42 protein-coding genes are annotated in these 51,214 nt (G+C 36.9%); 34 read left to right on the top strand and 8 right to left on the bottom strand.

Going from position 1 to position 51,214, the window contains the following annotated elements; translation table 11 throughout:
• Positions 1 to 593 precede the first annotated feature (593 nt).
• Positions 594 to 1,301: an SDR family oxidoreductase gene (locus I6F65_RS15920; protein WP_197113877.1), complete on the top strand. Its 708-nt coding sequence runs from the start codon at positions 594 to 596 to the stop codon at positions 1,299 to 1,301.
• A gap of 774 nt (positions 1,302 to 2,075) precedes the next feature.
• Entirely contained in the window at positions 2,076 to 2,351 is a 276-nt protein-coding gene (locus tag I6F65_RS15915) for a carbon starvation protein CstA (protein ID WP_231613215.1), read from the top strand.
• 129 nt (positions 2,352 to 2,480) lie between these two features.
• Here I6F65_RS15915 and I6F65_RS15910 read toward each other — a convergent pair whose 3' ends face one another.
• Positions 2,481 to 3,161, bottom strand: a complete 681-nt coding sequence (locus I6F65_RS15910; protein ID WP_197113875.1) for an SDR family oxidoreductase — start codon at positions 3,159 to 3,161, stop codon at positions 2,481 to 2,483.
• A gap of 275 nt (positions 3,162 to 3,436) precedes the next feature.
• Between I6F65_RS15910 and I6F65_RS15905 the strand changes: the two genes are divergently transcribed.
• A complete protein-coding gene (locus tag I6F65_RS15905) occupies positions 3,437 to 4,291 on the top strand; it encodes a mechanosensitive ion channel family protein (protein ID WP_197113873.1) in 855 nt (284 codons plus the stop codon).
• Between the two features lie 68 nt (positions 4,292 to 4,359).
• On the opposite strand, the gene astB is transcribed toward I6F65_RS15905, so the two are convergent.
• From astB to I6F65_RS15890, 3 genes are all read right to left on the bottom strand, one after another.
• A complete protein-coding gene (astB, locus tag I6F65_RS15900) occupies positions 4,360 to 5,706 on the bottom strand; it encodes an N-succinylarginine dihydrolase (RefSeq protein ID WP_197113871.1) in 1,347 nt (448 codons plus the stop codon).
• A gap of 621 nt (positions 5,707 to 6,327) precedes the next feature.
• Positions 6,328 to 7,422 carry an L-dopachrome tautomerase-related protein gene (locus I6F65_RS15895; protein ID WP_197113868.1) on the bottom strand — a complete coding sequence of 365 codons (1,095 nt, stop codon included), beginning with the start codon at positions 7,420 to 7,422 and terminating at the stop codon, positions 6,328 to 6,330.
• 46 nt (positions 7,423 to 7,468) lie between these two features.
• Entirely contained in the window at positions 7,469 to 7,903 is a 435-nt protein-coding gene (locus I6F65_RS15890; RefSeq protein ID WP_197113865.1) for a MarR family winged helix-turn-helix transcriptional regulator, read from the bottom strand.
• Between the two features lie 129 nt (positions 7,904 to 8,032).
• Here I6F65_RS15890 and I6F65_RS15885 point away from each other — a divergent pair, with 129 nt between their 5' ends.
• The 5 genes from I6F65_RS15885 to I6F65_RS15865 all read left to right on the top strand — a co-directional run bounded on the left by I6F65_RS15885 (position 8,033) and on the right by I6F65_RS15865 (position 13,488).
• On the top strand, positions 8,033 to 8,461 hold the full coding sequence (locus tag I6F65_RS15885) for an organic hydroperoxide resistance protein (RefSeq protein ID WP_024611591.1): 429 nt from the start codon (positions 8,033 to 8,035) through the stop codon (positions 8,459 to 8,461).
• A gap of 164 nt (positions 8,462 to 8,625) precedes the next feature.
• Positions 8,626 to 8,982: a metalloregulator ArsR/SmtB family transcription factor gene (locus tag I6F65_RS15880; protein ID WP_197113862.1), complete on the top strand. Its 357-nt coding sequence runs from the start codon at positions 8,626 to 8,628 to the stop codon at positions 8,980 to 8,982.
• 28 nt (positions 8,983 to 9,010) lie between these two features.
• Positions 9,011 to 10,021, top strand: coding sequence for an ArsJ-associated glyceraldehyde-3-phosphate dehydrogenase (locus I6F65_RS15875; RefSeq protein WP_197113859.1), 1,011 nt, complete (start codon positions 9,011 to 9,013; stop codon positions 10,019 to 10,021).
• Positions 10,022 to 10,045: 24 nt separating this feature from the next.
• Positions 10,046 to 11,263 carry an organoarsenical effux MFS transporter ArsJ gene (gene arsJ, locus I6F65_RS15870; protein WP_197113856.1) on the top strand — a complete coding sequence of 406 codons (1,218 nt, stop codon included), beginning with the start codon at positions 10,046 to 10,048 and terminating at the stop codon, positions 11,261 to 11,263.
• Between the two features lie 104 nt (positions 11,264 to 11,367).
• On the top strand, positions 11,368 to 13,488 hold the full coding sequence (locus tag I6F65_RS15865) for a methyl-accepting chemotaxis protein (RefSeq protein WP_197113853.1): 2,121 nt from the start codon (positions 11,368 to 11,370) through the stop codon (positions 13,486 to 13,488).
• A gap of 85 nt (positions 13,489 to 13,573) precedes the next feature.
• On the opposite strand, the gene I6F65_RS15860 is transcribed toward I6F65_RS15865, so the two are convergent.
• A complete protein-coding gene (locus tag I6F65_RS15860) occupies positions 13,574 to 14,158 on the bottom strand; it encodes a TetR/AcrR family transcriptional regulator (protein WP_024609716.1) in 585 nt (194 codons plus the stop codon).
• Between the two features lie 113 nt (positions 14,159 to 14,271).
• On the opposite strand from I6F65_RS15860, the gene I6F65_RS15855 reads away from it, so the two are divergent.
• Complete coding sequence (locus I6F65_RS15855; protein WP_024609715.1) at positions 14,272 to 14,814, top strand: carboxymuconolactone decarboxylase family protein; 543 nt, start codon at positions 14,272 to 14,274, stop codon at positions 14,812 to 14,814.
• A gap of 68 nt (positions 14,815 to 14,882) precedes the next feature.
• On the opposite strand, the gene I6F65_RS15850 is transcribed toward I6F65_RS15855, so the two are convergent.
• Complete coding sequence (locus tag I6F65_RS15850) at positions 14,883 to 15,419, bottom strand: hypothetical protein (protein ID WP_024609714.1); 537 nt, start codon at positions 15,417 to 15,419, stop codon at positions 14,883 to 14,885.
• A 55-nt stretch (positions 15,420 to 15,474) separates the two neighbouring features.
• On the opposite strand from I6F65_RS15850, the gene I6F65_RS15845 reads away from it, so the two are divergent.
• Positions 15,475 to 15,843, top strand: coding sequence for a DUF1294 domain-containing protein (locus I6F65_RS15845; protein ID WP_024609713.1), 369 nt, complete (start codon positions 15,475 to 15,477; stop codon positions 15,841 to 15,843).
• A gap of 46 nt (positions 15,844 to 15,889) precedes the next feature.
• Here the strand turns inward: I6F65_RS15845 and I6F65_RS15840 are convergent, their stop codons facing one another.
• Both I6F65_RS15840 and I6F65_RS15835 read right to left on the bottom strand, forming a co-directional pair.
• The gene (locus I6F65_RS15840) at positions 15,890 to 16,246 is read right to left on the bottom strand and encodes a PEGA domain-containing protein (RefSeq protein ID WP_197113850.1); all 357 of its coding nucleotides are present in this window, start codon (positions 16,244 to 16,246) and stop codon (positions 15,890 to 15,892) included.
• A gap of 251 nt (positions 16,247 to 16,497) precedes the next feature.
• Positions 16,498 to 18,468 carry a serine/threonine-protein kinase gene (locus I6F65_RS15835; protein ID WP_197113846.1) on the bottom strand — a complete coding sequence of 657 codons (1,971 nt, stop codon included), beginning with the start codon at positions 18,466 to 18,468 and terminating at the stop codon, positions 16,498 to 16,500.
• Between the two features lie 561 nt (positions 18,469 to 19,029).
• Here I6F65_RS15835 and tagH point away from each other — a divergent pair.
• From tagH to I6F65_RS15715, 24 genes are all read left to right on the top strand, one after another.
• The gene (tagH, locus tag I6F65_RS15830) at positions 19,030 to 20,307 is read left to right on the top strand and encodes a type VI secretion system-associated FHA domain protein TagH (RefSeq protein ID WP_166112912.1); all 1,278 of its coding nucleotides are present in this window, start codon (positions 19,030 to 19,032) and stop codon (positions 20,305 to 20,307) included.
• Positions 20,308 to 20,321: 14 nt separating this feature from the next.
• Positions 20,322 to 20,786: a type VI secretion system lipoprotein TssJ gene (tssJ, locus tag I6F65_RS15825; RefSeq protein ID WP_166112892.1), complete on the top strand. Its 465-nt coding sequence runs from the start codon at positions 20,322 to 20,324 to the stop codon at positions 20,784 to 20,786.
• A gap of 13 nt (positions 20,787 to 20,799) precedes the next feature.
• Positions 20,800 to 22,128 carry a type VI secretion system baseplate subunit TssK gene (tssK, locus tag I6F65_RS15820; RefSeq protein ID WP_197113821.1) on the top strand — a complete coding sequence of 443 codons (1,329 nt, stop codon included), beginning with the start codon at positions 20,800 to 20,802 and terminating at the stop codon, positions 22,126 to 22,128.
• A 21-nt stretch (positions 22,129 to 22,149) separates the two neighbouring features.
• Entirely contained in the window at positions 22,150 to 23,433 is a 1,284-nt protein-coding gene (gene tssL, locus I6F65_RS15815; protein WP_166112886.1) for a type VI secretion system protein TssL, long form, read from the top strand.
• 7 nt (positions 23,434 to 23,440) lie between these two features.
• A complete protein-coding gene (tssM, locus tag I6F65_RS15810) occupies positions 23,441 to 26,950 on the top strand; it encodes a type VI secretion system membrane subunit TssM (RefSeq protein WP_197113803.1) in 3,510 nt (1,169 codons plus the stop codon).
• Entirely contained in the window at positions 26,932 to 27,663 is a 732-nt protein-coding gene (gene tagF / locus I6F65_RS15805; protein WP_166112880.1) for a type VI secretion system-associated protein TagF, read from the top strand. The genes tssM and tagF overlap by 19 nt, the downstream gene beginning before the upstream one ends.
• Positions 27,656 to 28,453 carry a PP2C family serine/threonine-protein phosphatase gene (locus tag I6F65_RS15800; protein WP_206018187.1) on the top strand — a complete coding sequence of 266 codons (798 nt, stop codon included), beginning with the start codon at positions 27,656 to 27,658 and terminating at the stop codon, positions 28,451 to 28,453. Before tagF ends, I6F65_RS15800 begins: the two co-directional genes overlap by 8 nt.
• Before the next feature lie 152 nt (positions 28,454 to 28,605).
• Positions 28,606 to 29,733, top strand: a complete 1,128-nt coding sequence (gene tssA / locus I6F65_RS15795) for a type VI secretion system protein TssA (RefSeq protein ID WP_197113800.1) — start codon at positions 28,606 to 28,608, stop codon at positions 29,731 to 29,733.
• A 16-nt stretch (positions 29,734 to 29,749) separates the two neighbouring features.
• The gene (tssB, locus tag I6F65_RS15790) at positions 29,750 to 30,265 is read left to right on the top strand and encodes a type VI secretion system contractile sheath small subunit (protein WP_166112871.1); all 516 of its coding nucleotides are present in this window, start codon (positions 29,750 to 29,752) and stop codon (positions 30,263 to 30,265) included.
• The gene (tssC, locus tag I6F65_RS15785) at positions 30,262 to 31,752 is read left to right on the top strand and encodes a type VI secretion system contractile sheath large subunit (RefSeq protein WP_166112868.1); all 1,491 of its coding nucleotides are present in this window, start codon (positions 30,262 to 30,264) and stop codon (positions 31,750 to 31,752) included. The genes tssB and tssC (I6F65_RS15785) overlap by 4 nt, the downstream gene beginning before the upstream one ends.
• Before the next feature lie 36 nt (positions 31,753 to 31,788).
• Positions 31,789 to 33,315 carry a type VI secretion system contractile sheath large subunit gene (gene tssC / locus I6F65_RS15780; protein ID WP_166112865.1) on the top strand — a complete coding sequence of 509 codons (1,527 nt, stop codon included), beginning with the start codon at positions 31,789 to 31,791 and terminating at the stop codon, positions 33,313 to 33,315.
• A gap of 2 nt (positions 33,316 to 33,317) precedes the next feature.
• Complete coding sequence (locus I6F65_RS15775; protein ID WP_166112862.1) at positions 33,318 to 34,091, top strand: type VI secretion system accessory protein TagJ; 774 nt, start codon at positions 33,318 to 33,320, stop codon at positions 34,089 to 34,091.
• 15 nt (positions 34,092 to 34,106) lie between these two features.
• The gene (gene tssE, locus I6F65_RS15770; RefSeq protein ID WP_166112859.1) at positions 34,107 to 34,592 is read left to right on the top strand and encodes a type VI secretion system baseplate subunit TssE; all 486 of its coding nucleotides are present in this window, start codon (positions 34,107 to 34,109) and stop codon (positions 34,590 to 34,592) included.
• The gene (gene tssF, locus I6F65_RS15765; RefSeq protein WP_166112856.1) at positions 34,589 to 36,415 is read left to right on the top strand and encodes a type VI secretion system baseplate subunit TssF; all 1,827 of its coding nucleotides are present in this window, start codon (positions 34,589 to 34,591) and stop codon (positions 36,413 to 36,415) included. Before tssE ends, tssF begins: the two co-directional genes overlap by 4 nt.
• Positions 36,412 to 37,401 (top strand): type VI secretion system baseplate subunit TssG, encoded by a 990-nt coding sequence (gene tssG, locus I6F65_RS15760; protein WP_166112853.1) that lies wholly within the window; start codon positions 36,412 to 36,414, stop codon positions 37,399 to 37,401. Before tssF ends, tssG begins: the two co-directional genes overlap by 4 nt.
• 23 nt (positions 37,402 to 37,424) lie before the next feature.
• Positions 37,425 to 40,028: a type VI secretion system ATPase TssH gene (gene tssH, locus I6F65_RS15755; RefSeq protein WP_197113794.1), complete on the top strand. Its 2,604-nt coding sequence runs from the start codon at positions 37,425 to 37,427 to the stop codon at positions 40,026 to 40,028.
• 293 nt (positions 40,029 to 40,321) lie between these two features.
• On the top strand, positions 40,322 to 40,801 hold the full coding sequence (locus tag I6F65_RS15750) for a type VI secretion system tube protein Hcp (protein WP_166112847.1): 480 nt from the start codon (positions 40,322 to 40,324) through the stop codon (positions 40,799 to 40,801).
• A 73-nt stretch (positions 40,802 to 40,874) separates the two neighbouring features.
• Complete coding sequence (gene tssI, locus I6F65_RS15745; RefSeq protein WP_166112844.1) at positions 40,875 to 42,728, top strand: type VI secretion system tip protein TssI/VgrG; 1,854 nt, start codon at positions 40,875 to 40,877, stop codon at positions 42,726 to 42,728.
• Positions 42,729 to 42,735: 7 nt separating this feature from the next.
• Complete coding sequence (locus I6F65_RS15740) at positions 42,736 to 43,092, top strand: hypothetical protein (protein WP_197113792.1); 357 nt, start codon at positions 42,736 to 42,738, stop codon at positions 43,090 to 43,092.
• A gap of 36 nt (positions 43,093 to 43,128) precedes the next feature.
• Positions 43,129 to 43,419 carry a PAAR domain-containing protein gene (locus I6F65_RS15735; protein ID WP_197113790.1) on the top strand — a complete coding sequence of 97 codons (291 nt, stop codon included), beginning with the start codon at positions 43,129 to 43,131 and terminating at the stop codon, positions 43,417 to 43,419.
• Positions 43,420 to 43,421: 2 nt separating this feature from the next.
• Positions 43,422 to 44,450, top strand: coding sequence for a hypothetical protein (locus tag I6F65_RS15730; protein WP_197113788.1), 1,029 nt, complete (start codon positions 43,422 to 43,424; stop codon positions 44,448 to 44,450).
• A complete protein-coding gene (locus tag I6F65_RS15725) occupies positions 44,447 to 45,298 on the top strand; it encodes a hypothetical protein (RefSeq protein ID WP_197113785.1) in 852 nt (283 codons plus the stop codon). The genes I6F65_RS15730 and I6F65_RS15725 overlap by 4 nt, the downstream gene beginning before the upstream one ends.
• A complete protein-coding gene (locus I6F65_RS15720) occupies positions 45,298 to 50,274 on the top strand; it encodes an RHS repeat-associated core domain-containing protein (RefSeq protein ID WP_197113782.1) in 4,977 nt (1,658 codons plus the stop codon). The genes I6F65_RS15725 and I6F65_RS15720 overlap by 1 nt, the downstream gene beginning before the upstream one ends.
• Positions 50,255 to 51,103: an immunity 49 family protein gene (locus I6F65_RS15715; protein WP_197113779.1), complete on the top strand. Its 849-nt coding sequence runs from the start codon at positions 50,255 to 50,257 to the stop codon at positions 51,101 to 51,103. Before I6F65_RS15720 ends, I6F65_RS15715 begins: the two co-directional genes overlap by 20 nt.
• Positions 51,104 to 51,214 lie beyond the last annotated feature (111 nt).

Genomic DNA, 51,214 nt, shown 5'->3' with positions numbered 1-51,214 from the left:
AACTATCATTTTTTTGTCAAAATATGCACGAAGAGCGAACCCAAAAAGAGATAAAGAAAAAGGACGATTAAAATGCGGCCTGAATCCAATTATCTCTTAATGTCTAACCTATGAAAGCGGCATAGCTTGTAAGCGGTAAAGTACTAGCGATTGTGAGAATAAGTGCATGGCTAAATTTAAAAAATGACATAACAGCATAATAAGTGAGAAATAAGAGTATTTAATATGAAGTAAAATTAATTAGGATTCAATAGGGTGGGGGTTATGATAGTTAACTTATTTTATAAATAAGAATGAGTTGCAAGTATAAGAGTTATGGTTAATGCGAGTTATTGGGTTTTAATAACGATCTATGATGTAAATTTATAACTAACAACAAATCTGTGTATTTAAACAGTTGTTTGTATTTTGTCTAATATTACAGATCTCCACCATTTTGGGGTTGTGCTGTATTTAAAAAAGTTAAGGCGGAACTAGCTGTTTACAAATACTTGCTTTATAGCTAGGGTAAAACCATTGTAATATAAGAATATTTGTCGGTTTTTAGACGACAAATATCGTAGACTAAACTGTTAGATTTATAGGTATAAACAATGAGTAACTTAGTTGTATTAATAACGGGTGCTAATAGGGGTATCGGTTTCGAATTAGCCAGACAATACCTTATAAATGGATGGACAGTAATTGCTACCTGTAGAAATCTAGAAACGGCGGTTGATCTCACTTCATTGAAAGGTAAGTTTCCTGATAAATTGTCTATTGAATTAATGGATATCACTTGCCCTGAAAATATTAAGACGTTGGCAGGTAAACTTAGCGAGGAAAATATCAAATTAGATTTAATAGTAAATAATGCGGGATATTTGGATCGAGAAAACATAAGTATCCATACTATTAATTATGCTAATGCTGAAATGTGTTTTAAAGTGAATTCATTGGGACCACTATATTTAACTCATTGCTTTTTACCTTTAATGAATAAAAAACGCTTATGTAAGATAGCGGTTATTTCTTCTGCTATGGGATCTTTGTCGCTAGAACAAAGTGTGGATTGGTATGGTTATCGAATGTCTAAAGCAGCAGCCAATATGCTAGTAGTGAATTTATCACAAGAGCTTGTTAATGATAATGTCGCTGTGGTGGCTGTTCATCCCGGCTGGGTTCAAACAGATATGGGCGGCTCTACAGCAAGTGAAAATGTAGTAGATTCGGCTTTTGGGGTTATGAACGTTATTCTGAATTTATCTATTGATAATACGGGTAACCTTTATAGTTTTAATGGTGATGAGTTACCGTTCTAATAAATCTAAAAACACGCTATGAGGTGGATAACTAGTAAAGTCAGTTATTAATTGCAAATTTTAAAACTGCTGAGCCTGTTTGTTTTAAGCCCATTAAATATGTCGATTCATCTTAGGGTGTTAACGCGGTTTAAGATCCATAACCCATTCATGCCACGCTTTAGGTGTGTGTTTAATAACGGTGTAATGATATTTATTAGTGCTTGTTGGGTGTACACAAATATCATGTTTTTTATCGGTCGAATCAATGCCACTGAGTACACAAAATCATCAACGTTATATGCTTTTATTTTAAAGCGCCTACGGGTAAAGTTAAGAATGAAATGTGCTTAAATCTCGTTTCTCGCAGGTCTTATAGATAGTCTTGGTCGGCAATCCCTGAGTATGCGTTTTGAAATCGAGGTGCTCTGTTGGCTCGAACTTCTTGTTAAAAACATTGGATGTTTGTCATTCAATATTCGTAACCAACAGAAGCATATTCCACTTAATATAATAGTCAGTTACTTTTAAATTAAGTGGCTTGGTCGAACTATAAGACGATCCAATAAGGACAAAAAACAGTTGGTTTTGCTCCCGCGTGAATTACAGTGACACCCAACCTAAATCTTGTAATGCTTTAAAAACGCTTAGGGTTAATTAAAGGAGCTCATTTTTTAATTGAATTTGGCTGTTGGAGTTATTTTACAGTCTTGTTAGTTGCCAAGGATAATAATGAGAACACTTCAGCTTTCAGGTTTTATACTTGCGATTGCCGGGTTTATTTTAGGCTAATTGATGCTAGCCCTAATTGATGGTGAAGCATCCGACGCTTCAGCAGGAGGTACAGGCATAGGCATTATGTTTATGGTGTTACCTATACTTGGTTGGTCTGCGTTAATATTAGTGCCCTCTTCAGTAGCATTGTTCAACCATGAAGTAAGAGAACGCACTTATTTCAGAGGCAATTTTTGGCTAAACCTTTGGAAAGTAAACCTAATTATTTCTTTTGGATATATTGCCGTTGTCTTATATTTTGCTTACATATGGTTTAAGGGCAGCATTGGCAATTAATAAGACTTTAAATGCCTAATACCTTTAATTCATTCTTACCTACTAGCATCTAACCCAAACTAAGCACTAATAACCATCAGGTTTAACACCATTAGCATTAAACCTGACAGTCAAACTCCCCAGCCAACGTTAATTAGTCGGCATTAAATAAATCTCACGTACGCTGTTGCGCTGGTTTGCTTCTATTGCGAAAAGTACGGCGTCGGCTATATCTTGTGGGTCGAGTTTATCGGGTTTTGCTTCATCAAAAAACGGAGTGTTTACCATACCTGGTGCTATGGTTGTGCAGCGTCCGTTCCACTGGCTCATTTCCTCAGCTAAGTTTTGCCCAAAGCCATAAGCAAACCATTTAGTTGCCCCGTAAATAGAGCCTCCTAATGGCTTACGACCAGCTGCTGAGCTGGTTAATATAAAGTGACCTTTGTTTTGGCGTAAATACGGCAGTGTTAGTTTTGCAGTCCACAGCAGCGCTTTAATGTTTATGTCGATCATCGCTGACCATTCATCTGGGTCACCTTTTTCGGTGCCTGCGGTTGAAACGCCCATGCCTGCGTTGGCAAAGGCTACGTCTAATCGACCAAACTTTTCAATGCCTTTGGTAACAACGTTTTCAAGCGCGGTGAAGTCGGTTGCATCTGCGGCTACACCCAATGCCTTATTTGAGCCTAGCGACTCGACTAACTCCGTTAACTTATCTTCGCGTCTAGCGGTAAGTATTACTTTATGGCCGTTGTTAACAAGGGTTCTTGCGGTTGCTTCGCCAATGCCACTTGAAGCGCCAGTTATAAGTACTATTTTTTCTTTTGCCATAGATGACCTCTTTAATGAACGTTAAAAACTTAAAATCACCATACCAATAAACAATTAACCTACATTGAATAGTCGTTATAAATTAGCCATAAATAGCGGTGCTTTATACTTCAATAATCACGATTTTAAAGTCGTTATTAAAATTGAAATAAGTGATTAAAAAAGGTAGGTTTAAATTTTTTATTCTATATACTCGCGCCACTTCTTTTGAAGTCGGTTTTTATTAAATTTAACCATAATTTTGCTGAGTTTCAGCCTCATTTATCGGAACAAACATGAAAGATAAACTTTTAGCGTTTTGGCAAAGCCATTCAGAAACAATCATCACTTTAGGATACAAAGTGATTTTAGCGTTGGTGATTTTAATTGCGAGTGCCTTAATTGCACGTTCAGTTAAAAATGCGATTAAGAATTCTAAATCACCATTAAAAAAGGTGGACAGTACGCTGCTCCCGCTTTTATCAAGTATTGCTGGTTATTTAGTTTATATAATTGGCGGGCTATTTATTTTAGATATTTTTGGCGTTAACACGGCCAGTTTAATTGCGCTAATGGGGGCTGCTGGCTTGGCTATTGGTTTAGCGCTTAAAAATACACTGAGTAATATTGCTGCAGGTATTATGCTGCTAATACTTAGACCTTTTAAAATAGGAGATTTTGTTGATGCCAGTGGCACGCTTGGCACTGTGAACGAAATAAACCTGTTTACCACTATTTTTAAAACCACCGACGGCCTTTACATTGCATCGCCTAACGGCAAGGTATGGGGTGGAAATATTAAAAACTTTACTCGTAATGGCAAAAGACGAATGGATATAGTGGTGGGTATTTCGTATGCAGATTCTATTGACGTTGGCTTAAATGTGCTTAAAGAATTAGCCGCATCAGAGGGCCGATTACTAGCAGAGCCTGCACCTAAAGTAATGGTGACATCGATAGGCGAAAGCGCGGTGAATATTCAGTTGCGTGCGTGGGCTGTTAATGGTGATTATTGGCAAACCGTGTGGGATTTAAATAAACGCGTTAAAGAAGCAATTGAAGGCGCAGGGCTGAGTATTCCGTTCCCGCAGCGTACGCTTCATATATCTGAGTCGATGGCGTCGGCAATAACGGTAAGTAAAGACGTATAAATTTTATTAGCATAAACACAAATAAAAATAGCGAGCCTTGGCTCGCTATTTTTGTATTAACTTTAGTATTAATCTTCTAATTGAAAGTCGTACACTGAGCCTAAGCTAAGTAGCTGCGTAAGCTCATCTAGAGCTTGGTAGCTTTCAGTTAATAGTGCTGAGTCTGCAAAGTCGTTAGCAGTTAATTTATCGCGGTAGTTACGTTTTGCCCAATCACACAATAGGGTGTATTTAGTGTCGGTCAAAATAACCTCAGGGTTTATTGCAGCAAGTTCTTGCTCGTTCACGGCTACACGTAAACGCAAGCAAGCAGGGCCGCCGCCATTTTGCATACTTTGACGAAGGTCGAAAAACTGCACTTGGTTTACTGGGTTATCTGCCATGATCATTTCTTCAATATAGGCATTTACTGCGCTGTTACGTTTACACTCTTGTGGTGCTACTAATAACATAGAACCATCGGCTAAGCTCACTAGCTGGCTATTAAATAAGTAACTACTTACTGCGTCTTGAATACTTACTTTACTTGTTGGTACTTCAATAATATAAAATTCTTTACTGCCAATATACGCTTCGCGAATGTCTTGCAATGCTTGTTTTTGATTTAAAAAAGCTTGCTGGTGGCATAAAAGAACGTTGGCATTTCCTACTGCAATCACATCGTTATGAAACACACCTTGGTCAATCACATCTGGATTTTGCTGTAGTAAAATTTGGCTTGAATCTTTCAAGTTATGCAAGCGACAAATTGCTTCTGAGGCTTCAAGTGTTTGCCTTGCTGGAAACTTAACTGGTTTTGGTAGCTGGCTATTAAAAGCACTGGCACCAAATACAAACATTTCAAGACCTTTGTCGCCGTGGTTATCACAAAAGCGAGTATGGTTTGCTGCACCTTCGTCACCAAAAAAACCTTGGTCGGGTAAATGAGTATGGTGCGCAAAGTACTTGTCGTTATTAAACATTGCTTTTAACAAGCGTGTTGTAGTGGCAGGCTCTAATGAGCGATGAAATTTATTATTTAAGTTAGCTGAAGTAAAATGTACTTTGCCGTCGGTTGTATCAGGAGATGGCGATACCGTAGCTGCATTTGCTGTCCACATTGCCGATGCAGAGTAACAAGCACGTAATAATATAGGGTCAGCTTTAAATGCTTTGTGAATTACTTGAGCATCGTTGCCTGTAAAGCCTAAACGGCGCAATACGTTTAAGTCGGGGCGCGCATGGGGAGCAAATACACCTTGAGTTAGGCCTTTGTCGTGCATGGCTTTCATTTTTTCAAGACCTTGAAGCACAGCCTCTTGAGGGTTTGAAAAACTTGCAGCATTATTTAACGAGGCAACATTACCGTACGACAAACCAGCATAGTTGTGAGTAGGACCAACTAAACCATCAAAATTAACTTCCAAAGCGTGCATACACGTTCCAACTAAAAATTTTCAATAGGGTGCAACAATACAACGCAATAGGGCTGCTTGCAAAGTTATAAACGCAGTGTTTTTACTAATTTTTTGATGTTTTTATATGTATGATTTTTTGTAGGGAGCTTCGTTTTTATATTCGGTGGCTAATAAGTAGTTGAAGAAGGTTTATTCATCAATTTCATAGTGCGCAAAAGCTTAGCATAAAGTAAGTTTATATAATGAAGCTTTATGCCAAGCCTTTACACAATACGATGTTACTTAACATAGGCGCGTTCTTTTTCTGCCGTAGTACGAGTATTAGTAGGATCGTTAACTTGCCAAACGCTAATGTCTAAACGCCATAAAAGGTAAAGGGTATGGTATAAGTTGTACATGGTTTTTCCTTGGTATTATCACTGAACACATCAGTCTATAGGAAGAAGTATGCCAACATTAAGTTGAATATTTTATGAATAGAAATCATATATTTAGTATTTAAGTGTAAATACATACTTAAGAGTTAGCACCAAAGTGGTGAAGCCTCGCAAAGTAATATACCAATACGGTGCATTTCAAACAAAAGCCCTGCAACTATGTGCAAGGCTTTTTAAAAAATATAGTCACTCAAAAAGTAAATTAACGGCCTACTTTTCCTTTTACTAAAGGCTCGAACGACAGCACTTTAAATTTACCGTGGCTTTGATTTTTGCCATTATTAAGTACTGGCGAGTTATGTAAGTCGTCAACGGTAAAATATATTTTATGATCAGCCCCGTAGCTAAAACCATCAGGCCAGCTGAGGCGTTCGTCTTTAAATAATACTTCGTAGTCGCCAGATGGTTTAACTACACCAATTGCGCCGTTGGTTATATCGGTTACATACACATTACCGCCACCGTCAACAATAATGCCATCGGAAATTGGTTTAGTACCATAACGCATTACTTTATCTTCAAGTGTTTTAGCCGAAAGGCTCTTGTTATTTATATCGCTGGTGGCAATGCGGTAAACCGACGTGCCCGACATAGATCCAAAGTAAAGCCAGTCTTCGTTAGGGTCAAGCGTAATAGGGTTTACACCTAAACGGGCAGGTTGTCCGCCAAGGCTCATTGTGCGGCCATCAATAACCATATCTATATTTTCGGCTGTGGTGTAATGGCTATCTTGTAATACTCTGCGTGCGACACCTGTTTTAAGGTTTACGGTAATAATAGCGGCTTGGCTGCCTTGTGCTGTGTCAGCAATGTATACAACGCCATGTTTATTATCGATGACTAAATCGTTTAAAAACGAGGTGTCGGTGATGGTTGGCTTAGCGAGGTAAATAATTTTATGTAGTTGCTCTTTGTTTGTATCCCAGCCTACTAAGCGCCCAGCATGATCTGGCCCTGAAGTGTCAAGCATCCACAAAATACCATCACTTGATACGTTTATACCGAGTACATCGTAAAAACCTTTACCGTTGTTATACGCGTAAGCCCATTCTTCATTAGGGTAGGGCTTAGTTGTGCCATCGCTCAAAAGCTCCATAATTTTTTGTTTTTGACCAAAAAAGCCATGTACAGATAAAAACTTTCTACCCGATGGGGTAATAGCAATATTACCTGGTGGGTGCTGCGCATCAAAAGTCGCTACAGTATGTAGGTCGCTGTTATTAGCAAATACAGGGTTGATGCCAAGTAATGCCGTGCTGCATGCGGCAACTAAGAGTAATTTTTTAATGTGAGTCATTTTAAGTAGAACCTTTTAAAACACGTTATGGTTTAAAAATAAGAACCTAATCGGCTAAATCGCTTACGACTAAATCGAGTAATTGCATAAGTTGCTGTGCTTGCGTTGTATCAATACTATTAAATTTGCATAAAATATTTTTTGGAATATCGGCTGCTTTTAACTTGAGTGAATGACCATGTTGAGTTAATTGTACGAGACGTTTGCGCTTGTCGTGCTCATCTTTAATAACAGCAAGTAATGATTTGTCGCTCATTTTTTTGAGTATTTGGGTCATTGCACCGCCATCGATCGCAGTTTTATCAATAAGATCTGCAATAGTTACTTTGTCTTCTTCCCATAGTGCCATCATCACTACGTATTGCGGGTAGGTTAAATTAAGAGCGGCAAGAGGTACTCTATAAGCGCGAGCAATACTGTTCGATGCCATATATAAGCGATGGCATAGTTGATTTTTTAATTTTAATTGCTCAAACGACATAACTTTATCCTTCATTTCAATACATGCTATTTTAATTTGCATGCAAAGTATTTGCAATCTCTAATTACTTGTTCTATTATTTTGCACACAAACTAAATTGATTGATATTTTTAAACTTTGGAGTTCATTATGAATGTATTACAAAACGTAGCTTACACAGCAAAAGCAACTGCAACTGGTGGTCGTGAAGGCGTAGCTAAATCTGATGATGGTCGTTTAGATGTAAATTTATCAACACCTAAAGGCTTAGGCGGCGATGACGGACAAGGCACTAACCCAGAGCAATTATTTGCCGCAGGTTATGCTGCATGTTTTATTGGCGCTCTTAAATTTGTAGCGGGTAGCGAAAAAATAGATTTACCAAGCGACACGCATATTGACTCACAAGTGTCTATTGGTGCTATTGAAGGTGGTTTTGGTATTGCTGTTAAACTTGCTGTATCACTTGGTGATATGGATAAAGCAGCTGCGCAAACACTTGTAGATAAAGCACACCAAGTATGCCCATATTCAAACGCAACACGTGGCAACATTGAAGTAGAGCTTTCTGTTATTTAATAACTAAATAAAGAAAAGCTATAAAAGCACACAACGACAATTAGTCGTTGTGTGCTTTTTTGCATTTAAGGTATAAAAATTAAATATACGGTAAAACGTATATTCACTATTCCATATATTGTTATTTTGTTTTATTGTGTATGCATAAGCACAGTGAGGACAATATGGAACAATTTAATCCACTTCAATTTTATAAATGCCTAGCAGACGATACGCGCCTAAAAGCAATGCTGCTAATTAGTCACGAAGAAGAGCTGTGTGTATGCGAGCTTGTTGTTGCACTTGAATTAAGCCAACCTAAAGTATCTCGCCATTTAGCACAGTTAAGACAATTCGGTTTACTAAGCGACCGTAAACAAAACCAATGGGTTTATTACAGTATTAATAAAGTCCTGCCTGAATGGGCTAAAACTGTATTAACGCAAACACTTACTGCTAACCCTTCATTTTATGAAAACGATTTAACGCGCTTAAACGCTATGGGTAATCGCCCTGAACGTGCAGCTAGCTGTTGTAACTAATAAATTAACTCATTAAAGGTATTTAATTATGACTATTAAAGTAGGTATTAACGGGTTTGGCCGTATGGGGCGTTTAACACTGCGTGCAGCAGTTGATTGGCCAGAAATAGAGTTTATTAAAGTAAATGATGTAGCGGGCGATGCTAAAACCCACGCTCATTTAATTGAATTTGACTCAGTACACGGGCGTTTAGCGCAGCAGGTTACAAGTAACGATAATTCATTTAGTGTAGGTAAACACACTCTTTTAGTAATGAATAACAAAACCATAAATGAAACGGATTGGTCAGATTGCGACGTGGTTATTGAAGCCAGTGGAAAAATGAAAACCACTGAGCTGTTAAATCAATACTTAGCGCAAGGTGTTAAGCGCGTAGTAGTAACTGCTCCTGTAAAAGAAGATGGTATTTTAAATATAGTAATGGGTGTAAACGATAACCTTTATAACTCCGATGAGCATAAAATTGTTACCGCTGCCTCGTGTACAACTAACTGTTTAGCGCCAATCGTAAAGGTATTGCAAGAAAAAGTGGGTATTAAGCACGGCTCAATGACCACTATTCATGATATTACCAATACTCAAACTATTATAGATGCACCCCACAAAGACCTACGCAGAGCGCGTTCATGCGGTACTAGTTTAATACCAACAACAACAGGCAGTGCAACAGCCATTACGCATATTTTTCCTGAGCTTAAAGGTAAATTAAACGGTCATGCTGTGCGTGTACCACTTACAAATGCATCAATTACCGATTGCGTGTTTGAGCTTGAGCGAGGCGTAACACAAAGTGAAGTGAATGACTGGTTTAAAGACGCTGCAAATAATGAACTTAAAGGTATTTTAGGTTATGAAGAAAGACCGCTTGTATCGGTAGATTACAAAACAGATCCACGTAGTTGCACCATAGATGCGCTTTCAACTATGGTAATTAACAACACTCAGCTTAAATTATACGCTTGGTATGATAACGAATGGGGTTATGCAAACCGTACCGCTGAGCTAATGCTTAAAGTTGCACAAAGTGATTTGGTTTAATCTCGTTTAAAAAGGTTTAAATTCATGCTTGCGCAGTTAGCTAATTTACCAAGCTCTATAAAACAATATTTAATAATTACCGGTAATTACTGGGCATTTACCCTTACTGATGGCGCACTAAGGATGCTGGTGGTGCTGTATTTTCATCAGTTGGGTTATGGTGCATTTGCAATAGCCATGTTGTTTTTGTTTTATGAAATTTTTGGCGTAATCACCAATTTAGTAGGTGGATGGCTAGGAGCATATTTAGGGTTAAACAAAACCATGAATGTAGGGCTTGGGCTACAACTTGTAGCTTTAGTCATGCTTTGCGTGCCAGGAGATTGGCTAACCGTTGCCTATGTTATGGCAGCGCAAGCACTGAGTGGTATTGCTAAAGATTTAAATAAAATGAGCGCAAAAAGTGCCATTAAGTACTTAGTGCCACAAGGAGACGATCAGCAAAACCAATTATATAAATGGATTGCCATACTTACAGGGTCTAAAAATGCTTTAAAAGGGGTGGGCTTTTTTTTAGGCGGCTTGCTACTTACGTTATTTGGGTTTGTAGGTGCTTTATTGAGTTTAATTACTTTGCTAAGTATTGCTTGGATTATTAGTTTAATTTTTTTAAAAAGCGATATTGGTAAAGCTAAAAGCAAACCTAAGTTTAAAGAGTTATTTTCTAAGTCCCGCGCAATAAATTTACTTAGTGCCGCGCGTTTATGCTTGTTTGCTGCACGCGATGTATGGTTTGTAGTGGCACTACCTGTGTATTTAGCTGCTCAGTTTAACTGGGACCATTGGTGGGTGAGTGGTTTTATTGCCTTGTGGGTTATTGCTTATGGATTAGTACAATCTCAAGCACCGCGCATTACAGGGCTAAACATCAATAACTTACATACCGTTAAAAAAGCATATTGGTGGGTTGTTTTATTAAGTGGTGTAACAGGTGTTTTGGCATTGCTGATGCAATTTGATATAGCAGTACACTTTACACTCATTATTGGATTATTCATTTTTGGTGGCGTATTTGCAGTAAACTCGTCGTTGCACAGTTACTTAATTGTAAGTTTTGCTAAAAATGATGGTGTGTCGCTCGACGTTGGTTTTTATTATATGGCCAATGCGATAGGGCGCTTGCTTGGTACTGTGCTTTCTGGTTGGATTTTTCAGATGTACGGACTTAATGCATGCTTATGGGTGAGTGTGTGTTTGTTAATTGCAGCTTCAATTATAACTGTTCGTTTAGCCAAGCATTAAAAATTCAACTTATTGTATTTAATTCAGTTAGTTTAGTGATATTCATAGCTTCCTTTTCAAAAACTACTAAACTGTAACGGTAGTTTAATCAAAAGGTGTGTTTAATGCGGGAAATATCGTTAGCAAAAAAGTTACTCTGGCTTAGTGTCGGCAGTATATTTATAACAGTACTGGTGCTTTCGAGCATATTATGGTGGCAATTATCATCAAGTAATGAACAATTAGCGACCAAGTCTGAAGAATACATTGTTGCAGAAGTTGAAGAAAAACTTAATGCCAATGCCGCTGTTTATGGTGAAAGAATTGCTGGGTTTATAAATGAGGCTTACAGGATTCCATATTCGTTAGCCGCTTTACTTGGTGACTCAGCAAAGCAAAATACTTTGGATCGAAATGCAGTTGTAAGTATAAATCGTGCTGTTTTAGAGCAAAACACGCTTTTATCATCTATTTATTCGCAGTTTGAGGCTAATGCCTATGACGGGCAAGATTCTCAATATCAACAAGGTTTTAAGCATTCAGTTGATGGTGCAGGTACATTAGAAGTTTATATTACTCGCGATCAAAATGGTGTAATTGAGCAGCAAAAAGTAGCTAATGCAGCCGATAAATACATTACAGCGTTAAATGAGTTTGGTATTCGCGAAGCTCAGTGGTATTTGTGCGCTAAAGATACACTCAAGCCTTGTATTATGGAACCTTACCTATACGAAATACCGTCGGGCGATTCTGTTATGCTTACTTCTTTAACTGTGCCTATTTTGAAATCAGGGCAGTTTATTGGTTTAGCTGGTGTTGATTTAACGCTTCCGACCTTTCAGGCGTTGACCGAGAAGCTATCTCAACAACTATATAACGGACAAGCTAAAGTAACCTTATTGAGCGATTTAGGTTTAGTTGTAGGCAGTAGTCACTATAAAAATAAGCTAGGGCGTCCAATTAAAGAAGCCGTTAGTTCTAATATATTTAATGATATTGAAAAGTCTAAAGGACAAAGCGGTATTTTTAAAACTAATAACGAATACCTCGTTAATTACCCAATAAATATTAAATTAGCCAATAAACAATGGTCATTAATAATTGAAGTGCCAACAGAGCTTGCACTTGCAGGCCCTCAAGCGCTAGAAAAAAATATGCAAGAAACGGCAACGTCACTTGGGTTTATTATTTTAATAACGGGTTTAGCCATTGCGGTAGTCGCCTTTATTGTTATGAAATTAGTAATTGCAGGTGTAATAGCGCCGCTACAACAAATTCAACAACGAGTTGATAACCTTGCAAGTTCTGAAGGCGATTTAACGCATACACTACACGTTGATAGCCACGCAGAGCTTATTGCTTTAGCTGGTGGATTTAATCGATTTTTAACTAAATTACGTGATTTAATCTCTGAGCTAAAAGATGTATCTGAACAAACTAAACAGCAAGGTGAAATTGCCCAAAGTATAGCAATTGATACTAAACATAATGTTCAATCGCAATTTCAAGAAATTGAAAGTGTGGTAACAGCAATGAACGAAATGAGCGCGACAGCGCTTGAAGTTGCAAGAGCATCAGAGCAATCTGCGCAACAAGCTGACGAAATAAATGGTTTAGTGGTTAGCAGTGAATCGAGTTTATCGTCAGCCATGATGCAAGTTAAGACCATGTCAGAAGAAATTAAAGAAGCAAATCAAGCAGTAGAAAAAGTTGCCTCGCGTAGTAAAGATATTACACAAATTTTAGATGTAATTCGTACTATTTCGGAGCAAACAAACTTACTTGCACTTAATGCTGCAATTGAAGCTGCGCGTGCGGGAGAGCATGGTAGGGGCTTTGCAGTAGTTGCCGACGAAGTAAGGGCACTTGCTTCTAAAACTCGTTCATCAACCGATGATATTAGTAAACTAATTGACAGCTTGTTACATGAGGTTGGTAATGCTTCAACTGTAATAGAAAAAGGCGTAGTAAGAGCTCAAGATGCAGTTGACGAAACGTCTGTTGCGTTTGATGCCTTGCATAGTGTGGTTGTTAAAGTTGATGAAATAACAAATCAAATAACACACATTGCAACTGCTGCAGAAGAGCAAAGCTTAGTAACTGAAGAGATTAATCGTAACTTGACGCTTATATCTGATGCGGCTTCACAGCTTTCTGATTTATCTTCTCAAGCCGGTGATAGCAGCGAAATGCTTAACAAACTAGTAGCGAAACAAGATTCAGAACTTAATAAATTAAAAACATAATATTTATTTAATGTTCAGATAAAATAAAAACGGCAGTAATTTAATTACTGCCGTTTTTTTATTCAAATAATTGAGGGTAAAGCAGTTATAAGCTTTTTATGATCTTAAACATTTGATTGATCATAGGCTGAGCTAATGACTCCACACCTGGGCGGTTAAAATAACCACGTAGTCCAGTAAATTGAACTTCAAAAAATCGTGCATATTCTTGCGCGGATATATTATTACTCAACTCATTCTTTTCAATTGCTTGCTCAAAAAGAACCGAAAGGTAGTTTTCAAATTTATCAGCTAAATCTAAACTTAGTTGGTATAAATTGCTGTCTTTATCGGCAAATTCGCAATTGGCTTTTACCAACATACAAATAGCACTCGGTGTACTTTCTTTTTTTGTGACTACGTCTTCAACAAAGGCACGTAAACCACCAAGAATACTGTCTGATGTAGATAGACACTCTTTAATTTGGCTTTCCATTTGCACTGTGTAGTCTTTTAGCGATTCAATATAAAGTCCTTCTTTTGAACCGAAAGCAGAATAGATACTCCCGGGACGCATGTTTACAGCATCTTGTAGATCACGCGTTGAGGTAGCATGAAAACCCTTCTCCCAAAATAGCTGACTTGCAAGGCGGACAACGGTCTCGCGCTCAAACTTCACCTTATTTACCATGTTGTTTCTCAATTAATTTGAACATTTGCTCAATTTTAACTTGAACAGTCGCTCAAAATCAAATATTATGTGTCTCGAAGTTACTTAAACCTAATTATTTATTGGAGCTAAACATGACAGAATTTACTTTATACACAGCAGAAAACGCACCTGAAGAATCAAAATCTCTAATGGCTGACTCAGTAGCTGCATTTGGTATGGTACCTAACTTACACGCAGTAATGGCTGAAGCACCAACATTACTTAAAGGTTATCAAGTACTGCATGACCTATTCCAAAAAACATCGTTCAATGCAGAAGAGCTAACAGTTGTATGGCAATCAATTAACGTTGAGCACGCATGTCATTACTGTGTACCTGCACATAGCGCAATTGCTGCGTCAATGAACGTTGACCAAGGTATTGTTGACTCACTAGTAGATAAAACACCACTAGCAAATCCTAAACTTGAAACGCTTCGTGAAACAACACTAGCAATGGTGCGTGAGCGTGGTGTAATTAGCGATGAGCAAATTGAAAAATTCTTTGCAGCAGGTTACGGCAAGCAGCAACTACTTGAAATCATTGTTGGTTTATCTCAAAAAGTAATGAGCAATTACACAAACCACCTTGCAAATACACCAGTTGATGCACCATTTAAAAAGTTCGTAAAATAATTTACATACTTTAATAATGAAAAAGGCAGCTTAAGCTGCCTTTTGTATTTTAAATACCGCTCTGAAAGCTATTTAAATTTAACAGCCTTCGTACTTTTTATGTAGGTACGAGTTTCGGATTTAGTCCACTCGCCCTTTTTAAGATAAGTTGTTGAAACAATAAATTTATCGTCTTTTAAATCATTGGTCGACTTAACTTTAGTAATACCTTCTTTATTGCCCGTTACATCTTCATAAGCTACAAACTGAGTTGGGCTTAACACCTTTATTATGCCTTTCGTATAAAAGCCTGCTGTAGTGAAATAATAAAAAACTAATGACTTCTTTTTACTATCATAAAAAATAGTAGATTCGCCACCATATTCGCCCTCATTAATTGAGTGCATAGTACGAATAGCTTTACCATTAAGCGCTCGCTCCCATTTACTTATGTCTTGAACTGGCTTTGTGTTTTTTTCTGCTACTTTAAAGTTAGCCTGCCAAGTGCCCAAGTAAGGTTGAAACACGGCTAATTCTTTATCAAGTAGCAGGTTATTTTGATCGGCATAGCTATTAGTAAATGCGCAAAGGCATAACGCTAAGAATAGCGTTTTAAAATATGTCATAATTTAGCTCTTTTTATTTTAGTGTTTTGTAATTTCTAGTATAGGCGATAATTAATTGATAAAGAAAATATTAATAATATTTGCGAGTGTCTTTATAGGCATCTTATGGTTAGCTTATTTAACGCACTACACATCTATTTATGTACCAAGCTATGTAAGTGGATTGAGCGCTTTAACATTTTTAATATATGCATGGGATAAACGTAAAGCCAAACAATCAACACACAAAAAAGTAAATCGAATATCAGAGCGTACATTACAGTTATTCGCGCTTTTTGGTGGGTGGCCTGGTGCATTAATAGCTCAGCAATTATTGCGTCATAAATCGCAAAAACAACGGTTTATAATTGTACTGTGGGTTTGTATATTAATTAATTTGAGTGTGATCGGGTTTTTAGGGTATGTACTTTTAGTAAGGAATTAATATGCCTTTATAAATAAAAGGCATATTTTAAATAGAGCTAAGTAACTTATTGAGCTGCTTGGCTTTCTTCTTTTTTAGTTAGTTGAATTGTTAAGATTGTTTTTTTATCAACTGAGATCCATTTTCTATATGTATCGTAGCCTTTTTTACTTACTTCAACATCGTATTTACCTGCATCTAGTTCTATTGCAGCTTTATATACAGGCGCTATATTCATAATACGTACGCGAGCATCAGCTGGAGTCGTAATAACCGTTAATGAAATTGGTGCATTTGCTTCACTTGTTTCAGCAGCAGATTCAGCAGCAACGGGTTCTTCAACAGGTTGCTGTTTTTCAACACTAGAAGTTGTAGAACAACCGCTTAACAATAATATAGCCACTATTGAGCTTAATCTTTTCATAAATTCTCCATAAAAGTCATCAAAAATGTAAAGGTTGCAAAAATCATGGAGGTTTGTGTATGAAGATAAGCCTAACTATCCATCCTTGACCTTTGTTTTAATAAAAAACGATTCGTAGTTTAATATGTATTCAGTATATGTTCAAACGCCGTAAGTTTTATTTGGAATATAAATGAGTTTATTGGCTAAATAATAAAATAAAACCAATAAGCATCATTCATATATTGTCGTATAAATAGTTAATTACTAGATTACAAAATATTATCTAAAGATTTAGTAATAGCCTCGCTTCTTTCAACTAATTGCTCAGCTGTTTTGTACATTCTTTTTTTCATTAAATTATTTGCCATAGTGATATAGCGTTTAGATAACTCTTTTTTTAGAGATAGAAGAGGAGAGAAGTTTTCAGGCAATTCATCTGATTGCGAGTTTACTAATTCTTCAAACTCTAAGAGGTCTTTATAATCTGTTATTTCGTCAAGCTTTTCTTCGTAACGAGTAAATCTTGGTTGATAAAATACAATAGCCGCTTGAGTCGGAAAAACGACTTGTTCACCCATCTCCAACTTTTTATTATAAGTTGTTAAGGCATTAATAGCTGATTCTCTTTTTAATAAGTCAGCTATAAGCTCGCCAGCTTTTTTATTATTGGCAAACACAATTTTTCCAACATTAAGTAAGCTTTGTTGAGAATTAACGTCATCATTTTCTATTGCTGTGTTCAAAGCTGCCTGGAAGTTTTCTAGGTGCACTTCTGATGGCTGATATACATAATTACTATCTACCGTTTTTAAATCTGAAACAAGTTCAGTAATATTATTTTGACCTTCTTCACTGTAACGTGATTGCTCTAGTAGTAAGTCTATTCTTGACGTTATATCTGAAATAATAGACTGACGCTCCCTTAGTACACTTTCAAGCTGTATTGACAGCTTTTCTGAGTCAGGGTAATAATCTAGTGCTTTATTATAAATAGTAATAGTTTTATCAAAGTCTTTGAACTCGCTGCCATTTCCGTTGAATTTATTTGCCTCAGACTCAAAGTTTTCTAAAATGTTAGGTTGATTTACTCTTAATAGACCTTGTTTTAGGACGTTATATTGAGGAGGGATTTCACTTAGTTGACCAATTATTGACGGACCCTGCCACGACATCCAAGTTTCTACTTGCTGATTAATCGCTAATGCATTATCGAGTTTAGCTTCTAATTGTTTCAAATCGCTTGTGGTCGATGTATGATATTGACCAGCTAAAAAGGCGACGGCTATAGATGTTATTGCAATTGCAATTGCCGGCTTGAAGTTTGTATTGTAAGATTTATAGATGCTTTCTAAATTTTTAGGTCTTTGTGCTGCACTCAGAGATAACGCTTTTTTAACATCTTTCCATAACCATAAAGGGCAATGGCTAGGGCGTTTAACGACGTTATTTTGAGGTAATTTATCAGCAGCAATTCTATTAAATGGATGCTTACTACTTAATAATTCATAGGCAATACACGCATATGAAAATATATCGTCTTTAATTGACGCTTTGTTACCTTTTAATTGTTCAGGGCTGGCGTAAGTTGGAGTATAACCACCAATAGAATCAGTACTATTTGCATCATTTACAGCATACTTATCGTCATTACTTTTTTGCTTTGCTATACCAAAATCTAAAACTTTTAACTCACCATTAGAGTTTAAAATAACATTAGAAGGCTTGAGATCATTATGTATAACACCTTGGTTATGTGCGTATATAAGTGCATCAGCAAGTTGCTCTAAAATCACTTTTGCTTTTTTATAAGCCATTCCATTTGGTTTGTTACGCTTTATTATTTGTTCTAGTGTTTCGCCTTCAACCCACTCCATAGTGACATAAAACAAATCACCATCAGAGTCAGCTGAGTAAACTTTTACAATATTAGGATGAGCTAATTGCTGAGTTTTAACTGCTTCATCTTTTAGCAGCGCAATAGCCTCTTCTGAATGAGAAAACTCTTCAAGTAAAATTTTAATTGCAACAAAGGCTTCGGGTCTACTCGCGTTTTCTAAAAAAGTATCGCGAGCTCGATAAATATAGCTCATGCCACCTTGACCAATAAGCTCTTCTATTAAATATCGACCAGAGATTGTTTTACCAAGTAAATTTAATTGGGTTTTTCTTGCGGCTGTTTTGTGCTTAGTATCAAGGGAAGCAATTTGAGTTTTATCATTATTGTTATTTATACTGCTCATTATAAATCCTTTTATTGTGTTTAATTGAATAATCGAGGTGTTAAATATTTTACACTAGTATCAATCTTCCCTCTGATATTGACATACATTTTTACAAAATTATCTCGTCTTAGCAATGTTTCAATCAGCAATAAACTTTATATAGCCTTAATAGAGCTAGTTAATAGGTCATATTTCTATTTATAGGTGTATTTTTGTATATATTGGTTAGCATCATTTTATATGGTTAAGTTGAGTTTTAGTATTTATAAGCTATTGTTTTGTATGCTTATGTTGATTTGAGGTTTTAAATTAACCGAAAAAAGATAAAGCAAATTATATGAGATAAAGAAAAAAGGTGTAGATAGAATTTTTATTTCTATTTTACTACTTTTTGCATATTACATATAAAGACGATAATAAAATTTCAGCAATAAAAACTTCAATAATAGCCACTTTAAAAAGTGCGTTTATTTATCTTAATGACAAGTATATTTTTTATATATTAATTTCAATGTTGACAATAGTTTCGCTTCTCATTTATCCTAGCAACACTACAGATTTATGGGACTAACTTATCAAATGGAACTGATACTAAATATAACCAGTTATCATAGACTCTCACCTGAAATTGAAGCTTCAAAAAAAATACAAGAAAACTTAATTTTTGGTCGTTCTGAATCATGCGATTGGCATCTACCAGACCCTGAAAAAATTATATCCAGTAAGCATGGCAATATTAAAAAAGAAGGTGATGCTTTTTATCTTTATGATAATTCAACGAATGGTATTTTTGTAAATTTTGCGGTTGCGCCATTAGGTGAAGGTAATAAACATCGTTTAGCTAATGAAGATGTACTAACTGTTGGCGACTTTCAAATTTCAGTGAAGCTAGAAGAGCTGCAATCAAGCTTTGCAAATGATGTACCTGCTTATTCAAAGCCTGACTTTGAAAGCAGCAGAGTGCAAGATAAACCAGTTAAATCATTCTCACAACCTCAGGACTTCTTGAACGAATCTATTTTGGATGAATCAATGCCTGAAATTTCTATGGTGCAAGAGTCATTCTCTAATTCAGTTGATAAAATACCTGAAGATTGGGATGATCTTTCTAGTCTAATGAATAGCGATCCTGCACCTGAAATAATATCTGCACCTGAAATAGCTCCAACTCCTAGGGTAGAAAGCGTTCAACCTCCAAAGGTTTCTAGCCCAAATAAAGTTGTATCAAATAAGCAAAAAACTAATTCAACTCCCAAGATTGTTAAGCAAGGTAGTTCAAATTTATCTGAGGCCTTTTTAAAAGGCTTAGGGGTAAACCAAGAGTTACAAAACACGCTAGACGATGAAGAACTTTGGTTTGAGATGGGGCAAAGCCTAAATTTGTTACTCACTGGCGTTATGGAATCGCTGCGTCAAAGAGCAACAGTTAAAAGTCAGTTGCGACTAAATCATACAATGTTTCAAACAAAACAGAATAATCCATTAAAGTTTTCTGCAAGTATAGATGATGTTATTCAGAATCTATTCATTAGAAATAGTGCAAGCTTTTTGAATTCTGAAGAATCGATTAAAGAAAGCTTTGCTGATACACGAAAACATGAACATGCTTTGATAGCAGGTGCAACCGGTACATTAAAAGGATTGTTAGAACAGGTATCTCCCACTCATATTAACCAGCAGGCTACTGATACGACTAGCGTACTAAGAATAATTCCTGGGCAAATAGAAGCTAAATCTTGGAAATTATACCAACAATTACACAATGATCTTTATCAAGAAATAAACTCAAAAGGCGCTATGGCTATGTCTGATGACTTTTTGAAAGCATATAATGATAAAGTTAAAGAAATAGATTAGAAAGGATCAAATTAATGTATAAAATCAGGCTCTATTTACTGAGTTTTAGTTTACTATTTTTAGTGTTAGGTTGTGAAACGGTTAATCGGTTTGTCCCACCTTCAACAGATTTAGCGATAAATGTGTCTAAAGATGTAAATCCAGATATATCTGGAAGACCTTCTCCTGTCGTAATGAAAATATTTGAACTGAGCTCAAGAGCAATTTTTGACACTCAAGATTTTTTCAGCTTATACGATAATCCTGAACAATTACTTGGGCCTGATTTATTAAAAAAAGATGAACTAGAATTACAGCCAAGTACTATTCAAAACTATAAAATGAGTTTAAATCGTAATACTCGCTATGTTGGAGTTGTTGTAGCCTATAGGAATATAGACCAAGCCAGATGGAGAGCCGTAATTGAGGTCGATCCTACTGGGTATGATGATATTGACGTGAATGTTGAAGCTATAGCTACATACATGAGAGAAAAATAAAAGGATTTATAAAATGAGTGATAACACTCGTGTTGCTTGGACTGAAGGAATGTTTTTAAGGCCGCAACACTTTCAACAATCAGATAAGCATATCTCCAATGTGATTAAACAAGTTTGCAATAGCAACCTTGTTTCACCTTGGGGAGTGGTTGATTTAAGCATAGATACAGAATTGTTAAGTACAGGTCAATTTGCTGTTGAATCATTATTCGCTATTACGCCTGATTTATTTCCTATAGAAATGCCTCAATCGGCGGCTTTACCAGAGCCTTTAATTGTTAGCAAAGATGTTTACGATCAAGTTATTTATCTTGCTATTCCGGCTTTGAAAAATAGTGGAGTAAACCTTTCTGATGCAGAAGATAAATCAGTAACTCGTTATAAATTACATGATTTAACTGTAAGCGATGACTTGTTAGGTAGCCAATCTCAAGAAATTATTCAAGTTGCTAAAGTACATGGCAAACTTATGCTTTCATCAGATGACCATTCTGGATATATAGTACTTCCATTAGCTAGAATAATTGAGGTATCGAGTGAAGGCGCGATTAAGTTAGACAGTAAATATATACCTCCTTGTCTAAAAGTTGGGTTAAACAAACCATTATCTAGTCTTGTAAGAGAAATTGGTTCAATGATTAAACAGCGCGCTGAAAATATCGCGGTAAGATTATGTCAAGGATATGCTGGTAGTACTTCAGTCGCTGACTTCATAATGCTTCAAACACTAAATAAATACGATGCTGTTTTTGAAAACCTATTATCTGCAAGTAATATACACCCAACAACCTTATACACTCGATTGATTGAACTAGCGGGTGAGCTTGCAACATTCAGTACGGTTAATAAAAGAGTTCCAACTTTACCTAAATACGACCATTTAAACTTAGGCGGTGTATTTAGTGAAATAGTTAGCTTTTTATATCAATCGCTAAGCCACGTAATAGAACAAACCGCAACAGAAATAAAACTCGAGCAAAGCAAGTTTGGTATTTCGTTTGGTGCATTGAAAGATAAATCAATCCTAAGTGCTGCCCAGTTTGTTTTAGCTATTAAAGCAAGCGTGCCACATGAAGAGTTACGTAAAATTCTGCCTTCACAAATAAAAATTGGTAGCGTTGAAACGATTCGAGACCTTGTTAATAATCAAATACCAGGTATTACAATTAGTAACTTACCTACGGCACCAAGGCAAATACCTTACCATGCAGGCTTTCATTATTTTGAGCTAAATATGCATGGAGAACACTGGGATAAGTTACGCTCAAGTGGAGGTATAGCACTTCACATTTCAGGTAATTACCCTGAGTTGCAACTAAGCCTTTGGGCTATTAGAACTTAACTTTAATAAGGAAGAGTTTCAATGGATGAAACCATTATCAAACCACGCCCTGGTCGATTAGGGCGTGAAGCCTCACAAAAAACAAGTGCAGATAATAATGCCGACAAGACAGTAATGTCGGTTGAGTCGCCTTCTACTAAATTACCAGAAAACTCTAAGGTTTCTATATTTAAAAATCCTTTAATGGAAGCTGCTACAGATTGTTTTTCGCTTGTTATTTCTATTAATCAATCAACAGAAATGAGTAATTTAGCCGCATTGAAGCACCGCTGTGTTGAAGCTATAAAACGTTTTGAAGGTGAAGTTAGAAATCAAGGTTTATCAAAAGATATTATTAATAATTCTCGCTATTGTTTATGTGCGATTTTAGATGAGTCAGTACTAAACTCATCATGGAGTTCAATGGAATGGGCTGATGAAAGTTTACTTTCTACATTTCATAAAGAAACGTTTGGCGGTGAATATTTTTATACTTTACTTGATAGTGCCCTTGGTCAACCTGAAAAAAACAAACAGTTTTTAGAGCTACAATACCATTGTTTTAATTTGGGCTTTAAAGGTAAATACAGACTTGATTCTACCGGAAGTAGTAAAGTTGAAGAGTATAGATCTCAACTATATCATTTACTTAATCAATTAGATGGTCCAATAAATAATAAACTATCACCAAATTGGAAAGAGCGAGTTGCAGCCGGCGTTGAATTAAGAAATCAAGTGCCATTATGGGTTATTTTTTCTGTTTTAGGTTTAATATTATTAGCCGTATACCTTTTCATTAATATGAGACTTAACAACGAAGTTTTTGAAATTAATGAAAGACTATCTGCTATTCACCCGCTGGCAAAAGAACAAACTATAGATACTAAAAATAATCAACTGTTAGTGCTAGAGCAGCTTATGCAGACAGAGATTCAAATGGGTATTGTGGCTATTACTAAAAATAATGATCGCATCCGAATTTCTATTAGCAATGAAAGCTTGTTTAATCCGGGGGAATCAACATTATTACCTTCATTTCAACCAATCCTCGAAAAGTTAGCATTAAGTTTAGAAGGCACTAAAGGACGAATTTTAATTACAGGTCACACGGACGATAGCCCAATTAGCACCGCAAAATATCCTTCAAATTGGCACTTATCATTAGCAAGAGCTACACAAGTTGCAAACTCAATGGCAAAAAGTACACATTTAAGTGGGCGTTTATGGCCTGAAGGTAAAGGCGCGGCAGAACCTATTGTCAGCAATTCTGATTCAGCTTCTCGGTCGTTAAACCGAAGAATTGAAATTGATTTATTATTTAAATGAGGTTGACATGAGTTTCTCGCAAAAATTTACAAAAATAAAATATGCTCTAACATCTCGAACAGCAATGCTAATTATCGGGTTTATTGCTTTATCGCTACTTATTTGGTTTGGTGGTCCTTTAATTGCTATTGCTGGGTATGTTCCTCTAGAGGGAGTTGCTTCTAGGTTTCTTACAATATTATTGATATTACTCATTTTTTCTGTGACAAAAATTTATCGTCTTGTGCAACAAAGTAAAAGAGATGAAAAAATGGCTGATGAACTAATCGATAATGAAAGTTCAAATAGCAATGAAGTTAACGAGGAAATAACCACTTTAAAAGCAAGAATGAGCGAAGCCATTGACTTGCTAAAAGATGTAAAGCTATTCAAAGGTAAAAATATTTACCAATTGCCATGGTATATCATGATTGGTCCGCCTGGTGCAGGTAAAACAACCGTTATACACAACTCAGGTTTAGACTATCCGCTTAAAGATAAGCTAGGGGTAGATTTAGTACATGGTGTAGGCGGTACACGTAACTGTGATTGGTGGTTTACTAATAAAGCAGTGTTAATTGACACCGCAGGCAGATATACAACGCAAAGCAGCCATGCAAAACATGACTCTCGTGCTTGGGAAGGCTTTTTAGGATTACTTAGAAAGTACCGTCCACTTAGACCGATTAACGGTGTAATGATAAGTATGGGCATCTCTGAATTGATGAACCAAACTAAAACCGAAAGAAACTTACATGCTCGGGCTATTAAACAGCGTCTTCAAGAGCTTCAAAATCAGCTCGGTATGACATTCCCAGTGTATGTTATTTTCTCTAAAGTAGATTTAATTGAAGGTTTTAGAGAGTTTTTTGGTGAGTTAACAGAAGAAGAATGCGAGCAAGTTTGGGGTGTAACTTTTCAGCTGGATTTAGACAAAGACAATCAGGTTGAAGCTTTTAATAAAGAATTTCACACTTTAATTTCAAAGTTAACTGAGATGTTAAATCGCAGACTAATTAACGAGCGAGATGAAGTAATACGCGCTAAGATTTTTGAATTCCCGAGACAGTTAAGAGTCTTACAAGGTGTAGGCTATGCATTTTTAAAAGAAATATTTACACCTAATGCTTACGAAGAGTTACCTATTTTTAGGGGCGTTTATTTAACAAGTGCAACTCAAGAGGGAACACCTTCTAGCTTTCTCAATGATGGAAAATCGGGTAAGTCAGATTATATTAACCAATCAAAAAGCTTTTTCATAAAAAACGTTTTAGAAAGTGTTATTTTTCCAGAACAAAACTTAGCAAGTACTAACAAGCATCATGATAAGCAAAATAAGTGGTTTAGAATTGGTTGTATATCGCTTGCAAGTATTGGCTTAGTTGTATTTTCTGTTTCTTGGTATTTTAGTTTTGCGTGGAATAGTAAGCTTATAGAGTCAACTAATGATGCGGTGACGGTTTATCAAGAACTAGATACAGCTTCATTTGATAGCAATAACTTACTGGTACTCAACGATAGATTAAATGCACTTAGAAACCTACCCGCGAGTAAAACAAAGCTTGTTAGTGAAGATGAATCATCTGCACTTGGTTTTGATAAGTTAAATGAAATAAGAGAAGCATCTGTAGATGTATATAGTCGTTCATTGCAAACTTATTTAGAACCATTTATTGCAAATACACTAATTAAAGAAATGGAAATACATCCAGATCATTTAAGTTATTTATACGAAACTTTAAAATGTTATTTAATGCTTTTTCAACCTGAATACTTTGAAAAAGAAGACATTATTGTATGGTTTGGAGCTTATTTAGAAAGAAACCTACCTGGTGATAAAAATACACAAACCAGAAATGAGTTAATGAGCCATATAGACACATTATTAGATAATGGTGTTAATCAGGTTGAAGTAGATGATCAGGCTGTAAGAATAGCTCGTTCTGAACTTACAAAGCTACCTATTGCTGAGCGTGCATATCAAAGATTACAAGCTGATTTTCTTGATAGTAGTATCCCTCCATTTAGATTAACTGACATTATCAGTTTTGAAAGTGCTCAAAAGTTTACTTTTCGTAATAATGGTGATTTAACAAGAAGTATTCCTGGGCTTTATACGTTTAATGGTTTTCACGGCATTTTCAATATTGAAAAAAGTAAGATGTTAGGTAACTTGATGGATAGCAGCTGGGTATACGGAGAAGAAGCTTCAGGGACTTATGATATATCAAAAGATGATATAGAGAAAAAGCTAGAGCAGCGTTACTTTCAAGATTATATTTTTTATTGGCAGTCATTCTTAGATGATTTAAGTTTAAATCAATATAGCTCACCGAGTGAAGGTGTACGCATAACTGACGTGCTATCAGGCTCTGAAACTCCTATTAAAAATATTATTAATGCAGTTCAAAAAAATGTTCAGCTTACACAGTTACCAGTATCCGAAAATCAAAAAGCGGCAGGTAAAGTAGCGGCAAACGCAGCTGAAATAGCAATGCAGACTAAATCTAATCGAATAAAAAGGTTTTTGCCTTCAGAGGCTCCTAGCTTTGATATCAAATTACCAGGACATCAAGTAGAGGAAGCATTTGAAGATGTTATAAATATTGACGCAGAGCAATTAGATGGTATTCAAAAAAATCTAAGAGAGCTTAATATTTATTTAACTAAGCTGGATAGAGGTGATCAACTAAGAACGTCAATTGAAGATCAAATAAACGGTAAAAGTAAACCGAGCTTTATTCGACAATTGGAGTATCAAAGTAAGGATCTACCATACCCATTTAACAGCTGGTTGCTTGATATAAGTAGAGATACTTCTAATATCACTAAAAATAGTGCAAACAGACACTTAAATGAAATATGGAAGAGCCAAGTACTACGAGAATATAATGCGGCAATTGTGGGTAGGTATCCATTCTCTCCTAACGCAGTTAAAGAAGTTAGCATGAAAGATTTTGCTAGATTTTTTGGACCAGATGGAACAATAGACAGCTTTTTTAATACTTACGTTGCACCAAGTGTTGATACAAGCTCAAGCCCTTGGAAGTTTGAAAAAGATATTGGTATCAGTGACCGAACTTTAATAATGTTTGAACATGCATATAGAATCAAAACGGCTTTCTTTGATGGCGGCAGTGAAACACCAAAAATTGAATTTGGACTGCGTGCAAAAAGGTTAGATAAAAATGTCTCGAGTATTCAAATCGTTGTTGATGATCAGCAACTGATTTACCGCCATGGTCCTCCAAAAATAATTAATTTTGTTTGGCCTAACCCTAATAATCAGCCAAAAACACGAGTGATTTTCACACCTCCTAACGGAGGGCGTTCAATTAATACAACGTACGAGGGTGAGTGGTCTTTTTATCGTATGCTTGATGAATTAAGTGAAAAAAGAAGTAAAACACGTGAAGACTTAGAACTTCACTTCTCATTAATGGGAAGTAACGCGGAGATAGAATTATTGCCTAAATCAATCAGGCACCCATTTTGGAACACGAGTGTAGAGAAGTTTTCATGTCCGACCCGATTATAAATATTGGTTATCTTGGCAAAGTCCCTAGTTTAGGTGACTTTGTGCAAGATAACATTTCTAAAGATTTTTCTGAACATTGGGAGCAATGGCTGCAAGCAGCTATTGCTGTTAGTAAAGAGCAAATAGGGGAAGTATGGAAAGATAAATACTTAACAAGCCCTGTTTGGCACTTTGCACTAAGCCCAAATATAATAGGCGAAAAAGGTGTAATGGGTACTCTTTTGCCCAGTGTTGATGCAGTTGGTCGACATTATCCGTTTACTGTACTTTGTACTACAGAGAGTCTTCCTACAGATATTCTTCATTCTGGAGTGCTCTCTTTAGATTATGAAGATGTTGTATTAAAAGTGCTCGATAGCTCAATAGACCTTTTCTCTTGGAGAAAGGAAGTAGCTAAAGCAATAAATGTAAAAGCGTTAGATAAAAAGCAGTTCATTCATCATAGCTCTGCTGATAAAGCGAAGGATGGAGAAGCATTTGAATTCTCTGGTACCGAATTGCAAGGTAATATCTTGCAAGAAGCAATGCATACCATGTTATATAAAAAGTATGGTAACTACAGCATTTGGTGGACACACGGGTCGTGCAATATTAAACCGATGGTACTTATATCATCGTCATTACCTCCAGTAAATCAAGTCGCAGCAATGTTAGATGGACGCTGGAAGCATTGGGAATGGAATCTGACACAGGTAAGAGACAGTGATGAGTAAATCAAGCTCAAGTTATGCAATTACTCATAGAGGTGCTGTTAGGCAGCTAAATGAAGATGCGCATGCAGAAGTTAATAGCCATAACCTATGGATTGTAGCTGATGGTATGGGCGGTCATGAAGCAGGCGAAGTGGCAAGCCAATTAGTTGTAGATGTTGTTAGAGCAAAGGCACAAGATTTTTCGGTAAATGAGCTCAGCCATATACATATTATTGAAGCGATAGAAGATGCTAATAAACAGCTTAATGATTATAGTGCCCAATATCTTGATAATAAAACGGCAGGAAGCACGGTCACGACGCTTTTTATAAAAGACGATAAATATTATATTTTATGGGTTGGTGACAGCCGAGCTTACTTATTGAGAAACGGTATTCTTGAGCAAATATCAAGAGATCATAGCCAAGTGAATGATTTAATCGATGAAGGTATAATTTCAGCTGAAGATGCTAAAAATCATCCTCTATCTAATGTTATAACTCGTGCTGTTGGTGTTGTTGATGAAGTGCAGGTTGACCTTATCAAAGGCGATATTCATGCTGGTGATATTTTCTTATTGTGCTCAGATGGTTTAACTGGCGAGTTATCAGATCAAGATATCTGTTTAGCACTAGAACCAAAAAGTATAATCGATTCTGGTATGGCACTTATGCATTCTTCTTTAGTTCGTGGAGCAAGAGATAATGTTACTTGCATATTAGTTCGGTACGATGAAATATTAAATGATGATAATCACGAAGTATTTAATTTAAAAGACGAAGCTACTATTCCCTTATTTACTAAACAGTAAACTATTATTTATATTCGATTATATAAGACTATATAATCGAATATATTTTGAATAAACAGAATTGTAACTAGGCTTGTAATTTAATATAAAGAATGTAATATGAAAAACGCCTGAATTCATGAGGCGTTACGGATAATTATTAGGACGACGGAATGTTTGTATTTGAAGAATATATTTCCCCTATCTCTGAGTCACAGTTTGCTGGAACTGATCCGCGTGCTGATGTCTCTCCTACGTCCACTTATTATTCCTTAAAAGATCTCAGAAACCAGTTACGCGCAGCCGAGCGAAATGCATTAGTTGACGAAGAAGGTATATCATCTTTAGCGCGAGATTGGCTACCTTTGCTTGAGCAGTGTAGCACTGCGATTAAAACCGAAAGTAAAGATATTGAATACTTAGCATGGTTAATTGAAGCATTATGCCGTATTTATGGCTTTAAAGGTCTCGCTTTTGGCTTTAACGTAGCGCGTTATTTGATAGAGAATCACTTTGATTCCTTGTATCCATCATTAGATGACGACGATGAAATCTCAGATAAAGTATCAGCTATTGTTGGTTTAAATGGCGCTGCGGGTGAAGGGACGTTAATAATCCCAATAAAATCTATTTATTTAACAGACAGTGTTAGTTTAGATAGCTTTTCTTTTTGGGAGTATCAACAAGGTTACGACATATCGCGTTTGAGTGAAGATAAACGTAGTAAAAAAATAGCACAAGGTGCTGTCGACTACGAAAAAGTAGAGCAAAGTGCGGCAGAAACAAGCATTGAGTTTTTTATAAACTTAAAAAATGATATTGAAGAGACGATAGAGCAATTTTCTTTACTTAGTATTGCACTTGATGAAGTTACTGGCTCACCGCAACCAACTTCTAATATTAAACAAGCCTTAGAATCAGGCTTAGCGGCTATAAATCATGTAGCAGCAGATAAGTTTGAAGCAGCTAATAAGGCTGCAGTGAAAGCTGCTGCAAAGTTAAAAAATACTCAAGCTGCTGAAACAGAAAATGAAAGTGAAGATGCACCAGCAACAAGTCCAACAGCTATTGCTAACGATGAAATAAATAGTAGAGACGGTGCAATAGATAAACTGAAAGAAATCGCACTTTATTTTAGAGAAACAGAGCCTCATTCGCCAATGTCATACACGATTGAGCAAGTTATTAGATGGAGTGAACTATCACTTCCAGAGTTATTAAACGAATTAATTACAGATAGTGATGCTAGAACGGGGTACTTTAAGTTGTCTGGCATTAAAATCAGCGAAACTGAAACATAAGTAAAGGGAGTTCTCTATGAGTAACAATAATAGTATCCATGATAAGTTAAAACGAGTTCGTAAGCCTCGCGTTCACATCACTTATGATGTTGAAACAGAAGGCGCAGAGGTAAAAAAAGAATTACCATTTGTTGTTGGTGTACTTGGTGATTTTTCGGGTGACAATACTGAAGTATTAAAACCATTAAAGGAAAGACGATTTATTCAAATAGATCGTGATAATTTTAATGATGTTTTAAAACGTATGAGCCCATCTCTTAGCTGGAGAGTAGAGAATACGTTAACAGATGATGGATCTGAATTTTCTGTTAATCTTAACTTTAACTCTATTGAAGATTTTGAACCGGCAGCGGTTGTAAACCAAGTAGAACCATTAAGAAAATTAATGGAAACACGTAATAAATTGCGTGACTTAATGACAAAAGTTGACCGCTCAGAAGAGCTAGAAAATGTATTGGAAGAAGTATTAAGTAATACAGCGAATCTAGACTCGATTGCGAAAGAACTAAAAATTGAGGAGACTGAAAAATGAGTACTGAACAATTAAGTACAGAATTAGAGTCAACCTCAGAGGTTAGTTCATCGCTTTTAGAGCAAGCTATTGGTGCCACTAAGCAAACTGAAGCTAGTCGTGCAGAAGAGCTAATTAAAACACTCACTGAAGAAGCATTAAAAGGCACAGTTCAGTGGAATAAAAACATGACTGTAACGTTTAATGAAGCAATTCAATTAATCGATCAAAAAATATCAAAACAACTTAGTGCTGTAATGCACAGCGACGAGTTTCAAAAACTAGAAGGTTCGTGGCGTGGTCTGCACCATTTAGTTATGAACTCTGAAACAAGTGCAACGCTTAAAATCCGAGTTTTAAATATGAAGAAAAAAGAACTTCATAAAGACTTGAGTAAAGCGGTTGAATTTGATCAAAGCGAAACATTTAAAAAGATTTACGAATCAGAATTCGGTACGCCAGGTGGAGAACCATATGGCACTATCGTAGGTGACTACGAGTTTACCAACCATCCTGAAGATATTGAAGCGCTAAGCTTAATGTCTAATGTTGCTGCTGCTGGTTTCTGTCCATTTATCTCTGCGTCATCGCCATCGTTATTTGGTTTTGATGATTGGGATGAATTAGCCAAGCCTCGTGACTTAGAAAAAGTGTTTGAATCATTAGAGTATACGAAATGGCGTTCATTTAGAGATAGTGATGACTCACGATTTGTATCGTTAACAATGCCTCGTTTCTTATCTCGTCTGCCATATGGCGCTGCTTCTCAGCCTGTAGAAGAGTTTAATTTTGAAGAATTTGAAGTTGAACCAAAAGCAGGGCGTGCTGTAAGTACTGATAACGAAGATTACTGTTGGAGTAACGCAGCTTATGCGATGGCGACCAATATGGGTAAAGCTTTTGCTCAATATGGTTTCTGTACAGCAATTCGTGGAGCTGAGGGCGGCGGTAAAGTTGAAGGTCTTCCAACGCATGTATTTACAAGTGATGACGGTGATCCTGATATTAAATGTCCAACAGAAATTGGCATAACGGATCGTCGTGAAGCTGAATTAAGTAAGTTAGGGTTTTTACCACTTTGTCATTATAAAAACACAGATTACGCTGTTTTCTTTGGTGGGCAAAGCTGTCAAAAACCAGCTATATATTCAACACCTGACGCAACAGCCAATGCAGCTATCTCAGCTCGCTTACCTTACCTAATGGCTACATCTCGTTTTGCTCATTACTTGAAAGTAATGGCACGTGATAAAATTGGTAGCTTTATGGAAGCTGAAGACGTTGAAGTGTGGTTAAACCGCTGGATATTAACTTACGTTAATGCTGCAGAGGGGGGCGGTCAAGATATCAGAGCGCGTTACCCATTAGCGGATGCTAAAGTATCTGTAAAAGAAATCCCAGGTCAACCAGGTGCTTACAATGCTATTGCTTGGTTAAAACCTTGGCTACAAATGGAAGAATTAACATCTTCTTTACGTCTAGTAGCTAAAATCCCAGAGATTGGTTAATTAACCAATCTTTAGCGTTAAGGATAATGCAGTAGAATGAATCACGAAGAGTTTTCATTTATTAATCAAGACTTTGACTTTCAACAAAAGTCACAGTCTCGCATAAGTGATAACGATGCTTTGTTAGAACGTTTTTTAAACGAAAAAAACCTCGATAAAGCATTATTACTTTGGCTTGAAGGCTCTTCTGATTCACCCCTTTCCTGGAAAAAAGAATCGTTATTACCTTATTTACAACGGGTGATAATCGAGTTAGACCAACAGATATCAAATCAATTAAATACTATTATCCACACTAAATGTTTTCAAAAGCTAGAAGCTCGCTGGAGAAATTTATGGTGGTTAGTATTACAAAATGAACAATACGACAAAGAAAATAAAGTAAAAATAAAAGTATTAAATTGTAGCTGGAATACACTTTCAAAAGACGTAAATAAAGCAATGGATTTTGACCAAAGTGCTTTTTTCCATTTGCTATACCAAAATGAATTTGATACCCCAGGTGGAGAGCCATTTGGGGTGGTAATCGGTGATTATGAAATAACTAACTCACCTTCTAATGGTGCAATATATAATGATATCGATACACTTAAAGAGATAGCAAGAACGGCTGCTGCTGCATTCTCTCCATTTATTTGTGCATCCTCTCCTAGCTTATTTGGTGCTGATAGCTTTTCTGATTTAAGTTACTATTCCGATCTTTTTAATCACTTTGAACAAACTGAGTATGTAAAATGGCGAAGTTTCCGAGATATGGAAGAGGCACGTTTTATTGGTTTAACACTCCCTCATGTTCTAGTAAGACCTCCTTATTGTAACGACGGAAAGCGTCACCAAGATTTTTACTTTAAAGAAAAAATACACAACCCTGAAACAGATATGTTATGGGGTAATGCTTCATTTCAATTTGTATCTACTCTAGTCAGAGCATATTGCAATAGTGGCTGGTTTGGTAACATTAGAGGGATTGAACCAGGTAAAGTATCTAAAGGTTTAGTAACGGGGCTTGCTCGAGATAAATTTAGTACGGACACCTATCAAAAAGAGGCAAAGCCACCCTTAGATTTAATTGTTACCGGTAAATTTGAAAAACAGTTTTCTGAACTTGGTTTTATACCTGCATCTTCTGTAATAAATACAGAGCATATTGTTTTTTACAGTAACGCATCGGCACAAAAAGCAAAAAATTATAATTCGAATTCTGCCAATATAAATGCAAGGCTGTCTTCAATGCTGCAATATATTTTGTGTGTTTCACGATTTGCTCATTATTTAAAATTATTAGCGCGTGATCGTATCGGCTCATATGCTTCACCTAGAGAATGCGAAAGAGATCTACAATCTTGGATTAATAACTACACATCAGCAACAGACTCTGCATCTGAGGGTATAAGAACGAAATATCCATTAAGTAATGCTCGAATAAAGGTCAGTGAAAATAGAGCAAATCCTGGGCATTATTTTTCAGTATTGCAGTTACAACCACACTTTCAATTAGATCAAATGGTATCAAGTATTAAGTTAGTAACAGAACTTAGTCCACATCATAAAATAAAGGAATAATAATGAAAAATATACATAATTTAGTTCGTGAAGGAAAACTATCTGATGCACTCGCTTGGTGTGCAACGCAACTTCAAGATGAGCCATTAAATTTTGATATAAGAAGTATTTATTCAGAATTATTATGCATAAATGGAGAGCTTGAGAAAGCAGATAAGCAACTTGATTTTATGGTTCAAAAAAAACCTGAACTTGCTGTGGGAGCTGTAAATCTTCGCCATTTAATACGAGCACAGCAAGCTAGGTTTGATTTTTATCAAGGTAAGGCAATACCGAAGCTTTTTCATGAAGCTAATGAAATTGATACTCTATTTTTACAAATGCACATGTCTTTACTTGAGAAAAATATCGACTTAGCAACTAAACAGTCTCAAGAACTAGAAGCGCTTCGATTAAAGCAATCTGATGATGCTTCGCATATAAGAGATTTAGATGACAGTTTGAGCCCATATTTAGAAGTACTTGGCACTAATGGTGAATTTTACCTTGCTAACTTTAATGAAATTGAAATGCTTAAAGTTGAACCTATAGAGTCTTTCCTAGAAAACATTTGGCTTAGAGTTGAAATCATTATAAAAGATGGTCCATCAGGCACAGCTCACTTACCGTTAGTATATGCAAACTCTACTACGGATATCGAAAAGCTTGGTCAGGTATCTGACTGGGAAGAACTTGGTGATGAGCTAACTATTGGTAAAGGCATGAAAATGCTATTTGTTAATGATGAAGCAATTACTATTTCAAATTTAAATATAAACTGTTTAGAAACAGCTTAATAAAACGAAATAAAAATGATAGAAAATAAGCAGCAACTTCAAGCATCAATAATAGACAGGCTCATAGATGATGAGCCTGACTTGCAAGATGCACCTTCACGAAATGAAGGTATCTCTATTAGTGAGCTTAGAAATAATGTTCGAAGAGATATAGAAGCTCTGCTTAATGCAAGAATTCAATGGCATACTTGGCCAACGCAATATAAAGAGTTGTCAACTTCGTGTTTATCATATGGTTTGCCCGATTTTTCGAGTATGTATGTTAGCTCTCATGAGGGGCGTACACTCCTATGCGAAACCGTCAGAGATGCAATTTTGAAGTTTGAACCACGATTTATTGAAGTTGAGGTCTTTACAGATGATGAAGTACCTCTTGATCGGGTTTTAAATTTACGTATAAACGCACTTTTGTATGCTGATCCAGAACCTGAATTTATAAGCTTTGATTCTGAGGTTGAACCAGTAAACTTGGGTATGAAGATTAGTGAGGCTTCCTTATGAACGATGAGCTATTAAAATATTACAATCGGGAACTCGCCTTTGTACGTCACTTAGGTAAAGACTTTGCTGATAAGTACCCTAAAGTTGCAGGGCGTTTAAAGCTGAGTGAGGATCATATAGAAGATCCACATGTTTCAAGACTTGTAGAATCATTCGCTTTTTTAACCGCAAATATAAGACAAAAGCTAGATGACAGCTTTCCAGAGTTAACAGATGCCCTATTAGGTCAAATGGTGCCAGATTATCAAGCTCCAATTCCTTCTATGTCTATAGTAAAACTTGAAGCTGAAAACTTATCGACCACAGGTATTGTTATACCTCGTGGCAATGAAGTTGAAACTAACGTCGAAAACATGAAACCATGTAAATTTCAAACCTGTTACGAAACTTATTTATGGCCTGTAGAAATAACGAATGCACAATTCGAAAACATTCCTTTTGTAGCACCAAAGCCTAAGTGGCCTGAAACAGCTAAATCAATTTTTAAGCTAGATTTAACCGGTGAATATAAAGGGGTATCTCTTGCTGAAACAGGGCTTGATACACTAAGAGTATTCATTAACGGTCAATGGCATTACACTTTAAAAGTATACGAACTTTTGTTTAAAAATTGTATTGGAGTTGCTTTTGATAATGGTGACGAGGGTGTTAAATACCTATCAAAAAGTCAGCTTAAAGCTGTCGGGTTTGGTACTAATGAAGCCGTTGTGCCTTATTCCGAGCGATCTTCATCTGGATATAGATTATTAGTTGAAAACTTTACTTTTCCTGAAAAATTTAGATTCTTTGACTTGGAAGGAATACGTTCATCACTTCCAAAAAAATCTAATAAATGCAGTATTTATTTTTATTTAGATTCAGAATCAGTAGAGCTTGAAAAACAAGTCGACAAAAACATGTTCTTACTTGGCTGTACTCCAATTATTAATTTATTTGAACAAGAATTAGAGCCAATCCGCCCCGAATTAAGTGAATACGAGTACAAACTTTCTCCGCGTTACATGGATTCAGAAATATCAGAAGTAATAAGCTTATTGGAAGTTATCGCTTTTGATCATAAAGGTAATAAACAAATAGTATCGCCATTTTATGGGCAAACGCATCCTAAATACCAAGGTCATAATGATTTGTTTTGGCACATTAGACGCGAAACTGCATTATGGGCTGGAGGCTATGTAGAATCAGGTACAGAAACATTTTTATCACTTGTAGATGCTTCCTTTGAAAATAGTGCAATGGAGTACGGTAGTGGTAATACAGTATTAACCATCCGAGCTAACTGCAGTAACAGAAATTTACCTGCGAGTATGCCGTTTGGGGATGATGAGCTTGGTTTACTTATGCCCGAACGTGGCGATGTAATAAAAAAAATCCGCTGTTTAATTCCTTTTACACACGCAGTTAGACCTGTTTTAGGTGATGCAACACGGTGGCAATTGGTCAATCACTTAACGCTAGATACTTTTAGCGGCGATGATGCTTGTAACAAACTTAAAGAAATTTTGCGTTTATATGATTTTAGAGCATCGCCTCAAACTAAAGGAATGATCGATAATATTTATCGTGTAATTATTGAACCTTCTACCGCAAGAGTGGTTCAAAAAGGGCGTGTAGGTTTTGCAGCTGGCAGCGACATAGAAATCACATTTTCTAGTGATGACTTTTCTGGAAGTGGCATGTTTTTCTTTGCATCTATTTTAGACCGCTTTTTTGCGCAATTTGCTGCTATTAATAGTTACACACGCGTTAGCTTAAAACTTAAAGAGCAAGAGCAAGTTTATTATCAATGGCCAGCACGAGTCGGTGACAGTCCTCTTTTATGATTAAACATTTAATTAACAATGGCTCACAAATAGACTTTTACAAAGCTGTTTTTATCATAGAAAATCAGCTTAAAAAGCATGGGCTCGAATATCGCTGTGTGGGATACGACAGCGCACCTAAGTTAGAGCTTGTTAAATTTACGGCAACGCAAAAGCTAGGATACCCTGGTAATGCAATCACTAAATTAGAAGAAATTGATTACAAAGACGGACTGCATAGAGTAAATATGCAAGTTTCTTTTATGGGGTTAACGGGTTGTGCTGGTGCTTTACCGCAGTTTTATACCGAGCTAGTTATGCAGCGACTTCGTTTTAAAGACACAACAATGCGTGATTTTTACGACATGTTTAATCATCGTTTAATTTCACTGTATTACCGTGCATGGAAAAAATATAAACCATCACTTAATCATGTAAACAAAGATAAAAATAAAGACCCTTATACTCAAATTCTAAGCCTTTTAAGTGGTGGAAGTAACGAACACCAGTTGTTTTTTTCAGGGCTATACAGTCGTAAAATTCGTAATGCTGCTGATTTACAAAATATCTTAGCATCGTATTTAAGCTGCGATGTGACCATTAAGCAAATGATAGGTCAGTGGCGTCCACTTAAAGAGCAAGAGCAAACATGCCTTGCAAGCCAAACACTATATGAAGGGCGTCATGCGCGTTTAGGTGTAGATACCGTAGTAGGTAAACGAATATGGGATATATCATCACAAATTGAAATTAACATATTGGCTAAAAATATCGATAAAGCGAAAGATCTCTTGCCTAACGGCTCTTTATTTAAATTAGCGAATAGCATAGTAAAAGATTATTTAGGTAATGCAGTACAATTTCGTCTAGTAATAGAATCTAATTTTGACAAGTTAGATGCTACACAACTCACTAAAAATAATTACCAATTAGGTTGTAGTAGCTTTTTAGTAGCGCAAAAAGATAAATTAAAAACTAACCCTACAAAGTTATCGTTTAAAGGATAATTAAATTTTAAAAGGAACATCGTATGTCTTCGATGACATTGAATAAATTGGTAGAAAAGTTAAGTCCTGATTGCAGAAAAAGTTTAGAAGCTGCTGTCGCTATTTGTAATAGCCGAAGTCATTTTACTGTTGAGTTAGAACATTGGTTACTTGCAATGATTGAACAAAAACTTGACGACGTAAGATTAATATTCGGATCGTTCGATATAAATATTGACCAAGTGCAACAAGATTTAAATCATTCATTAGAGTCATTTAAAACAGGTAGCGAGTCATCACCTAGCTTATCACTGCACGTAACTAGCTTATTAAAGCAGTCATGGTTAAGTACAAGTATTGAATTTACTGATAACCAAATTCGCAGTGCTTACGTTATTTATACGCTAACTAAAGACGATACACTGTCTAGTTTAGTAACACGTTGTAGTAAGCTTTTTAATAAGATTGACCCAGGTCAGCTTTTACATGCGTGGCCTGAAATAGTGGCTCAGTCAGAAGAGCGTAATCACTCTGTTCAAAGTGCAGCTACACAAACTAACTTAAATTCTAAAACCCCAAGTTTAGATCAATTTACGGTTGATTTAACGGCGCAGGCACTTGAGGGTAAGATTGACCCGATTTTAGGACGTGATTTCGAAATTCGTCAAATGGTTGATATTTTAACCAGACGCCGCCAAAACAACCCAATATTAACCGGCGAAGCAGGTGTTGGTAAAACAGCGGTTGTAGAAGGCTTGGCACTTAGAATTGCGCAAAAAGATGTACCTGCTGTATTACAAAACGTAAAAATACACAGCCTTGACTTAGCTTTACTACAAGCTGGTGCGGGTATGAAAGGTGAGTTTGAAAACCGCTTAAAATCGTTAATCAACGAAGTTAAAAATGCTATCAATCCTGTTATTCTTTTTATTGATGAAGCACACACCATGATTGGTAGTGGCGGCGCAGCGGGTCAAAACGATGCAGCTAATTTATTAAAGCCAGCGCTTGCGCGCGGTGAGTTACGTACCATTGCAGCAACAACGTGGGCTGAGTATAAAAAATTCTTTGAAAAAGACGCTGCACTTACTCGTCGTTTTCAAGTTGTTAAAGTAGAAGAGCCAACACCTGAAAAAGCGGTAGCAATGTTACGTGGATTAGTTCCTGTAATGGAGCGCCATCATAAAGTATTTATTTCTGAGCAAGCGTTAGAAAGCGCAGTGCATTTATCGCATCGTTATATTACGGCAAGGCAATTACCAGACAAAGCCGTTGCTTTACTAGACACAGCTTGTGCTCGAGTAGCAATGAGCCAAGCCTCTACACCTAATACAATAGAGCAACTTGTAAATCGATTAAGTGAAATAGAAACACAAGTTTTAATGCTAAACCGTGAGCAAAAAACTGGGTTAGATCATTCTGAGCAGCTAAATGGTTTAAAAGCAGAACTTGTAGATATTGAAGAGCAGCTACTGCCGTTAAATGAGCAATTTAAAGTAGAAAAAGAAATTGTTATCGAGCTTAATAAAGCGCTTGAGTCAATAAACTCAGAGGATGACGATTCTTCTCGCGACATGCTTGAAAAGCTAAAAGAGAGCAAACAAAAATTAGCTTCTTTTGAGCATAATATGGTGCACTGGCAAGTAGATGAAGAACTTATAGCACAGGTTATTTCGGATTGGACTGGCATACCAGTAGGTAAAATGCATGAAGATGAAATTCATGGAATTTTAAACCTAGCTACACAAATGAAGCAAAGAGTAGTAGGCCAAGATCACGGACTCGACCTAATAGCTAAAGTTGTTCAAACATCTCGAGCTCAACTAGCAGATGAGAGTCGTCCAAATGGTATATTTATGCTTGCTGGTCCAAGCGGTGTAGGTAAAACAGAAACAGCCTTGTCACTTGCACAAGAAGTGTATGGTAGCGAAGAAAACGTTACTATTATTAATATGTCTGAGTTTAAAGAAGAGCATAAAGTATCATTATTACTTGGCTCTCCTCCAGGATACGTAGGTTATGGTGAAGGCGGTATATTAACCGAAGCCGTAAGAAGAAAACCATACAGCGTTGTACTTCTAGATGAAATGGAAAAAGCGCATCCAGGTGTTCAAGATATTTTTTATCAAGTGTTCGACAAAGGCACAATTAAAGACGGTGAAGGTAGAGACATCGACTTTAAAAATACCATCATTATTATGACCTCAAATGTGGGCACAGATACCACAATGAGCCTATTTGAAGATGAAGAAAGTAAGCCAAGTATAAAAGGCTTATTAAACGCATTACAAGATGATTTATTAGGTGCTTTTAAACCAGCCTTTTTAGGTCGTATAAATGTAATTCCTTATATTCCGTTAAGCGATGATATGCTTACACAAATAGCAGGGCTTCAAATAGATAAAATAATTAAACGTGTTAAAAAGCATTATAATGCTGATTTAATTTATAAAGATGATGTAATTGAATATATTATTGCTAATTGTCAAAATGCTGGCTCAGGTGCAAGAAATATACATACAATATTACAAAACAAAGTATTGCCTTTATTATCAGAAGTTTTATTATCTAGCATGGTAGATGGTAATGAAATTAATAGTATATCTTTGTTTATTAAAGATAATGAATTTGAACTAGCGCTTAATTAAAATAAAATAAAGCGTTAGTTAAAGCTGAACTAAAACTGAATTAATAACTAATTGAAGTTAATTTAAAATAAGTGACTAATAAGGTTGTTTCTTTAGTTTTAGCGCATTATAATTTTGGTGTCTTAGGTCACTACATGGAATTTTTGAGACATTGTCTTCATCTAGGGAAAGGAATCTGAAGGCCTTTTCATTGCTGTTATAAAGATAATGATTTCAAAGGAAATTTGGGAAACCAAAGTAAATAATCCAATATAAATGGATAACATAAGTTTAATTAAAAGGAGCATTATCAAATGCAAGCAAATACATATTTAAAATACGGTAAAATCGAAGGTGAAACTACTGCAGCTGGTTTTGAAAAAACAATTACAGTACTATCTCTTGATTTTAACGTAAGTCGCGAAATCAGTTCATACACTGGTACAGCTTTTGACCGTGAGTCTAGTTCTGCACGTCTTGGCGACCTTACTATTACTAAACTTCAGGACAATGCATCTACGTATTTGTTTGAAGAAGCAACAATCGGTAAAGGTCAACCAGCTGTATTTCAAATCACTAAGCAAGGTGATGTGATTGAAGAAATCGTAAACATCACACTTACAGATGCGATGATTTCTAGCTACTCTGTTTCAGTTCAAGGCGATCGTCCAATTGAAACGATCACTATTAGCTATACAGAAATGTTAATGGCTGTGACTCCAACAGATGACAAAAACTCGACTCAAGCTACACTTCGTTATGGTTATAGTGGTGCTACTGGTAAAAAAATGTAATATATTTTACCTATTAATAGCTCTGAGCTTTGCTCAGAGCTTTTTTTGATCTTTAAGACGGGAAAAGCAAGGAATGCAAAAGGCAACGCAAGATAAAAACGTAATACAAATTAGTACTCCTGCAGGTAAAGATGCCCTTTACTTAACTCGTTTTGTTGCTCAAGAAGCAATGTCAGACTTATTTGTAATGTCTGCCAATATGTATGCTATTGGAGTGCAAATAGCACATGAAGATTTAGTCGGTAAACCGGTTACAGTAAAAGTTAAAAATGCCGATGGAGGAGGGGAGCGTTACTATCACGGTATAGTAAGTCATCTTGTTTCTAAAGGTAGTCGCACAGCCGACGTAGATGAGCAAAAAAATTACATAGATTACCAAGCAACCATAGTACCTCACGCTGCTTCTATGCGTAATCGTAAAAACAGTCGTATATTTCAAAAGAAAACAATTAAAGAAATTTTTGCCGATTTATTTGGTCAGCATAATGTTGCCTTTACAGATAAAACTAGCAAAACTTATCCTAAGTATGAATATTGTGTTCAATACCAAGAGTCAGACTTCGACTTTATTCAGCGTTTATTGCAACACGAAGGTATTTTTTACTTTTTTGAACATTCAAACAGTAACCACACGCTTATCCTTGCTGATGATATAACCGCCTACGAAGAATGTGGTGAAGCAAACGTTGTTTACTCTACAGGTCATTTAAGTAAATCGCATATTTCACGCTGGCAAGGTGGTTTAAGTATTGCGCCAGGTAGCTTTAAACGTATAGGGTACGATTTTAAACAACCATCACGCTACCCAGACGGTGAGCAGGCAAACCCAGAGTTACCAACTCAATCGGTAGCCGAAATATTTGAATACACAGGTGAAGCCGAATGCCATCCTCGCGCACCTGCAATAGCTTCTATGCAATTAGAAGCACTACAAAGAGACATGAAGCTATCAAGCGGTCAAAGTGATTGTCGCTCTTTTACCGTTGGTAAATTATTTAGCTTTGAAAAACATGAAGACCCAAGGCTAATAGGTAAAACATTTGCTATTACGTCTATGATGACTTCTATCACTATACCTAATCAATCAGGTGCTAGGCAGTCATCTGCAAATGAAGTATATACAAACCACTTTGAATGCGTACCAAAAGATATCCCATACAGAGCACAAATTAATAAGAAAAAGCCTGTAATAAATGGTGTTCAAACAGCAATAGTAACGGGCGACAGTGCCGACGAAATAATGATTGACCAATTTGGTCGCGTTAAAGTGCACTTTGATTGGGATCGTGACGGACAAAGAGACTCTACAAGTTCGTGTTGGATACGTGTTGCTCAAAACTGGGCAGGTAAAAAGTGGGGCGCGTTTTTCTTCCCTCGCGTAGGTCAAGAAGTGCTTGTTGACTTTATAAACGGCGATCCAGATCAGCCAATTATAAGTGGCGCAATATATAACGCCGACTTAATGCCTCCATACGCATTGCCAGCCGAAAAAACCCAAAGTGGTATTAAAACACGCTCTACAAAAGAGGGTGGAGCCGACAACTTTAACGAACTGCGTTTTGAAGATAAAAAAGGCAGTGAACTTGTTTACATGCAAGCCGAAAAAGATAAACAGCTGTATGTTAAAAACGATCAAAATGAAAAAGTAGACAACGATCGTAATGTCGAAATTGGTAATGACGATACTTTAAAAGTGACGGGTAATCGTTTATCTGAAATAGAGAAAAACGATACTTTAAATGTCGGAAAAACGTTAAATATAGAAGCGGGCGATGAAATTGTTATTAAAACTGGCTCAGCACAAATTAAAATGACCAGTAACGGTAATATCGTTATCGAAGGCACTAATATAGATATTAGAGGCAGTAATGTTAAAGTTGATGGCAGTGCCATAACATTAACTGCTGGTCTAATTAAGTTAAATTAGTAAAATTATGGAAATAATAAACAGCTTTCAATCAGGTTTACGAAACGGCATATCTAACAACGGTCACGTTGTATATTGTCGTTACGGTTTACCACATTTAATATGTTTACCTATAAATAAGCCTGACGATCCATTGCTAAACCCTTCATTAAGCCATTTAAAGGCAATGGAAGGTTATTATGCTCAGCAGTTTTTTGTATATTTGCATAAATCTTTAAATAGCGAAGATGCCGTGTCGGGGTTGTATCAATATGCAATGCAAAGCCCGGTCGCATTATCTGACTACACAAAAGATGAATTAATTGAAGAACTGTCGTTTTTAGTTGCGCACAACAAACTATTAGTTATTCCTCTTTACGAATAGTTTGTTTGTAAAATATAAGTTAGACAAGGAGTCTATATGGGTAAGCCCGCTGCTACACTTGGTCACATGCACATTTGTCCTAAATTTACAGGCACGGTTCCTCATGTGGGAGGACCTATTGTTTTGGGTTCAACAAATGTTTTAATAGGCAATATGCCAGCTGCTCGCAAAGGCGACATGATGGTATGCATAGGCCCGCCAGATAGCATTAAAACCGGCTCAGGTTCTGTTAAAATTAATGGTAAGCCAGCAGCAAGAATGGGTGACAGCAGCTCCCATGGTGGAGTAATTGTTATTGGCAATCCAACCGTATTAATAGGCGGCTAACTTTGCTCTCTTTGTATGTAAGTAATTACCAAGCTCAATTACTGACTATTAGTGACGCTCAACTATGCCCGTTTACTTCTGTAGGCCATTTAAAAACGCTAAAAAAAAGATTATTAGAGCAATGCTGGTTAAATGCTAAAAATAATAAACTAAACCAAACATTTACAGCTCCAGATCTAAATTTACTTATTACGTTTCAACAAAACGAAAATACCCCTGATGTAATTGCACAAGCATGTATAGAGGTAATGGCTAATTTACCTCAAAATATAAACATCACATTTATTAATAACATATTAAACGAACCCCAATTGCAGCAAGTTGCCAAACTAATAATAAGCAAAGTACTGCTACAGCAGCATAGCTATAATCTTATTGCTTTAATTGATATAAATACCTTATTTTTTGCCTACACAAATCAAACTGATTATTCAGATGAAGTGCTTGCACTAATTAAACATATTTTAGTGGTTGCAACAGACTCAACTCCATCAAATTTAATAAATGTGTTTAATAACCTGTGCGAAAATGGGCTTGTTAATTCACCGTTAATGTCACTTTTTTTACTATCACTTAGTTCTGAACAAGTTAACACGGTAAGTAACCATGCAAGTAATACATTATCAATCGACCATACGCTGCAAGTGCTACTACAAAGTGGTTTTGTAAAGCTAGTGCCACTAGCCAATACTGCGCTTCATAAAGTAGAGCAACCAAAAAAAATAATAGCGTTAATTAAGCGCATACTTGGCGATAAATTAGATTTACTTGTTAACTACGAAACGCAAATACAAGCGTGGAATGAAGATGAGCAAGGTTATACCGATTTTCAGCAGCAGTTACAGCTTAACTGGCCTAAACAAGAAGCCAAGCTATCGTCGTTAAGGTTAATGGCAGGCTACGCATTAAACGAGCAGCTTAACGCAATACAAATGACCGCAATGGATAGCTATAGCCAAGCCGTGTTTAACTTATACAAATACTATCAGTATATTGCGGCTAAAAAAGCAAACACAGAGGCATTGATATGAGTGCTTTTGATGTGCAAGTAGATTATTTTTCGACACCTAGCGCAAATAACGTAGACGAGTTTTTATATGGTGACCCATTACCGGCTTTAACACATGTTGAGTGGAAGTCGTGGGATGTATGCATATACGACTGCATAGTAAAATCAAAAGAATTAATGGCTAAAGTAGATGACACAAAATCACCTTTAGTGTGGTTATTGCCCGCTCTTTCGTATCAAGATGAGTTAAAGCAATTACTACAAAGCAGTTTAAAGCAGCTATATCCACAACAGGCAACACATTTATTATTTTATGGCTCAAGCAGTGCTCATGCATTAATTGATTTAGCTAAAAAAAATGAATGGGAAAAAGTAACGGTAATTGCCATTGATGCAACCTACAAAGCAAACGCACAAACGCAATACGGTTATCAAGGCGTAGGTGGGTTACTTGCTACGTTACAGGTAAAGAGTTATGGATGGTCGCAAACAAGTTTTGAGCTTGCGCCTTCAATCGATTTTGAAAAGCACAATCAATTAGATGGCATGTTTTTACGATTAGTAGAACAAACTAAAAAGCCTGTAGACATTATTTTTGCGCCAGGAAATGGCATTAATCACAACAGTGATGTATGGCTAAATAGTTTACAGTTGCTCAGCCCTTTAATAAACGAGCACACACATTATGAGTTACCTAATTATAAACTAGGCAACATTGGCGCACTTGAAGGGCTAGTCAATTTATACCAATTAACCACAAGCCCCGCTATTGTCAATCATTGCGAACATGCGCTAATGATCTCACAAGAGCAATTAAAACATCAAAGCGCATCAGAATACTTATGGATAAGTGAGGAAGTACACAACTAATGCAAAGTTTTACAGTTGTTATAAAAGGACAAAGTTATTCTATTTGCTTAATTGCAGGCGAAGACAAAGCTCCCTCTGGTTATACTCAAGTATCAGTAGATACGTATGAAAGAGCCGACAAACAAATTACAGAAATTGGCTCTACGTTATCGGCTGATGTTTCTGCTCGCCTTGAAATAATAAATTTATTAAACAGTGTTGGCATTCTTTGCCCTCAAAATGCAAGTTCGCGAGAGACTGCCGATGCAATAATTAAAGGCTTAGTTGCCGGCACTTTAAGCTGTTACCACGAAAATGAAAAACCGTCTCTTCAAACCAGCCAGCTAACTAAAAACACAGATAGAGACGAAACGCAAAATAACAAAAAAACAGACTCCGCATCAGGTAAAAAAGCAACACAAGCAACGGCTAATAACGGTGGCAGTGCAACCGACGCAACCCCAAGCGAAGAGTCTATAGAAAATCAAGAATGTCGATCAGATCCGGTTTCAATGCTCTCGGGTGAAGAAATCCTCCCTCTATTTGACTTTACGTTAGCCGGCAGTAGGCAGTTAAAATGGCGTCGTTTATATCGCTCATCGCATGCAGACAACAACAGTATTATGGGCAATGGTTGGCGCCACGACTTTATGGTGCGCCTAACAGAGCATTACCTACCACCGCCAAAGGTAGGGCCAAAACAAAAAGGCACCTACTGGTTAGAATACCAAGATGAGCACGGAGCTAAACACCGCTTTGCAAAGGTAAAGCCAGGGCAATCTAGTCATCAATTAAGTAGTAACCTTACACTGCATTACCAAACAAATGGTAAACAGGTACTTATAACGCCAGACGATCAACACCTTACGTTTAAGCCTGGTAATAGTGCATGGCTACTTGAAAAAATAATTAACGAAAAAGGGCAAAGCTTTCGTTTTTATTACGATGCAAAAGAGCGCCTTAACCGCGTAGAGCTTAACAAAGTGCGTGGCTGTATTATAAGCTACAACACCCAGGGCTTATTAAGTAAAATTGCGGCGTACCACACTGATAAAAATAATAAACAACACCTAATATACCCGGTGCTGGCAAGTTATAAATACGACGAAAACAAAAACCTTGTTCAAGCAACTAATCAGCAAAACGAGACTGAACACTACGCCTATAACGCCGCTAACTTATTAATTAAGCGTACCCGCGCAAGCGGCTTTAGCCATCATTTTGAGTGGGATAGCTACTCGGCTAATGCAAAGTGTATAAAGCAGTGGGGCGATAACAACACCTACACTTACCAGTTTGAATATAATACCGAGTGCGGTGAAACAACCTGCATAGATTCACGCGGGCACAAAGAGCACTTTGTGCACAACGCACAAGGTAAGCTAGTTAAGCACACCGATCCTAACGGCAACGTATGGCAATATACCTACAACGCACAAGGGCAAAAGCTATCTGAGATAAGACCAGATAACAGTACATTACGTTTTAGTTATACAGCGCTTGGGCGGTTAGAGTCGGTAACTCGACCTGATGGTACTCTTACTAAGTATGCATATAATAGTTTAGGGCAGCGTGTTTTAACTATATTGCCTGATGGGCAAACTATTACGCGTAAATACAGCGTATCGGGTTTACTACAAAGCGAAACATTTGGCGATAACCGCACGGCACTTTATGCTTACGATAAACTAGGTCAGCTTACTCAACATGTAAATGAAAGCGGTAACGTTACAAAATTTGTATGGAACGAGCAAGGTGAGCTATTAGCAAAACATTATAACAATGAGCTTATTCGCTACAGTTACGATACTCTAGGGCGCGTAAACGCCACGCTAAATCAGGCCGGACTGCTTGTACAGTACAAGTACAACGAGCACGGTCAGTTAATTAAAAACATCGCTTTTGACCAAAAAGATCCTGAAAATAAGCAATACCATAATTACAAATACGATAATGCGGGCAGGCTCATTAGCGTGCAAGACAGCAAAGGCGACACCACAGAGCAACACTTTGAAGGGCTAAGCCAACCTCATTGTATTGTGCAGCCCGATGGCAGTGCGCTGCATTTAACCTACGACAAAGAGCGTAATTTAACCGCCATTGAGCGCAGTGACGGACATGTATACCGCATAAGTTATGATGCTAACGAAAACCCAACCCAAATAACGGGCTTTGACGGCAACGTAGAGCATTATAAATACGATGCCTGTAGTCGTTTAGTATCGGTAACACAAAGCAATAAGCGTAAAGTTAAAATAGAACGAGACAAACTCGGTCGTGTTATTGCGCAGCATGCAAGCCTTGCAACCGACACTCACATAGTAAATAATAGCAATTACTACAGCTATACGTTACAGGGCAAAATTGCCCGTGCGCACAACGGCCAATCAACATTAAAGCAAGGGTTTGATAAAGGCGGTAGGTTATTAAGTGCTGAGCAAATACATAACCAACAACAAGCGTATACACTTAACTACAGCTACGACAAATACGGCAGAAGGCATACACTCACCCTGCCAGATTCAACCATGCTTAAATACAGCTACAATAAATTTGGTCAGCTAAGCGGTATTAACTTACTCCAAGGTAACAGCAAAGCGAATGAGTCCGTTAGCGCAGCAAAGCAGCTCGTAACTTTAAACTACGACAGCCAAGGCAATATTAAAACGCAGCAGTTTGGTAATAATGTTACGCTTACTCAACAGTTTGATGCCTTTAGCCGCCTAACGCAGCAACAACTAACGCACCCTGCTCAAGCTCTGTTTGATACCTGTACGTACAAGTACGACAGCGTAAACCAGCTTGTAGCACGTAAAGACGAAGGCGTAACCAGCCACAACATTAACTTTGAATACAACAGCCTTGGGCAGCTAATACAACAAACGCTGGCAGACTCAAGTGCTGATACAACCACGCAATATAAGTGGGATAGCTTTGGTAACCCTCAAACTCAAACTGTGCAATCAAGCGCAATCGAAGGGACTAGCGATACAAAAGCGAGTAATGCAGTAAGCAGTGAGCACAGCACAGCACCTCACAGCACAGCAAGTGAAGCTGCAAATAACAACGATATTGATGCAAGACCTTCTGTTGATTTAACGCGCGCCACGCATAACGAATACAGCGATTTAGCGCCAAATAGTAATAAAGCTGACATTGAAACAAATAGCTTTAATGCACACAATACTATTAAAAACAGCGCCACCGACGCCGACCGTTTAACGCAATTTGGCGATAGCGACTTTGATTACGACGAATTGGGTAACCAAATTCGCGAAACTGGCAAAGGCATAAAAACCCTTCGTGAATACAATGCATTTAACCAATTAAGCTGTTTTAATAATAACGGCACGCTCACCCAATACGATTACGACCCATTAGGCCGACGTATAGCCAAGCACACCGAGCACGGTAAAATTGACTACATTTGGGATGTTAACCAATTAATCGGCGAATGCCACAACGGGCAATATACGTGGTATATCAACTTACCAAATCAATTTCATCCATTAGCGCTTATCAAAAAAGGTGAGGTGTATTACTACCACTTAGACCAGCTTAACACGCCGCGTTTTGTTACCAACAGCAGCGCACAAGTCGTGTGGGAAAACCAAGCCGATGCATATGGTTATGAAGAGTCAAAACTAGACGCTGAATCTACTGTAAATAATACCTTTACTCAGCCAATTCGTTTTCAAGGGCAGTATTTAGACGAGGAAAGCGGCTTACATTATAACCGCCATCGCTATTATAGCCCTAAACAACAACGCTTTATAAACCAAGACCCTGTTGGTTTAGTGGGCGGCATAAACCATTACCAATATGCGCCAAATCCGGTTAACTGGGTAGACCCATTTGGGTTGTTGTGCGAGGAAGGGCAAAGAAAGTTAAAAGAAATACTGGCCGCAGAAGAGCATGGCTTATCAGAGAGTGAGCAAGCAGAGCTATTTAATTTACTAAAAGGTGATGATAACGACCTTAACTCGGCAACCCTTAAAGTTAGAGCTCACAACCCAACTGATAAAAAAAGTTACTCACCAAGTCGACATTTTAACGAAGCCAGTGTAAACGTTAATACCAATGAAATAACATGGAGCCGAAAAGATATAGTTCAAACACTTACTATGCCTATAGCTGATGTTATTGCAGGTTGGAAAAATGGTCGTGGAGATGAAACCGACTCAAATTCGCTAGTCATCAACCTTGATGTAGAAGTTAATTCGAGGGATTACAGTGGTGAAGAATTCGAGTTCCCACATGATGACGAGACAGAAGAAAAGTTAAAAGAGCATCGGGCTAAGCGTGTTGAATGTATCGAGGAACGTGAGAAGTATGACAAGGTAAAAGATAAAGATGAATGGAATAAAATAAACAGTGGTGAAGATGGCGTTAACTCACAATCAGCCAAAATAGGTGAAGTTGCTGCTTTTTACGCTGTTACTAACAGTGCTAAGTTTAATAATGCAAAACTAATTTACCCTGGGGATAGCCTAGAAGATCTACTAGCAGCTGGCTCACAACCGGGCGATTTTGATTTAGTTTTTGAAGACGATGATGGAAACTTAATTATAATTGAGGCCAAAGGTGGTTCAGCTGAATTAGGTTATAAAAAAGGCGCTCCTGGGGTTGTTGACCAACAAGGCACGATAGAATACAGAGACAGCACTATTGAGCAGATGGCTAAGAAAAACATGCCAAAGGGCACCACAGAAGAGCAAGAAGATGCAGTATGGGAAAAATTACAAAATAACGAGCCAATAGACGATCCCGAAGAGAGAAAAATAGCCAACGTATTTAAACAACGTGAAGTTGGGAAAAAACTACGAAGAGCAAAGAATAACGAAACTGAAGATGGAAGTAATCTTCAGTATTGGCATGCAAGCACTAAGTTGAACCCTGACTCAAGTATTAAAAACGATTCAACCACTATGCAGCAATTTGATAACAGAATAAAAACCAGTAAAGAAGGTGAGTCTAATGATAAACATAGAGCGTGAGTATAAACCTATAAGTATAAAAAGAAATATTGAACGTTTTGAAGAAGCGTATAATGAAGTGATTGAAGATTTACCAATCAAAAAAGAAAATTTAATTTACTTAATGGGAGATGCAACCACAATTTGCCAGTGGTGGTCGTATGATTTAACCGAAGAAAACAAGCAAAAATCCATAAAAGCATTAAAAATAGTCGCAAAAGCGGGTGAGGCTATTTTTAGGCTAGGTCGGGAGCCTGAAAAAGAGCAGCGTATCGTGATTGACGACATATTAGACGCTACTTATGATGGTTTGGGTCTATTAGAAAATGGGCGATTACATGCGATGCGTTGGCAAGAGGCCTACTTTGCTGCGGCGATCGTTCGTGACCATGATTCAATGGACAGCTTGGTAAAGTTTCCTGTGTCATTAATGCGAAAATGTTCATCTAAAAATCCTGAAGCAGAGTATTTATTAACTGAGTTAATACAGTGTATTCATCGTCGAGAATCAGGACCAAAAGGTATAGAAATCCTTACTAAGTTGATGGATGAAGTGATTGAAGGCGGTAAAAAAGAGCCGTGGGTTGCATACGGTACTGGCGCAAAATCAGATTTTATTATCTCGTTTACCACAAAGTCAGAAGCAACTCCAAGTGAGGCATTAGCAAGTGCGCTAACCGAAAATTGGAAATACCATGAGCGTCATTGTGACCATGAGTACCAACAACCTGATTTTTACATGCCAATTAATTTGCTTGGTTTAGCATGTATGGCAAAAGACCTTGGTAAAGAAATAAACGTGCAATCAGACTTTATTCCGCAATTTTATATTGATGGCGATTATTTATAAATAATCGTAACGTTATTTTTTACTTACTAATGTAGAGCCAATGGGGTCAAATCTTGACTTCATACATCTACTTTCATTATGTTGAATTTAGAAAAAACAAAGAAAATAACA

The sequence above is a fragment of the Pseudoalteromonas sp. SWXJZ94C genome, from assembly GCF_015864385.1.
GTDB lineage: Bacteria > Pseudomonadota > Gammaproteobacteria > Enterobacterales > Alteromonadaceae > Pseudoalteromonas.
Note: the sequence above shows the minus strand (reverse complement) of the source record. Positions and strands in the feature narration are given on the sequence as shown.

Bases quoted from the DNA above. Each gene is read 5' to 3' on its own strand.
- I6F65_RS15915 (WP_231613215.1), top strand. From the start codon at position 2,076: ATGCTAGCCCTAATTGATGGTGAAGCATCCGACGCTTCAGCAGGAGGT.
- I6F65_RS15920 (WP_197113877.1), top strand. From the start codon at position 594: ATGAGTAACTTAGTTGTATTAATAACGGGTGCTAATAGGGGTATCGGT.
- tssK (WP_197113821.1), top strand. From the start codon at position 20,800: ATGAGTGATAACACTCGTGTTGCTTGGACTGAAGGAATGTTTTTAAGG.
- I6F65_RS15905 (WP_197113873.1), top strand. From the start codon at position 3,437: ATGAAAGATAAACTTTTAGCGTTTTGGCAAAGCCATTCAGAAACAATC.
- I6F65_RS15735 (WP_197113790.1), top strand. From the start codon at position 43,129: ATGGGTAAGCCCGCTGCTACACTTGGTCACATGCACATTTGTCCTAAA.
- I6F65_RS15840 (WP_197113850.1), bottom strand. From the start codon at position 16,246: ATGAAAAGATTAAGCTCAATAGTGGCTATATTATTGTTAAGCGGTTGT.
- I6F65_RS15860 (WP_024609716.1), bottom strand. From the start codon at position 14,158: ATGGTAAATAAGGTGAAGTTTGAGCGCGAGACCGTTGTCCGCCTTGCA.
- tagF (WP_166112880.1), top strand. From the start codon at position 26,932: ATGTCCGACCCGATTATAAATATTGGTTATCTTGGCAAAGTCCCTAGT.
- I6F65_RS15880 (WP_197113862.1), top strand. From the start codon at position 8,626: ATGGAACAATTTAATCCACTTCAATTTTATAAATGCCTAGCAGACGAT.
- I6F65_RS15910 (WP_197113875.1), bottom strand. From the start codon at position 3,161: ATGGCAAAAGAAAAAATAGTACTTATAACTGGCGCTTCAAGTGGCATT.
- I6F65_RS15875 (WP_197113859.1), top strand. From the start codon at position 9,011: ATGACTATTAAAGTAGGTATTAACGGGTTTGGCCGTATGGGGCGTTTA.
- I6F65_RS15890 (WP_197113865.1), bottom strand. From the start codon at position 7,903: ATGTCGTTTGAGCAATTAAAATTAAAAAATCAACTATGCCATCGCTTA.
- I6F65_RS15855 (WP_024609715.1), top strand. From the start codon at position 14,272: ATGACAGAATTTACTTTATACACAGCAGAAAACGCACCTGAAGAATCA.
- I6F65_RS15715 (WP_197113779.1), top strand. From the start codon at position 50,255: ATGATAAACATAGAGCGTGAGTATAAACCTATAAGTATAAAAAGAAAT.
- tssG (WP_166112853.1), top strand. From the start codon at position 36,412: ATGATTAAACATTTAATTAACAATGGCTCACAAATAGACTTTTACAAA.
- tssI (WP_166112844.1), top strand. From the start codon at position 40,875: ATGCAAAAGGCAACGCAAGATAAAAACGTAATACAAATTAGTACTCCT.
- tssL (WP_166112886.1), top strand. From the start codon at position 22,150: ATGGATGAAACCATTATCAAACCACGCCCTGGTCGATTAGGGCGTGAA.
- tssM (WP_197113803.1), top strand. From the start codon at position 23,441: ATGAGTTTCTCGCAAAAATTTACAAAAATAAAATATGCTCTAACATCT.
- tssC (WP_166112868.1), top strand. From the start codon at position 30,262: ATGAGTACTGAACAATTAAGTACAGAATTAGAGTCAACCTCAGAGGTT.
- I6F65_RS15885 (WP_024611591.1), top strand. From the start codon at position 8,033: ATGAATGTATTACAAAACGTAGCTTACACAGCAAAAGCAACTGCAACT.
- tssB (WP_166112871.1), top strand. From the start codon at position 29,750: ATGAGTAACAATAATAGTATCCATGATAAGTTAAAACGAGTTCGTAAG.
- tssJ (WP_166112892.1), top strand. From the start codon at position 20,322: ATGTATAAAATCAGGCTCTATTTACTGAGTTTTAGTTTACTATTTTTA.
- I6F65_RS15775 (WP_166112862.1), top strand. From the start codon at position 33,318: ATGAAAAATATACATAATTTAGTTCGTGAAGGAAAACTATCTGATGCA.
- I6F65_RS15850 (WP_024609714.1), bottom strand. From the start codon at position 15,419: ATGACATATTTTAAAACGCTATTCTTAGCGTTATGCCTTTGCGCATTT.
- I6F65_RS15800 (WP_206018187.1), top strand. From the start codon at position 27,656: ATGAGTAAATCAAGCTCAAGTTATGCAATTACTCATAGAGGTGCTGTT.
- astB (WP_197113871.1), bottom strand. From the start codon at position 5,706: ATGCACGCTTTGGAAGTTAATTTTGATGGTTTAGTTGGTCCTACTCAC.
- tagH (WP_166112912.1), top strand. From the start codon at position 19,030: ATGGAACTGATACTAAATATAACCAGTTATCATAGACTCTCACCTGAA.
- tssA (WP_197113800.1), top strand. From the start codon at position 28,606: ATGTTTGTATTTGAAGAATATATTTCCCCTATCTCTGAGTCACAGTTT.
- I6F65_RS15750 (WP_166112847.1), top strand. From the start codon at position 40,322: ATGCAAGCAAATACATATTTAAAATACGGTAAAATCGAAGGTGAAACT.
- I6F65_RS15865 (WP_197113853.1), top strand. From the start codon at position 11,368: ATGCGGGAAATATCGTTAGCAAAAAAGTTACTCTGGCTTAGTGTCGGC.
- I6F65_RS15725 (WP_197113785.1), top strand. From the start codon at position 44,447: ATGAGTGCTTTTGATGTGCAAGTAGATTATTTTTCGACACCTAGCGCA.
- I6F65_RS15740 (WP_197113792.1), top strand. From the start codon at position 42,736: ATGGAAATAATAAACAGCTTTCAATCAGGTTTACGAAACGGCATATCT.
- tssF (WP_166112856.1), top strand. From the start codon at position 34,589: ATGAACGATGAGCTATTAAAATATTACAATCGGGAACTCGCCTTTGTA.
- I6F65_RS15895 (WP_197113868.1), bottom strand. From the start codon at position 7,422: ATGACTCACATTAAAAAATTACTCTTAGTTGCCGCATGCAGCACGGCA.
- I6F65_RS15720 (WP_197113782.1), top strand. From the start codon at position 45,298: ATGCAAAGTTTTACAGTTGTTATAAAAGGACAAAGTTATTCTATTTGC.
- I6F65_RS15835 (WP_197113846.1), bottom strand. From the start codon at position 18,468: ATGAGCAGTATAAATAACAATAATGATAAAACTCAAATTGCTTCCCTT.
- arsJ (WP_197113856.1), top strand. From the start codon at position 10,046: ATGCTTGCGCAGTTAGCTAATTTACCAAGCTCTATAAAACAATATTTA.
- tssH (WP_197113794.1), top strand. From the start codon at position 37,425: ATGTCTTCGATGACATTGAATAAATTGGTAGAAAAGTTAAGTCCTGAT.
- tssE (WP_166112859.1), top strand. From the start codon at position 34,107: ATGATAGAAAATAAGCAGCAACTTCAAGCATCAATAATAGACAGGCTC.
- tssC (WP_166112865.1), top strand. From the start codon at position 31,789: ATGAATCACGAAGAGTTTTCATTTATTAATCAAGACTTTGACTTTCAA.